At 60.7% G+C, this 57,671-nt stretch carries 49 protein-coding genes and 1 tRNA gene (2 of these 50 running past the window's edge); 28 read left to right on the top strand and 22 right to left on the bottom strand.

Annotated elements, in window-relative coordinates; all coding sequences use genetic code 11:
* A protein-coding gene (locus tag Asbog_RS09295) for a hypothetical protein (RefSeq protein WP_062164934.1) crosses the window boundary here: on the bottom strand, positions 1-150 show its 5' portion. Its footprint begins 63 nt before the window's first position; the window shows 150 of its 213 coding nt (coding positions 1-150); its start codon is at positions 148-150; the stop codon falls past the left edge of the window.
* Between the two features lie 148 nt (positions 151-298).
* Here Asbog_RS09295 and rpmH point away from each other — a divergent pair, with 148 nt between their 5' ends.
* The 6 genes from rpmH to argB all read left to right on the top strand — a co-directional run bounded on the left by rpmH (position 299) and on the right by argB (position 4,540).
* A complete protein-coding gene (gene rpmH / locus Asbog_RS09290) occupies positions 299-433 on the top strand; it encodes a 50S ribosomal protein L34 (RefSeq protein WP_023978518.1) in 135 nt (44 codons plus the stop codon).
* Positions 434-440: 7 nt separating this feature from the next.
* Positions 441-782, top strand: coding sequence for a ribonuclease P protein component (gene rnpA / locus Asbog_RS09285; protein ID WP_062164932.1), 342 nt, complete (start codon positions 441-443; stop codon positions 780-782).
* Positions 779-1,012: a membrane protein insertion efficiency factor YidD gene (gene yidD / locus Asbog_RS14270; RefSeq protein ID WP_281429804.1), complete on the top strand. Its 234-nt coding sequence runs from the start codon at positions 779-781 to the stop codon at positions 1,010-1,012. Before rnpA ends, yidD begins: the two co-directional genes overlap by 4 nt.
* A 164-nt stretch (positions 1,013-1,176) precedes the next feature.
* Complete coding sequence (gene yidC / locus Asbog_RS09275) at positions 1,177-2,946, top strand: membrane protein insertase YidC (protein ID WP_062164928.1); 1,770 nt, start codon at positions 1,177-1,179, stop codon at positions 2,944-2,946.
* The gene (gene yihA / locus Asbog_RS09270) at positions 2,943-3,620 is read left to right on the top strand and encodes a ribosome biogenesis GTP-binding protein YihA/YsxC (protein WP_062164926.1); all 678 of its coding nucleotides are present in this window, start codon (positions 2,943-2,945) and stop codon (positions 3,618-3,620) included. The genes yidC and yihA overlap by 4 nt, the downstream gene beginning before the upstream one ends.
* Positions 3,617-4,540 (top strand): acetylglutamate kinase, encoded by a 924-nt coding sequence (gene argB / locus Asbog_RS09265; protein WP_062164924.1) that lies wholly within the window; start codon positions 3,617-3,619, stop codon positions 4,538-4,540. Before yihA ends, argB begins: the two co-directional genes overlap by 4 nt.
* Here argB and Asbog_RS09260 read toward each other — a convergent pair whose 3' ends face one another.
* Entirely contained in the window at positions 4,541-5,566 is a 1,026-nt protein-coding gene (locus Asbog_RS09260) for a diguanylate cyclase domain-containing protein (protein WP_083510814.1), read from the bottom strand.
* 211 nt (positions 5,567-5,777) lie between these two features.
* On the opposite strand from Asbog_RS09260, the gene dapD reads away from it, so the two are divergent.
* The 3 genes from dapD to Asbog_RS09245 are packed head-to-tail and all read left to right on the top strand — an operon-like array spanning position 5,778 to position 8,373.
* Entirely contained in the window at positions 5,778-6,608 is an 831-nt protein-coding gene (dapD, locus tag Asbog_RS09255; RefSeq protein ID WP_023978513.1) for a 2,3,4,5-tetrahydropyridine-2,6-dicarboxylate N-succinyltransferase, read from the top strand.
* 2 nt (positions 6,609-6,610) lie between these two features.
* The gene (gene dapE, locus Asbog_RS09250; RefSeq protein ID WP_231944551.1) at positions 6,611-7,741 is read left to right on the top strand and encodes a succinyl-diaminopimelate desuccinylase; all 1,131 of its coding nucleotides are present in this window, start codon (positions 6,611-6,613) and stop codon (positions 7,739-7,741) included.
* Positions 7,738-8,373, top strand: coding sequence for a hypothetical protein (locus tag Asbog_RS09245; protein ID WP_146926371.1), 636 nt, complete (start codon positions 7,738-7,740; stop codon positions 8,371-8,373). The genes dapE and Asbog_RS09245 overlap by 4 nt, the downstream gene beginning before the upstream one ends.
* A 28-nt stretch (positions 8,374-8,401) precedes the next feature.
* Here the strand turns inward: Asbog_RS09245 and truA are convergent, their stop codons facing one another.
* From truA to def, 3 genes are read right to left on the bottom strand one after another with little or no spacing between them, the layout of a single operon-like run.
* Positions 8,402-9,193: a tRNA pseudouridine(38-40) synthase TruA gene (gene truA / locus Asbog_RS09240; RefSeq protein WP_062164916.1), complete on the bottom strand. Its 792-nt coding sequence runs from the start codon at positions 9,191-9,193 to the stop codon at positions 8,402-8,404.
* The gene (gene fmt / locus Asbog_RS09235) at positions 9,183-10,109 is read right to left on the bottom strand and encodes a methionyl-tRNA formyltransferase (protein WP_062164915.1); all 927 of its coding nucleotides are present in this window, start codon (positions 10,107-10,109) and stop codon (positions 9,183-9,185) included. Before fmt ends, truA begins: the two co-directional genes overlap by 11 nt.
* A 4-nt stretch (positions 10,110-10,113) precedes the next feature.
* A complete protein-coding gene (gene def, locus Asbog_RS09230; RefSeq protein WP_062165845.1) occupies positions 10,114-10,659 on the bottom strand; it encodes a peptide deformylase in 546 nt (181 codons plus the stop codon).
* A 189-nt stretch (positions 10,660-10,848) separates the two neighbouring features.
* Here def and Asbog_RS09225 point away from each other — a divergent pair, with 189 nt between their 5' ends.
* The 3 genes from Asbog_RS09225 (at position 10,849) to Asbog_RS09215 (ending at position 12,050) form a co-directional block, all read left to right on the top strand.
* Positions 10,849-11,346, top strand: a complete 498-nt coding sequence (locus tag Asbog_RS09225) for an Hsp20 family protein (protein WP_023978508.1) — start codon at positions 10,849-10,851, stop codon at positions 11,344-11,346.
* Positions 11,347-11,430: 84 nt separating this feature from the next.
* Positions 11,431-11,685, top strand: a complete 255-nt coding sequence (locus tag Asbog_RS09220; RefSeq protein ID WP_035443886.1) for a DUF1150 family protein — start codon at positions 11,431-11,433, stop codon at positions 11,683-11,685.
* 2 nt (positions 11,686-11,687) lie between these two features.
* The gene (locus tag Asbog_RS09215; protein WP_062164914.1) at positions 11,688-12,050 is read left to right on the top strand and encodes a RidA family protein; all 363 of its coding nucleotides are present in this window, start codon (positions 11,688-11,690) and stop codon (positions 12,048-12,050) included.
* A 68-nt stretch (positions 12,051-12,118) separates the two neighbouring features.
* On the opposite strand, the gene rpoN is transcribed toward Asbog_RS09215, so the two are convergent.
* The 7 genes from rpoN to Asbog_RS09180 all read right to left on the bottom strand — a co-directional run bounded on the left by rpoN (position 12,119) and on the right by Asbog_RS09180 (position 18,061).
* Positions 12,119-13,546 carry an RNA polymerase factor sigma-54 gene (gene rpoN / locus Asbog_RS09210; RefSeq protein ID WP_062164913.1) on the bottom strand — a complete coding sequence of 476 codons (1,428 nt, stop codon included), beginning with the start codon at positions 13,544-13,546 and terminating at the stop codon, positions 12,119-12,121.
* A gap of 6 nt (positions 13,547-13,552) precedes the next feature.
* Positions 13,553-14,329, bottom strand: coding sequence for an LPS export ABC transporter ATP-binding protein (gene lptB, locus Asbog_RS09205; protein WP_023978504.1), 777 nt, complete (start codon positions 14,327-14,329; stop codon positions 13,553-13,555).
* Positions 14,329-15,318, bottom strand: coding sequence for an LptA/OstA family protein (locus Asbog_RS09200; RefSeq protein WP_083510813.1), 990 nt, complete (start codon positions 15,316-15,318; stop codon positions 14,329-14,331). The genes lptB and Asbog_RS09200 overlap by 1 nt, the downstream gene beginning before the upstream one ends.
* Positions 15,318-16,100 carry an LPS export ABC transporter periplasmic protein LptC gene (gene lptC, locus Asbog_RS09195; protein ID WP_062164912.1) on the bottom strand — a complete coding sequence of 261 codons (783 nt, stop codon included), beginning with the start codon at positions 16,098-16,100 and terminating at the stop codon, positions 15,318-15,320. Before lptC ends, Asbog_RS09200 begins: the two co-directional genes overlap by 1 nt.
* The gene (locus Asbog_RS09190) at positions 16,097-17,131 is read right to left on the bottom strand and encodes a KpsF/GutQ family sugar-phosphate isomerase (protein ID WP_062164911.1); all 1,035 of its coding nucleotides are present in this window, start codon (positions 17,129-17,131) and stop codon (positions 16,097-16,099) included. Before Asbog_RS09190 ends, lptC begins: the two co-directional genes overlap by 4 nt.
* A gap of 126 nt (positions 17,132-17,257) precedes the next feature.
* Positions 17,258-17,905: a ribonuclease D gene (locus tag Asbog_RS09185; RefSeq protein WP_023978500.1), complete on the bottom strand. Its 648-nt coding sequence runs from the start codon at positions 17,903-17,905 to the stop codon at positions 17,258-17,260.
* 69 nt (positions 17,906-17,974) lie between these two features.
* Positions 17,975-18,061: transfer RNA gene (locus Asbog_RS09180), tRNA-Leu, on the bottom strand.
* 113 nt (positions 18,062-18,174) lie between these two features.
* On the opposite strand from Asbog_RS09180, the gene Asbog_RS09175 reads away from it, so the two are divergent.
* From Asbog_RS09175 to Asbog_RS09145, 7 genes are all read left to right on the top strand, one after another.
* Positions 18,175-19,110, top strand: a complete 936-nt coding sequence (locus Asbog_RS09175; RefSeq protein WP_062164910.1) for a complex I NDUFA9 subunit family protein — start codon at positions 18,175-18,177, stop codon at positions 19,108-19,110.
* Positions 19,111-19,288: 178 nt separating this feature from the next.
* Entirely contained in the window at positions 19,289-20,749 is a 1,461-nt protein-coding gene (locus Asbog_RS09170) for an NAD(P)-dependent oxidoreductase (protein ID WP_146926373.1), read from the top strand.
* 5 nt (positions 20,750-20,754) lie between these two features.
* On the top strand, positions 20,755-25,275 hold the full coding sequence (gene gltB / locus Asbog_RS09165; protein WP_062164908.1) for a glutamate synthase large subunit: 4,521 nt from the start codon (positions 20,755-20,757) through the stop codon (positions 25,273-25,275).
* 171 nt (positions 25,276-25,446) lie between these two features.
* Positions 25,447-26,733, top strand: coding sequence for a sugar MFS transporter (locus tag Asbog_RS09160; protein ID WP_062164907.1), 1,287 nt, complete (start codon positions 25,447-25,449; stop codon positions 26,731-26,733).
* Complete coding sequence (locus tag Asbog_RS09155; protein ID WP_062164905.1) at positions 26,730-27,659, top strand: Gfo/Idh/MocA family protein; 930 nt, start codon at positions 26,730-26,732, stop codon at positions 27,657-27,659. Before Asbog_RS09160 ends, Asbog_RS09155 begins: the two co-directional genes overlap by 4 nt.
* A gap of 160 nt (positions 27,660-27,819) precedes the next feature.
* Complete coding sequence (locus Asbog_RS09150; protein WP_062164903.1) at positions 27,820-32,871, top strand: alpha-2-macroglobulin family protein; 5,052 nt, start codon at positions 27,820-27,822, stop codon at positions 32,869-32,871.
* Positions 32,868-34,907 (top strand): transglycosylase domain-containing protein, encoded by a 2,040-nt coding sequence (locus Asbog_RS09145; RefSeq protein WP_062164901.1) that lies wholly within the window; start codon positions 32,868-32,870, stop codon positions 34,905-34,907. Before Asbog_RS09150 ends, Asbog_RS09145 begins: the two co-directional genes overlap by 4 nt.
* Positions 34,908-34,977: 70 nt before the next feature.
* Here Asbog_RS09145 and Asbog_RS09140 read toward each other — a convergent pair whose 3' ends face one another.
* From Asbog_RS09140 to Asbog_RS09125, 4 genes are all read right to left on the bottom strand, one after another.
* Positions 34,978-36,423 (bottom strand): efflux transporter outer membrane subunit, encoded by a 1,446-nt coding sequence (locus Asbog_RS09140; protein ID WP_062164899.1) that lies wholly within the window; start codon positions 36,421-36,423, stop codon positions 34,978-34,980.
* Positions 36,420-37,625: an HlyD family secretion protein gene (locus tag Asbog_RS09135; protein WP_083510812.1), complete on the bottom strand. Its 1,206-nt coding sequence runs from the start codon at positions 37,623-37,625 to the stop codon at positions 36,420-36,422. Before Asbog_RS09135 ends, Asbog_RS09140 begins: the two co-directional genes overlap by 4 nt.
* Positions 37,622-39,076 (bottom strand): MFS transporter, encoded by a 1,455-nt coding sequence (locus tag Asbog_RS09130; protein ID WP_146926375.1) that lies wholly within the window; start codon positions 39,074-39,076, stop codon positions 37,622-37,624. Before Asbog_RS09130 ends, Asbog_RS09135 begins: the two co-directional genes overlap by 4 nt.
* Before the next feature lie 360 nt (positions 39,077-39,436).
* Positions 39,437-39,877, bottom strand: coding sequence for a DUF6525 family protein (locus tag Asbog_RS09125; protein ID WP_222593058.1), 441 nt, complete (start codon positions 39,875-39,877; stop codon positions 39,437-39,439).
* A gap of 109 nt (positions 39,878-39,986) precedes the next feature.
* Here Asbog_RS09125 and Asbog_RS09120 point away from each other — a divergent pair, with 109 nt between their 5' ends.
* The 4 genes from Asbog_RS09120 (at position 39,987) to Asbog_RS09105 (ending at position 46,208) form a co-directional block, all read left to right on the top strand.
* Positions 39,987-41,435 carry an AMP nucleosidase gene (locus tag Asbog_RS09120; protein ID WP_231944550.1) on the top strand — a complete coding sequence of 483 codons (1,449 nt, stop codon included), beginning with the start codon at positions 39,987-39,989 and terminating at the stop codon, positions 41,433-41,435.
* 120 nt (positions 41,436-41,555) lie between these two features.
* Positions 41,556-43,367, top strand: coding sequence for a M3 family oligoendopeptidase (locus Asbog_RS09115; RefSeq protein WP_062164895.1), 1,812 nt, complete (start codon positions 41,556-41,558; stop codon positions 43,365-43,367).
* Positions 43,368-43,370: 3 nt separating this feature from the next.
* The gene (locus Asbog_RS09110; protein ID WP_062164894.1) at positions 43,371-44,738 is read left to right on the top strand and encodes an ABC1 kinase family protein; all 1,368 of its coding nucleotides are present in this window, start codon (positions 43,371-43,373) and stop codon (positions 44,736-44,738) included.
* Positions 44,739-45,380: 642 nt separating this feature from the next.
* Positions 45,381-46,208, top strand: coding sequence for an FkbM family methyltransferase (locus Asbog_RS09105; protein WP_062164892.1), 828 nt, complete (start codon positions 45,381-45,383; stop codon positions 46,206-46,208).
* Positions 46,209-46,217: 9 nt separating this feature from the next.
* Here Asbog_RS09105 and Asbog_RS09100 read toward each other — a convergent pair whose 3' ends face one another.
* Positions 46,218-47,702, bottom strand: coding sequence for a cytochrome P450 (locus tag Asbog_RS09100; protein WP_062164890.1), 1,485 nt, complete (start codon positions 47,700-47,702; stop codon positions 46,218-46,220).
* Positions 47,703-47,777: 75 nt separating this feature from the next.
* Here Asbog_RS09100 and Asbog_RS09095 point away from each other — a divergent pair, with 75 nt between their 5' ends.
* Both Asbog_RS09095 and Asbog_RS09090 read left to right on the top strand, forming a co-directional pair.
* Complete coding sequence (locus Asbog_RS09095; protein ID WP_062164888.1) at positions 47,778-48,473, top strand: TetR/AcrR family transcriptional regulator; 696 nt, start codon at positions 47,778-47,780, stop codon at positions 48,471-48,473.
* Positions 48,474-48,597: 124 nt separating this feature from the next.
* The gene (locus Asbog_RS09090) at positions 48,598-49,113 is read left to right on the top strand and encodes a 2'-5' RNA ligase family protein (RefSeq protein ID WP_062164886.1); all 516 of its coding nucleotides are present in this window, start codon (positions 48,598-48,600) and stop codon (positions 49,111-49,113) included.
* A gap of 232 nt (positions 49,114-49,345) precedes the next feature.
* Here Asbog_RS09090 and Asbog_RS09085 read toward each other — a convergent pair whose 3' ends face one another.
* Positions 49,346-50,968, bottom strand: a complete 1,623-nt coding sequence (locus Asbog_RS09085; protein ID WP_062164884.1) for an ABC-F family ATP-binding cassette domain-containing protein — start codon at positions 50,966-50,968, stop codon at positions 49,346-49,348.
* A gap of 155 nt (positions 50,969-51,123) precedes the next feature.
* Here Asbog_RS09085 and Asbog_RS09080 point away from each other — a divergent pair, with 155 nt between their 5' ends.
* Complete coding sequence (locus tag Asbog_RS09080; protein WP_062164883.1) at positions 51,124-52,233, top strand: zinc ribbon domain-containing protein; 1,110 nt, start codon at positions 51,124-51,126, stop codon at positions 52,231-52,233.
* Positions 52,234-52,309: 76 nt separating this feature from the next.
* Positions 52,310-52,729 carry a GNAT family N-acetyltransferase gene (locus Asbog_RS09075; RefSeq protein WP_062164881.1) on the top strand — a complete coding sequence of 140 codons (420 nt, stop codon included), beginning with the start codon at positions 52,310-52,312 and terminating at the stop codon, positions 52,727-52,729.
* A gap of 52 nt (positions 52,730-52,781) precedes the next feature.
* Here the strand turns inward: Asbog_RS09075 and Asbog_RS09070 are convergent, their stop codons facing one another.
* The 3 genes from Asbog_RS09070 to Asbog_RS09060 are packed head-to-tail and all read right to left on the bottom strand — an operon-like array spanning position 52,782 to position 55,704.
* A complete protein-coding gene (locus tag Asbog_RS09070) occupies positions 52,782-53,297 on the bottom strand; it encodes a YagU family protein (RefSeq protein WP_062164879.1) in 516 nt (171 codons plus the stop codon).
* Positions 53,294-54,523, bottom strand: coding sequence for an L-dopachrome tautomerase-related protein (locus tag Asbog_RS09065; RefSeq protein WP_062164877.1), 1,230 nt, complete (start codon positions 54,521-54,523; stop codon positions 53,294-53,296). The genes Asbog_RS09070 and Asbog_RS09065 overlap by 4 nt, the downstream gene beginning before the upstream one ends.
* Entirely contained in the window at positions 54,520-55,704 is a 1,185-nt protein-coding gene (locus tag Asbog_RS09060) for an SMP-30/gluconolactonase/LRE family protein (RefSeq protein ID WP_371861648.1), read from the bottom strand. The genes Asbog_RS09065 and Asbog_RS09060 overlap by 4 nt, the downstream gene beginning before the upstream one ends.
* Before the next feature lie 667 nt (positions 55,705-56,371).
* On the opposite strand from Asbog_RS09060, the gene Asbog_RS09055 reads away from it, so the two are divergent.
* Complete coding sequence (locus Asbog_RS09055; protein WP_062164876.1) at positions 56,372-56,887, top strand: DUF2938 family protein; 516 nt, start codon at positions 56,372-56,374, stop codon at positions 56,885-56,887.
* A 98-nt stretch (positions 56,888-56,985) separates the two neighbouring features.
* Here Asbog_RS09055 and glpK read toward each other — a convergent pair whose 3' ends face one another.
* Positions 56,986-57,671, bottom strand: the final stretch of a protein-coding gene (glpK, locus tag Asbog_RS09050) for a glycerol kinase GlpK (protein WP_062164875.1). It continues 850 nt past the right edge of the window; the window shows 686 of its 1,536 coding nt (coding positions 851-1,536); its start codon lies beyond the right edge, outside the window; its stop codon occupies positions 56,986-56,988.

The raw sequence follows: 57,671 nt of genomic DNA, 5'->3' as shown, positions 1-57,671 counted from the left end.
GGCGGCGTGCCGTTTGACCGTCTCGTCACCATGCGACGTCAGCAGATCGGCAGCGAGAAGGGCAGTCGCCAGATCGTTGCGCAAATCATGACGAAGCGTCTTCAGTCTCGCTTCGGCATCGGTTGGTGGCGTTTCATCGCGCAGTGTCATGGTCAGACTCCTTGATTTGATTGACAGCGCAGTTTCAGGCCCGTAAAAGCCCGCGCACAGAGGAAGATGGCGTCAGCCTTGTGTCGTCTTCTTGTCGGGGGTGAAGCCAGGGGCCTCACCATCATTCATTGCCTTGAGGAATGACGCCATGAAGCGTACATATCAACCGTCCAAGCTCGTCCGCAAGCGTCGCCACGGCTTCCGTGCACGTATGGAAACCGTCGGTGGCCGTCGCGTCATCAACAACCGTCGCGCCAAGGGCCGCAAGAAGCTCTCGGCCTGATTCCGACTTGGCGGGTCTGCCTCAAAAACTTCGGAAAAGACCCGAATTCCTTCGGGTTGCGAGCCGCGGGCGCAAGGTCGCCACATCGGGGCTCGTGCTTCAGGTTCTGAAGACCGAAGACGAGGCGCCGGCCCGCGTCGGCTACACGGTTACGAAAAAAGTCGGGAACGCCGTTGTGCGTAACCGCACCCGCCGCCGCCTTCGGGCGGCGTTCGCGCATGTGGCGCAGGACCATGCGTTGAGCGCTGTGGATCTGGTGCTCATCGGTCGCGATTCGACGCGTGGCCGGCCCTTCGGCAAGCTGATTGCCGATCTCGAACATGCCTTGAAAAAAGGTCAGGCCCTGTGATCGGCCTGGGCAGAAAGCTTTTGCTTTCGTGCCTGCTCAGCGGTCTGCATGTCTATCGCCGCTATATCAGTCCCCAACTCGGTACGAACTGCCGGTTTCACCCCTCCTGCAGTGCCTATGCCCAGGAGGCGTTGCGCCGACACGGTCTGGTGCGCGGGATATGGTTGACCGTGAAGCGGCTGCTGCGCTGTCATCCCTATTGTCGGGGGGGGTATGACCCTGTGCCCTGAACGGGGCGGCTTTAGATGGTTGCAACGGGCCGTAAAACGCCTAATTCGCCTTCGCCCTATTGTTTTGTGACCCGATTTCGGTCACTTCAACGGCTGCGACCGTGGCATCCTGCCGCCGGGCGCTCAGAATTGTTTACTTTCATGGAAAGACCGGCACTCGGCTGATGGATATCAAGCGCATCCTGGTGGCAACCAGTCTCTCGCTCGCGATCGTGGTCGGCTTCGATTATTTCGTGCCTCAGCACGCAAAGAAAGATGCTGAAACCCAGACGGCCGGGCAGGTTCAGGGCAAACAGCCCCAAGCTGATGGCAAGGTTTCGGCCCTGCCTGTCGCCGCGCCGGGCGGCGCACCTGCCAATGGGCCTGCTGTTCCCAACGGACCGGCTGGACGCATTGCCATTGAGGGGCCGGATGCAACCGGATCCTTCAGCCTGCGCGGGGCCCGTTTCGACAATCTGGTGCTCACGCATTATTTCGAGACGCTGGACAAGAACTCGCCGCTCGTTCGCCTCCTGGAGACGGATGAAGGGCCGCAGCCGAGCTTTGTCGAACTGGGCTGGCAGGCGCCATCAGGCTCCACGATACGCCTGCCAGATGCCAATACCGACTGGTCGAGCGATGACAAGACGCTCTCGCCCGACCACCCGGTTTCCATGCAGTGGGATAACGGTCAGGGCCTGATTTTCCGAATTCAGATCAAGCTTGATCGTCGCTATCTTTTCGCGATCACCCAGAGTGTCGAGAACAAGGCCGGTGGGCCGGTTTCTCTCACGCCCTATCAGCGCGTCGAGCGTGATTACAAGCCGCTCGAGACTGGCGGTATGATCGTGCAGGAAGGTCCGCTTTCGGTCATGAATGACCGTCTGGACGAGGAATCCTACAAGACCATGCGGAAGGGCGCTGGCAAGCCCGACAACACCGCCTGGTCGGCTGATGGCGTGGGTGGCTGGGCCGGTATCACCGACAAGTACTGGCTGACGGCCATTATCCCTGACCAGAAAGCTGCGGTGACCGTACGGTATCGCTACGTGCCCAATGCCAAGGAAGGCTCATATATTGTCGATACGCTCTCGAGCCAGCCGATCCAGATCGCGCCGGGGTCGAATGTTGCCACGACAAGCATGATTTTTGCCGGTGCGAAGGAAGTCAATCTTCTCGATCAGTACACCGACGATCTGCATATTCCCTATTTCTACAAGGCCGTGGATTTCGGCTGGTTTGCGTTCCTGACGCGCCCGATGTTCCATGTGCTGCACTGGCTCTACAGTCATGTCGGCAATTTCGGCATCGCCCTGCTGATCCTGACCCTGATCATCAAGCTGATCCTTTACCCCCTGGCGACGAAATCCTTCGCCTCGATGGCGCGTATGCGCACGCTGGCCCCCCGTATCCAGGCCATTCGTGAGCACAACAAGGGCGATCAGCTGGCGCAGAACCAGCAGATCATGGCGCTCTACAAGGAAGAGGGTGTCAATCCGGCGGGTGGCTGTCTGCCACTGCTCGTTCAGGCCCCGGTCGCGTTCTGCCTTTACAAGGTGCTGAACATCACCATCGAGATGCGTCACGCGCCCTTCTATGGCTGGATCCGCGATCTGTCAGCGCCTGACCCGACCACCATCTTCAATCTGTTTGGTCTGCTGCCGTTCAACCCGAGCTTCATGCCCGAGATGCTCCATATCGGCATCTGGCCCATCCTGTTCGGCTTCACCATCTGGCTGATGCAGCGTCAGAGCATGGTGAGCATGGACCCGGCGCAGCAGAAGATCATGCAGTTCATGCCGGTCATCTATACGATCTTCCTTGGTCGTATCTCGGCAGGCATCATCATTTACTACACATGGAACAACGTCCTCAGCTATGGTCAGCAGAAGCTGATCCAGAGCCAGATCGATCGTGCCCAGAAGAAAGGCGGAAAGGCCGTCAGCAAGTCGTGAGCCAGAAAGAAGATCCGACAGTCTTCAGTGACGAGCAGATCGAGGAAGGTCGTCTGCTTTTCGCATCGGAATGCGAGTTCTTTTTCGGTGCGCAAAAGCTCGACCAGCTTCCCCCGCTTGCCGGTCCGGAAGTGGCCTTTGCCGGTCGCTCCAATGTGGGCAAGTCCAGCCTCATCAACGCCCTGACCGGACGTAACAGACTGGCTCGCGCCTCTTCCGAGCCGGGACGCACCAAGCAGCTCAATTTCTTCAATCTTGGCGATCGTCTCGCTCTGGTGGACATGCCGGGCTACGGCTTTGCCAAGGCGGCCAAATCGGTCAAGGAAGAATGGCAGACCATGATGTTTGCCTATCTGCGCGGACGCCCGACGCTCACCCGCGTCTTTCTGCTGCTCGACTCCCGTATCGAGCTGAAGCAGGCGGATCGCGACGTGATGGAAATGCTCGACCGCGCCGCAGTGCTATTTCAGGTCGTGCTGACCAAGGCAGACTCGATGGGGCCGAACAAGCTCAAGGCCAAGATGGCCGAAGTGCAGGCCGTGCTGGCCAAACATGCCGCGGCCTATCCGCATATCGCGACCACAAGCAGCGAGACCGGGCTGGGCATCGAGACATTGCGTGCCGAGATCGCCCGGCTTATCGCTGGTGCGTCACCTGAGGGGATGCAGGGATGAGTAAGGATATCCCGGAGCTGACGCTTCCGGACATGAATGATGAGGGGCAGCAGCAGGCGGCTCTTCTGGCAAGCGCATTGCCGTTTCTGCGGCGCTATGCGGGCGATACCATTGTCGTGAAATATGGCGGAAACGCCATGGGCAAGGATCATTTGTCCAGCGCTTTCGGGCGCGATATCGCCTTGCTGAAGCTCGTGGGCATCAACCCCATCGTCGTGCACGGCGGCGGCCCGCAGATCAGCGCCATGCTCAAGCGCCTGAACATCGAATCCCGCTTTGTCGATGGCCTGCGCGTGACCGATCAGGCGGCGATTGACGTGATCGAGATGGTGCTTTCGGGCAGCGTCAACAAGCAGGTGGCCGATCTCATCAATCGCGCCGGGGCTCTGGCTGTTGGCATTTCGGGCAAGGATGGTGGCCTGCTGCAGGCGCGAAAGCTCCTGCATTACAGCCGCGACGCCCGCTCGGGCAATGATGAGGCGCAGGATCTCGGTTTTGTGGGTGAGCCCGTCAAGATCGACCCCCGCGTTCTGTTTTCCTTGCTGGGTTCGGGGCTTATTCCCGTCATCGCACCCGTTGGCGTAGGCGAGAAGGGCGAGACCTATAATATCAATGCCGACACGGCGGCTGGTGCCATCGCTGGTAGCGTCAATGCGTCGCGCCTGCTGATGTTGACCGATGTGGCAGGTGTGCTTGACGAAAATGGCAAGCTCATTCCCGAACTGACGGCTGATGAGGCGCGTCGACGCATTGCCGACGGGTCAATATCAGGTGGCATGATTCCCAAGGTCGAGACCTGTCTCGCTGCGGTCAAGGCAGGTGCCAGTGCGGCTGTGATCCTCGACGGTCGTGTGCCTCATGCCTGTCTGCTGGAGCTTTTTACGCACAAGGGATCAGGCACGCTCATCCGCGCCGCCTGATCACGCGCTTTCATGCGCGAAGTACCAGTCCAGGTTTTCCTCCTGGGCAATCGAGAGAGCCATGCGGGCTCTCTCGAAAAACACATCGAGCGTATCGTGCGATCCCGGCTCACGCGTCACGAGCCCGATCTTGACCGAAACAAGCGGGTTGGCGCCGGCTGAGCACATATATTTACGTCGGCAGATCTGTTCGGCCCGTTCGACCGAGGCAAAACGGTCTCCGCCATCGAGCCAGAGAACAAAGCTTTCACGATCCAGCTGTCCCATCAGATCTGTCGGGCGTATGGCGCGTTGGAGAAAACTGATAGCGTCACGCACATGGGCGATCTGTTCCACAGCTTCATCGGCCTCGACCGTTTCGCTGGGTGTGTGAAGCAAGCCATAGAAGCTTACGAGCATGAGCGTGGCCGGGATCTGCTCTCGGTCCAGCCGTGCAAAACGCCGCTCAACCTTTTCACGAAACAGCGACCAGACTGGTAGATGGGTCAGCGGATCGAAGGGAAGGGCACGCAGGAGCGCACGATAGCGATGATCCACCTCGATCATGGCCGCCGCGGTCTGTGCCAGCGTGTTGAGGATACGGCGGCACGATGCCGTGCGCCGGCGCGACATGCGACACCCATAATAGACGACAAGGCCAATCTCGCCCTGATGGCGTATCTCCGCAATGGCCCGCAGACAAAGATTGGTTGTGGTTCTGATGCCGCCCAGACGGCTGCGGAAATCGCCGTCGCGTATCGGCCACGAGTGGAGGATATGGATTTGCGGTTCAGTGGGCGGCGGTATGACGAGAGGGCCTGAGCTCATGATCAGACCGCGCTCTGGGCGCGTGACGAGGCAAAAATGGTCGAAAGCCTGTTTCAGTCCGTCCGGAACCGATATGGCAGAGCGGAGGATTTCGAGAAGTCTGGCTTCAAGAGCTGCTTCTTCTGCATGAGGGTTCTGTCTGTGGCGTGGGGAGGGGAAGGCGCGTGACAGGCGGATACGAGCCGAGCGCATGATGTCGGAAAAAAGGGCGTCCATCATGATTGTTCCTGGAACCGGGGGGTGGCCTGTCAGGCCAGCAGCAAGAGACCGAAATTGATAGCAGGGCTTTATCGGTGACGGCTCGCATTGACTATAAGCCGGGGTATTTAATTACTCCTTAACGCATCGTTTGCGGAAGATTCGTTGACTTCCGGGTGCGTCCTGAGCATGGTCCGCTCACTCGAGTAACCCTGTCAAAGGATGGCTGATAATGCCTGTTTCCGATCTCCGCACCGTGATCGACTCCCTGTGGGAGCGTCGTGACACGCTCAACGCCCATACGGAAGGTGAGGCGCGTGAGGCGATCGAACAGGCCCTGACATCACTCGATGAGGGCAAGCTGCGCGTGGCCGAACCCACGGATGGTGGCTGGGTTGTCCATGAATGGCTCAAGAAGGCGGTGCTGCTTTCCTTCCGTATCACGGATAGCCGCGTGGCCGAACGTGCCTGCGGGGGCGTCCCCGGCTTTGACAAGGTCCCCCTGAAGTTCGACGGCTGGGACCAGTTCCGCTTTGCAGAGGCCGGGTTCCGTGCCGTACCGGGCGCCATCGTGCGTCGCTCGGCCTATATCGCTCCTGGCGTGGTGCTGATGCCAAGCTTCGTCAATGTCGGCGCGCGCGTGGATAGCGGCACGATGGTTGACACCTGGGCCACCGTGGGCTCCTGCGCCCAGATCGGCAAGAACGTCCATATCAGCGGCGGTGCCGGTATTGGCGGCGTGCTTGAGCCGCTTCAGGCGGCCCCTGTGATCATTGAGGATGATTGCTTTATCGGCGCGCGTTCCGAAGTGGCCGAAGGCGTGGTTGTCGAGCGCGGCTCCGTGCTCTCCATGGGCGTGTTCATTGGTGCCTCCACCAAGATCGTCGATCGTGCCACCGGCGAGATCTTCATGGGTCGTGTGCCGGCCTATTCCGTCGTTGTGCCGGGCACGCTGCCGGGTCGTACCCCCGATGCGCCGCATCTGGCCTGCGCCGTCATCGTCAAGCGGGTGGATGAACGCACGCGTTCAAAGACCTCCATCAACGAATTGCTGCGCGACTGATTGTGTCGCTCGATGCCGTGACCCTGGCGGGCCAGCTGATTGCCTGCCGTTCCGTAACCCCGGCGGATGACGGGGCTATGGATGTCCTGTCCCGCACGCTTGAGGGGATGGGCTTTACCTGCGAGCGGGTCGATTGCGGCCCGGAGGGTGAGCGCACGCCCAACCTCTTTGCACGGCTTGGCGCATCGGGGCCGCATCTCTGCTTTGCAGGACACACTGATGTTGTGCCGCCTGGCCCAGGCTGGGTGCATGACCCGTTCGGTGCCCAGCATGCTGATGGCATGCTCTACGGGCGCGGTATTGCCGATATGAAAGGCGGCATCGCCGCCTTTGTAGGGGCTGTCGCCTCTTTGCTGGCCGAGCGTCCGCTCAAGGGGTCTGTCAGCTTTCTGATCACAGGGGACGAGGAAGGGCCGGCACTGCACGGCACGAAAGAAGTCCTCCCCTGGATGGTGGCGCATGGGCATCGTCCCGATTTCTGCCTTCTGGGTGAACCCACCAACCCCGCCCGCATGGGTGAGGTCATCAAGATCGGGCGTCGTGGCAGCCTCAATGCCAGGATCACCGTCGAGGGTGTGCAGGGTCATGTGGCCTATCCGCATCTCGCTGATAATCCGGTGCATCGCCTGCTGCCGATACTGAGCGAGTTGACCGGACGTCTTCTGGACGAGGGTAACGAGCATTTTGCGCCCTCATCGCTGCAGGTTGTCAGTGTGGATGTCGGCAATCAGGCGACCAATGTCATTCCTGCCAGAGCCACGGCGCTGCTGAACATCCGGTTCAATACGGCCCATAAGGGGGACGATCTGGTTGCCTGGATCAGAGAGGTGGTTTCGCGTCATGCGCCTGCCGGTCATGTCGAGGCCAGCATCAGCGGTGAGGCGTTCCTGACCACGCCCGGTGCGCCCGTCGAAGCCCTCTCCAGTGTCATCGCCCGTCATACGGGGCGTGTGCCTGCCCTCGATACAGGCGGCGGCACGTCTGATGCGCGGTTCATAGCGTCCTATTGCCCTGTGGCGGAATTCGGTCTTGTCGGTGCGACCATGCATAAGGCAGACGAATGTGTGGCGATTGCCGATCTGGAAATGCTTGTCCTGATCTATCGTGATTTTCTTGAGGCCTTCGGATTGTGACACCCGGTTCAACTCCTCCGGCGGAAACCCCTGGTGGTGCCGCAACACGAATCATTCGTGGCGTGGTACGTCTGGGCCGAGGCAAGGCCGAAGGGATCGAGTCTTTCGGCAATACGCCTGAAGCTCTTCTATCGGCGATTGCACCGAGTGCCGCCCTTTTTCTGGTTCTGGCCCTGTCGCAATTCGTGCAGGGATATGATGCCACTGAGGTCACCAAGGTTCTGATTCTGGTCACGGCGCTGCTACTGCGTCTCGTGGTTTCGCAGGCTTTGGCTTCGGTCTGGGGGAAGGCGGAGGGCTGGTTGCGCTACGCTACAGCATTACTGTGGTCAGCATGGCTGCCGATGGTGTTGTCCCTAGTGGTGTTGAGCATCGCGCAGATCATCATGCCCGGCATCGTGACATCGCGTCCTGCGCTGGTTGTCATCATGATTGGCATCGAGGCCTATGAGTTCTGGCTCTCATGGTTCGTGGCTAAATCTGGCCTGGGGTTCAAGGGCGGCAAGGCGGCACTGCTCGTGGTTGTGGTGAACCTCGCTGTGGCGTCGCTCTATCTCATCGCCATTGCGCTGCCGCCGCATTACAACGCACTCAAGGAACTGATGGGTCCGCTGCCCAAGCCGCATCCGTGATTGCCTGAGCTCCGGCGCAGGGCAGGGCTCAGGCGAACGGGTCCAGCGCATAGCCCACACCGATCAGGCACAGGCCGTCCGGCGGGGCTGTGGGGCCAGCGACACGCCGGTCGCAGGCCTCGAGAACGTCACGAATACGGGCGACCGGCCACTGGCCGCTACCGACAAGCTGCAACGAACCCGCCAGATTGCGCACCTGATGATGCAAAAAGGACCGGGCTTCCACATCCAGTCGCACAAACGTCCCCTCGCGGGTGACATCCAGCCGGTCCAGCGTGCGGATCGGGCTGCTCGCCTGACAGGATGCGGCTCTGAACGACGAGAAATCATGCCGCCCCAGCAGGCTCTGGGCTGCCTCATGCATCGCCCCGGCATCGAGGGGACGCCGTACATGCCATACATGATTGAGGTCGATCACCGGGCGGGTAGGGCGGTTGAGAATGGTGTAGCAATAGCGACGCGAGATGGCAGAGAACCGCGCGTGCCAGCCCGGGCGCGCCTGTGCCGCCTCCAGGATTGCCACGCGATGCGGCTTGAGGTGAAAGCTGACGCCATCCCGTATCTGTCGCGCATCGAGACGCGGGTCATCCGGCAGGTCGAGCTGCACCACCATGGAAGAGGCATGCACCCCCGCATCGGTACGCCCCGCCGTGGCCGTCATGACGGGGGCGTCCCCAACCAGGCGTGATGCAGCTTCTTCCAGCAGGGCCTGCACCGACACGCCGTTGTTCTGACGCTGCCAGCCGACGAGCCCCGTGCCGTCATATTCGATTCTTAGCGCCCAGCGGCGATATCCGCTTGCCGGTTCATCACTGCCCAAGGCACATGCCTTTCGGCATGGGGGTGCCACGCAGATAATCGGTCGCGTTCATCATCGCCTTGCCGGGGCGCTGAAGCCGCAGAATCTGCAGGGCATCGTCACCGCATCGTACCGTCAGCGCATCATCCAGAACTGTGCCAGCCGGGACATCCGCCCCACCTGAAGCAGCGAGCGGGACAAGCTTTGCCTCACCGATCTTGAGTACAGTCCCGTCCTGTGTGGTGAAGGCACCCGGCCAAGGCGTCAGACCACGTATCTGGCGGTCGATGATCGTCGCAGGCTGGTTCCAGTCGATGCGGCCTGTCTCGCGGGTGAGTTTTTCGGCGTAGGTCACGCCCTGCTCAGGCTGCGGGACCGGGGCAAAGGGACGGCGGAGCGTCTCGAGCAGCAGTTCCGCACCCAGAACGCTGAGGCGATCATGCAGTGTTGAGGCGGTTTCGGAGGGGGACAGATCCACAGCGGCTTCTGCTAGCACATCTCCGGTGTCCAGCCCCGCATCCATCTGCATGATGGACACGCCCGAGCGGCGATCGCCAGCCAGAATGGCTGACTGGATGGGCGAGGCGCCCCGCCAGCGCGGCAGAAGGCTCGCGTGGATATTCAAACAGCCCAGTTTTGGGGCATCGAGCATACGCTGGGGCAGGATCAGCCCATAGGCGACCACAATGGCGCAATCGGCCTGAAGACACTCGAAAAAAGTGAGTTCTTCCTCGTTATGCCGGATCCTGACCGGGGAGCGCACGGCGATGCCCTCGGCCTCAGCGGCGCTCTGAACGGGTGAGGGACGCAGCGCCTTGCCGCGCCCGGCCGGACGCGGGGGCTGGGTATAGACCTGCACCACCTCATGCCCGGCGGCGATCAGCGCCTTGAGAACCGGCACCGAGAAATCGGGCGTGCCCATAAACACCAGACGCATGATTTCAGCGGCCTTTCTGTTCCTTGGCGAGGCGGCGCATGATCATGTTGCGCTTGAGCTTGGAAAGGTGGTCGACGAACAGGATACCGTCGAGATGGTCGATTTCGTGCTGAAGGCAGGTGGCCAGCAGGTCATCGGCCTCCATCTCGATCACTTCACCCTCGAGATTGCGATAGCGCATCCGCACGCTGAGCGGGCGGATGACCTCTGCATACTGGTTGGGCAGGGAGAGGCAGCCTTCCTCGCGGGCAGCGAGCTGCTCGGATTCCTCTATGATTTCGGGGTTGATGAGCACCATCGGGTTGCGCTCGCCCTCATCGGCCACATCGACGAGCGCAAAACGCAGGCCCAGACCGATCTGCGGGGCAGCAAGGCCGATACCCGGCGCCTTGTACATGGCAGAGAACATGCCCGGCAGGTGGGATTTGACGAGAGCCATGTCGTCAGCCGTGACCTCACGGGCGACCGCCCGCAGCACGGGCTGCGGCGCAACAAGGATGGGCGTGGGCGTAATGGACTCGATGTCCGAGAGGAAGGAGAGCGCTGTCATGATGGAGCGGATGTAATCGGTCAGGTGCCGGAAAACCAGTTCTAAACGGGGCATAAACCTCAAAGAACAGCAATTCCTGCAAGGGCTCTTGCTTGCACCACGCACCAAACATGACCATATCGGGAAAGTGATCTGGCGCCGCAACCCAGGGCTGGATCCTGTTACCGTCTCGCTCATGGAGGAGGCTGCATGTCAGGCCGTCTGTTTACGTCACCCATGTTTCTCGGTTTCGATCATCTGGAGCAGATGCTCGAACGGGCCTCGAAAACAGCCTCTGATGGCTATCCCCCCTATAATATCGAGCAGTTGAACCAGACCACCCTGCGCATCACACTGGCCGTCGCCGGGTTCGTGATGGACGATTTGCACATCACGCAGGAAGATAACCAGCTGGTTATTCGAGGGCGGCAGACTGACGATAGTCAGGGCCGCGTGTTCCTGCATCGTGGCATTGCAGCGCGTCAGTTCCAGAAGGCGTTTGTCCTGGCCGAGAACATCGAGATTGGCGAAGCCTGGCTCGATAATGGCCTGCTCTACATTGATCTGTTCCGCCCCCAGCCCGAAGTGCGGGTCAAGCGCATCGAGATCAGCGCCGGGCGTCGCGAGACGGGTGTGACGCGTGCCACCCATATCGAAATGCCCAAACCCCGTCGCACTCGCGCCATACGCGATCTTGACGACGATTGAGGGCGATCAGGGCCTTATTCGGGCAACTGGCGAGATGACCAGCCCGGCACTGTCATGGTATCGGGCTGAAAAGAGAGAAAAGTGATGAGAAAAAACACGCGCGATGACGCCGGAAATGACGCACCCGCCCCGGTTGCCGATCTGCGCCGCATGTCGCATGACGATTTGAAGGCGTTCGGGATGAGCCATGTCGCCTATGTCAAACCCGTGGTTTACGAGGGCGAAGCTGCCTTTGCGATCCACGCGGCGGATGGCACCCCGATGGCGCTGGCGGAAGACCGTTCGAGCGCCTTCGAAGCCATTGTCGACCATGAAATGATTCCGGCCTGGGTACACTGAGCATGACAACTACGCCTGACACCATCCAGCGTTACGCCGAGGAACACCGCCTGAGTGGGGCGGTGCGTCATGGCAATACGCTCTATCTGGCAGGGCAGGTTGCAGATGACGCATCGCTCGATACCGAAGGCCAGACTGCCGATATCCTGCGTCAGATCGATGTGCTCCTGACCGAGGCGGGTACGGACAAGACCAGGCTCCTCTCGGTGCAGGTCTATCTGACCGATATTACCGAAATCGATGCGATGAACCGGGCCTGGGATGCCTGGCTGGATCACGATCACAAACCGGCGCGGGCGACAGTCGAGACCCGCCTTGTCGATCCGCAATGGGCTGTCGAGATCACAGCTATCGCCGCCATCTAAGCGGTCATTCCCGTTCGTTTACCCTGTGCTTGCGCTAGGCGACGCGGCATGGGGGTGCGACCAACGCATCACGATGCCATTCGGGCTTTCATGCGAAAATCCCGGCGCCTCTGCGCCGAGCCCGCAATGCCAAGGGCTTCACGATATTTGGCGACTGTGCGTCGCTGGATGGCGACGCCGCCTTGCTGAAGCATCAGGGTAATCGCCTCATCGGACAGGATCGCCTCAGCCGTCTCGGCTGAAACGAACTGCCTAATCCGGTTCTTGATCGTCTCGGCACTCGTCTGGTCTGTTTCATCCCCCAGGCCGGTGGAAAAGAACCGCCGCAAAGGAACTACGCCGTGCGGCGTGCCGATCATGCGTGTCGCCGTGACGCGACTGACGGTGCTTTCATGCAGCCCCGTCACCTCGGCAATGCGAGCCAGAGTCAGAGGGCGCAGGGCATCGATACCGTCATGCAGGAACAGGATCTGATGACGCGCGATTGCGGTGCATATCAGCAGGAGCGAGTGGGCACGCTGCTCGACAGCGCGTAACAGGTTTTGCGCTTCCTGCTTCTTTTCCTGAGCCCAGCCACGGGCTTCGCGATCAGCGGTCTGTAACCGCCGATACAGGCGTTCATCAATCGTCAGCCCCGGCCATGTGGCCTCGTTGAGCGCAACAATCGGTTCTCCCTCAACGAGATGGATGAACAGATCCGGCGCGGGCTCGGGAGGCGGGGGCTCAAAGCCTGCGCCGGGTCTGGGATCGCAGCTGCGTAATTCCTGTAACAGCTCGGCATAGTCCTGGCTGTCGAGGCCACAGGCTTTTTGCAGGCGCTCATGCTCGCCTCGGGCGAGCCAATCGAGATGACCCAATAGCGTGGTGACTGCAGGATCGAGGCGATTCCTTGCCCTGAACTGGGCGGCGAGGCATTCGGCCAGTGACGTGGCGAAACATCCGGCTGGCTCGAAAAGCAGCATGATACTGCGAACCTGCTTGATGCTTTCCATCGATGCGCCGGTAAGCGCGGCCAGATCGGGTATGGCAGTATCGAGGCGTCCCGATTCATCCATCGCGTCGAGCAGGGTCAGGGCGATATGACGCGCGGCTGGTTGGGCAAAGGCCTTATTGATCTGCCAGAGAAACTGCTCAAGGCGTGTCGGTGCAGGGGCCGATGGCTCACGGCTGGTCGGTTCGTCACTGTCGTACACGCCATGACGAAGAATAGGGTCATCGTCCCAGGAGGCGGCATCGCGCCAGTCACTGTCATCAGGCTCAAGATCGCCCGGCAGATCGCCATCCCGCCAGTCCTGGTGGGCCGTTGAGTCGGGTTCCGTGCTGCCGGCTTCTCCCGCAGGGGGGCTGACAAGCAGGAGCGGATTGGCTTCGGCCAGAAGAGAGAGTTCGGCCAGCAATTCATGGTTCGAAAGCTGCAGCAGACCGATGGCCTGTTGCAGTTCCGCGGTCATGACAAGACCGGCGGTCTGACGCGCCTGAAGCGAGAGGCGCGCCATCAGGACTCAAAGGGAGAAATTTTCTCCCAGATAGACGCGTCGTACGTCCTCATTGGCCACGATCTCCTCGGGGATGCCTTCCATCAGCACCTGACCCGAATGCATGATATAGGCCCGGTCGATGACCTCAAGGGTTTCGCGAACGTTATGGTCCGTAATCAGCACGCCAATGCCACGGTCCTTGAGGTGGGACACCAGATCGCGGATTTCGCCCACGGCAATCGGGTCGATACCGGCCAGAGGTTCATCGAGCAGGATGTAGTTCGGCTGGCTGGCGAGGGCGCGGGCAATTTCAAGACGGCGCCGTTCGCCGCCTGAGAGGGCCAGAGAGGGCGAATGACGCAGATGCGAGATACCGAACTCGGCCAGCAGCCCATCCAGCATGGTCTGGCGGCGGTCGTAATCGGGTTCGACCACTTCCAGCGCCGCGAGAATGTTCTGCTCGACATTGAGGCCGCGGAAAATGCTGGCTTCCTGCGGAAGATAGCCAATACCGAGCCGTGCACGACGATACATGGGCAGCTGGGTGATATCGGCGCCATCGAGGGTGATGGTCCCTGTGTCAGGCTGAACCAGACCCACGATCATGTAAAAGCTTGTCGTCTTGCCAGCACCGTTCGGCCCCAGAAGACCCACAGCCTCGCCACGCTGCACCTGGATCGAAACGTTTCGGACCACCTGGCGCTTTTTGTAGCTCTTGCCGATGCCGTGCGCGATCAGTCCTGTCTGCACGGTGGGGTCATCGTGGATCTGCTGCAGGATGACGGTCTCGTTGTCGCTCATCAATGCGCGTCTCCGGGCTTGCTGCTGCCAGCTTCGTTGGGGATGACCAGACCTTCGATGCGCTGGCCGGGTGCGGGGTTCATGATGGCAACCCCCGTCTTCATGTTCACGATGGCCGAGGCGCCGTTATTCTGGTTCTGGCCACTCGTCACGTGCACATGGCCGATAAGCCGCGCCATCTGCGTGTCGAACACATAGACGCCCCTGTCGCCTGTCGCGGTTTCATTGGGGGTGCGCAGCATGACATGGCCCCAGGCATAGGCGCGATCGAGCTTCGAGCTGCGAGCAGTGCCATCGCCACCCGCTGCGGGCGCAGGGGCAGGATTCGCGCCGGCGGGGGGCGTGGAATCCGGCTTGCTGAACGCCACCAGCACATCCGCCTTGATGCGCTTGCCGTCATTGGTGGTTACGGTGGCATCGCCACGACCGACCGACATACGGGTCTGGCTGTGATATTCCATCACATCGCGCGCGGTCATCACATCCTGCGGCGTGGTCAGCTTGAGCGCCTTGCCCGTCATGACGAGAACGCCCTGATCGATGTCGTAAAGCGCCTTGTCGCCCCAGGCCTGATCGGTGCTGGTATAGATATGAACGTGCCCGATGGCCTCCATGCGATAGAGCTCCATCGATCCGCCCATGGCGCCGTCATCGCCGGGCTTTTTCTCGCCGTCCTGCTGCGTTGAATCATCCTGCGGCTTGGGGGCGTTGGGATCGGGCGATTTCTTGCGCAGAAAACCGATGAGCTGATCCGCATCAATCGTCACGTCGCCACGAACAGCGCGCGCCTGATCGACGAAAGTGACCGTCTGGGCGTCGTGATCATAGGTCTGGGGACCAGCGGAGCTGATATTGACCTGCTCGCCATGCGACATGTCGAGCGCCTGGGCATGAGCCTGCGGGCAAAGGAGGGCCTCAAGCGGGACGCCGGCAAGAGGAAGACCCATAAGGAGCGAACCCAGGGTCAGGGCAGGAATGAGGCGGCGCATCATGGGGCCTTCTGCGAGGAGGAGGTGCGGGCAGGTGAGGTGAGGGAGGGCATGGCATCCTGACGGTCATCATTGCGTATGACACGCTGCGGCCCCACGAACTGCAGAAGGTTGGCGTGCTGGTCGATAAAATAGCCCTGGGCGTCGAGTATGCCAAATGGCCCCTCTGCATGAACCCAGTCATTCGACGCGATCACGCTGCGATGAAGGTCGATATCGGCGGTCAGACCGTTCAGCAGCGTGCCGTCGTCCCTGTACAGCACGACATGGTCGGTCAGATTGAGCGTTTGCTCGTGCTGCATGTAAACGCCCTTGTCCGCCTTGATTTCGGCCCAGCCGCCGCCCGCCATATGCGTATCGGCTACCGGGTCGACCAGATCGACACGATCGGGACCGTTCTGATGGGCGATGCGTGCCGTGATCATATAGGGACGGTTATGGGCATCCAGGCCGCGATAGATAGCCCCTTCGAGATTACCGCTCTCGACCCGCATCTGCGCCATCTCCTGCATGACGGCGCGGTTGGCGCTGAGCCAGCGCGCGATTTCCGGCCAGACAGCGATCGAGCCGAGAAGAACAGCGGCCGTGAGCGGAAGCGCCCATTTTGCCGTGTCGAGCAGGCGACGGCGCGAGGCAAGGTCCGACGATGTCGGGATATTGCGCTGGCGGGACTGCCCCTGTTCACGCATGGCCTCGCGCAGGGCGGCAAGCTTTGCCGCGTCACGCGCAAAATCTTCGCGTTGCGGCGGCTTGCGGTCCTTGTTCTCCTGCGTCCCGGTCATGCGACGCCTGTGCGAAGCAGGTCGTGCAGATGGATGATACCGACCGGTCGCTGTGCCTCATCAAGCACGAACAGACTATTGATGGCCTTGCGCCTCGCGGTCATCAGATGAATGGCCTCCTGGGCGAGCATATCGCCATGGGTGGTGATTGGCGCGCGGTTCATGATGTCACCCGCCGTTGTCCTGTCGAGGTCGCGGGTCAGGGCCGGACGTAGATCGCCATCGCTTACGAGGCCGATGAGAACGCCGCTGGGGTCGACGATGCCCATACACCCGAATGCCTTGCGTGTCATTTCAATGATGACGCCCGATAGGGGCATGTCAGCCGTGCCAAGTGGCATGGCCTCGCCCTCATGCATCAGCCGGCGCACCGGGCGGAGCAACGCGCCAAGGGAGCCGCCCGGATGAAAGGCGCCGAAATCATCAGCGGTGAACCCGCGTCGTTCCAGCAGGGCAACGGCGAGGGCGTCACCGAGGGCAAGCTGCATCACCGCGCTGGTCGTGGGGGCGAGCCCCATTGGGCAGGCTTCCTTGCTGCGTGGCAGACAAAGCACAATGCTGCTGGACCGGGCCAGCGTTGAGTTGGGCGAGGATGTCATGCCGATGATGGTGATCGCATGGCGCGCGGCATGTTCGAGCAATGCGGCCAGTTCGGCCGTCTCACCGGATTGAGAGAGAAGCACCAGCACGTCGCGCGCTTCGATCATGCCCAGATCGCCGTGGGCGGCTTCAGCAGGATGGACGAAAATGGAGGATGTGCCGGTAGAGGCCAGTGTCGCCTGGATTTTTCTGCCGATATGGCCCGATTTGCCGATGCCGGAAACCACGACGCGCCCTTTCGTGGCGGCGATACAGGCAACGGCCTCGCTGAAATGGTTCCCCATCGCCTCTGGCAAGGCGAGCGCGGATTGCAGCGCGGTCAGTCCGGCGGCCTCGGCGGCAAGGGTGGCCTGGGCGCTCTCGATTGCCGCGTTGCGGGCGTGCTCGGAATCGGTAATCAAAGCGGAGCTGGAACGTGAAAGCTCGGTCATGCGTCCTCTTCCCGCTTTGCTGGCCTCAGGTCAATTACCCTGCCACGCCAAGCAAGGCGTTTCTATGACACGCCATGCGAATATCACACCGAGCGGAGCAGAGCAGAAGGGGAAGCGCGTAAGAGCTCAGGCGCGATGGGAGAAGATATCGGGCTCTTCATAGCCCAGGATATCAAGCTGCCCACGGGCTGGCAGGAAATCGTAGCAGGCCTGGGCGAGCTCACGCCGGCCTTCACGGATGAGCAGGGCCTCAAGCTTGGCCCAGAGTGCATGCAGATGAAGCACATCCGAAGCGGCATAGCTCAGTTGCTCAGGGGAGAGAACTTCCGAGCCCCAGTCAGACGTCTGCTGCTGCTTGGCCAGATCGACACCCAGCAATTCGCGGCACAGATGCGCCAGACCATGACGATCGGTGAAGGTGCGCACCAGGCGGGCTGCAATCTTGGTGCAGATGACGGGCGCGACCTTGATGCCAAGGGCGTGCTGAAGCAGTGCCACGTCGAAGCGGGCGAAATGCATGAGCTTTGTCACGCTTTCATCAGCCATGAGTGCCTTGAGATTCGGGCAGTCCTCGTAGCGACCGCCCAGCGATTTCGGACGGATCTGCACCAGATGGGCTTCGCCATCGCCGGCGGAAAGCTGCACGAGGCACAGACGGTCGCGATGCGGGTTGAGGCCCATGGCTTCGGTATCGACGGCGACGACTGGACCCAGATCGAAATCATCGGGGAGATCACCATCGTAAAGATGGATCGAAGCGCTCGGTGCGGCCATGTCTGGAAAACCCTGGGGCTAGAAAAAACGGAAGCCGACGATTTCTCGTCGGCTTTTCCGTTTTTCGTATGGTGCCCAGAAGAAGACTCGAACTTCCACGTCCTTGCGGACACAGGTACCTGAAACCTGCGCGTCTACCAATTCCGCCATCTGGGCTCAGAGGCTGTCCGGGGTGCCGTTTTTTTTTCGGCATCCCGTTCGGTGAGGTGGCGTTTACCGGTGGATGTGGGGGGCGTCAACACCCCCCGTTGAAAAAAGAGGATTTTTTTATGGAAAACCCGGTCATCACCTTATTCGGCGGCAATGGCTTCATCGGGCGCTCACTCGTGCGCCAGCTCGTCGCGAAGGGGCATCATGTCCGCGTGGCCTCACGTGCGCCGCACAGGGCAGGCTCTCTCGTCGCCGAATCACCGCCGGGAACGGTCTTGCCTGTTTATGCTTCGGTGACGGATCGTGCGTCGGTGCGTGCAGCCCTGCAGGGTGCCGGGGCGGCCATCAATCTGGTCTCGATTCTCACAGAGAAGGGCGGGGCGACTTTCCAGCGCATGAACGCCGAGGCTCCGGAACGCGTGGCTGAAGAGGCGCGCGCTGCTGGCGTGGAGCGATTCGTTCAGGTTTCGGCCATCGGTGCTGCGCCTGATTCGCCTTCACGTTACGGGCGTAGCAAGGCAGAGGGCGAGCGCAGGGTCAAAGCCGCCTTCCCCGAGGCGACAATCCTGCGCCCAAGTGTTGTGTTCGGTCCGCAGGACAGCTTTCTGCGTATGTTTGGCCTCATGGCAAAAATCCTGCCTGTCCTGCCTGTCTACTTTCCGGAGACGCGCCTTCAGCCCGTCTATGTCGAGGATGTCGCGAAGGCTGCCGTGCTCGCTCTGACCAAAAGCGGTCTGGGCGGAAGGCTGTTCGAGCTCGGCGGTCCCGATCGTCTCACCATGGCCGAGATCATGGCCTTCGCGGCGCAGTCCGTGGGGCGCACGCCCCGACTTCTCACAGTGCCAGAGCGTGTTGCCCAGTTACAGGCCAGTGTGATGGAGGTTCTGCCGGGTAAGCTGCTGACGCGGGATCAGCTCGCGATGCTTTCGCAGGACAATATCGTGTCATCCGGGGCTGAGACCGTCGAAACCCTCGGAGTCGTTCCCCGAAGTGTGTATGATGTGGCACCGGAATATCTAAGCCAAATCAGCGTGTTGAGAATGGTTCGCAAATAAAAGGTCCGTTTCGGACCTAATAATGCGAGATTTGTGTATGTTTGCGCCATAAATCGTCAATATGACCGGCGATAGGTAAGCATTAATTACTTATACGGTTCGTGGGCTTGTCTTACCTGTCCGTCATGTTTTTTGAGCGGGGCGACATGCGTCCGCTCGCCCTTGGGGAGAACGTGTCGTGGCCGAACGTATGCTGCAATTTGTGTCATTGCCGCAGGAGATGCCTGAGAAGCGTGACGCTGCCGAACGCCGTGAGGATTTCGGCGAAATCTATCGCGCTTTTGCAGTCGATCATGCCGAGCGTCAGGCCAGCCGTTGCTCGCAATGCGGTGTACCTTTCTGTTCGGTCCATTGCCCCCTGGGCAACAACATTCCCGACTGGCTGAAGCTGACGGCCGAGAACCGTCTGGAAGAAGCCTATCGTCTCTCCTCGGCGACGAATACCTTCCCAGAAATCTGCGGGCGCATCTGCCCGCAGGATCGTCTGTGCGAGGGCAACTGCGTCATTCAGAAGGATTTCGAGGCGGTCACGATCGGTGCCGTCGAGAAGTTCATTACTGAAACGGCTTTCGAACAGGGCTGGGTCAAACCGCGCCTGCCGTCTCGCGAGCGTTCGCAGAGCATCGGCGTGGTTGGCGCCGGTCCGGCCGGGCTTGCTGCGGCAGAATGGCTGCGTGCCCTTGGCTATCAGGTTCATGTCTATGACCGTCATGATCGCGTCGGCGGGCTGATGGTCTATGGCATTCCGAGCTTCAAGCTGGAAAAGCACGTGCTGGCCCGTCGTCATGAGTTGCTCGAGGCACAGGGCATCGTCTTCCATCTCTCCACTCCCATTGGAGAAGGTGAGGGCGGCCTTTCCTTCGAGGCGCTTCGTGAGAAGCACGATGCGGTCTTTTTGGGAACGGGCGTCTATCGTTCACGTGAGGTTGCCGTGCCGGGCAGCGGACTGGGCGGTGTGGTTCAGGCGCTCGATTTCCTCACGGCGTCCAACCGTCGTGGTTATCATGAGACGCCGGGCGATGATGCCGTGCTGCACGCCAGGGGCAAGCATGTGGTTGTGATCGGCGGTGGCGATACGGCCATGGATTGCGTGCGCACCTCCATCCGTCAGGGTGCTGAAAAGGTGACCTGCCTGTACCGTCGTGACCGCGCCAATATGCCCGGTTCGGTGCAGGAAGTGAAAAACGCCGAGGAAGAAGGCGTGAACTTCGCCTGGCTTGCGGCTCCCGAGGCATTCCTTGGCGACGGTACCATCAGCGGCGTGCGCGCCCACAAGATGCGGCTGAGCCTGCCCGATGCTTCAGGTCGCCAGTCCGTCGAGGCTGTGCCGGAAAGCAGCTTCGTGATCGAGGCCGATCTGGTGATCAAGGCGCTTGGGTTCGACCCCGAGGATCTGCCGGGCGACTGGAAGGCGCCGGAGCTGGCCGTGACCAAATGGGGTACGCTCAAGGTCACACCGGGACGTTTCGAGACAAGCGTGCCGGGCGTTTTCGCAGGCGGCGATATCGTGCGCGGGGCCTCGCTTGTGGTCTGGGCCATTCGCGACGGACGCGAGGCCGCAGCCGAAATGCACCAATTCCTCTCTGGCACAGAGAGCATGACATCAGACCATGCCGCACAGGCAGTGGCGGCGGAGTAAGGGCCATGACCGAGAAGAGCTTCATCCAGTCCTATCAGGACAATGTCCGCGCCCTCGAAGGCCTTTATGACCCGACCATGGAGCGTGATGCCTGCGGCGTCGGGCTTGTAGCGGCGCTGGACGGCAAGCGCCGTCGTGACGTGGTTCTGGCTGGTATCGCGGCGCTTAAGGCGCTCTGGCATCGCGGTGCGGTCGATGCCGATGGCAAGACCGGCGATGGTGCGGGCATCCATGTCGAGATCCCGCAGGATTTCTTTGCCGAGGCGATTCACAGCGCCGGTGACGACCATATCGAGGGTCGTATTGCCGTCGGCATGATCTTCCTGCCCAAGACCGATCTGGCCGCGCAGGAAGCGGGGCGCGCGATCATCGAAAGCGAGATCCTCGATTTCGGCTATGGCATCTATGGCTGGCGTCAGGTGCCGATCGACACGGCCTGTATCGGCGAAAAGGCCAATGCGACGCGTCCCGAGATCGAGCAGATCATGGTGCGTAACCGCCTGAACCGCTCGGAAGCTGATTTCGAGCGCGATCTTTACGTCATCCGTCGTCGCATCGAGAAGGCCGCGGCCGCTGCGCAGGTCGATCTCTATGTGTGTTCGCTGTCGTGTCGTTCGCTCATCTACAAGGGCATGTTCCTTGCCGAGAACCTGACGGATTTCTATCCCGATCTTCTCGATGAGCGTTTCGTCTCGCGCTTTGCGATCTATCATCAGCGCTACTCGACCAATACCTTCCCGACCTGGAAGCTGGCTCAGCCTTTCCGCCGTCTGGCGCATAACGGTGAGATCAACACGCTTTCCGGTAATGTGAACTGGATGCGCAGCCACGAGACGCGTCTCGCGAATGCCGAACTCGACCCCTACATGAGCGATCTCAAGCCGGTCGTTCAGGCGGCGGGCTCCGATACCGCCATGTTCGACAACGTGTTCGAGCTGCTCACCCATGCCGGGCGCGATGCCCCCATGGCCAAGACGCTGATGGTGCCTGCCAGTGCCGGTGGCAATGCTGCCATGACTGACAAGCATCGGGCGCTGTTCTCCTACTGCAATGCCGTAATGGAGCCGTGGGACGGCCCTGCCGCCATCTGTGCGACCGATGGGCGCTGGGTTGTTGCCGGTCTTGACCGCGCTGGTCTGCGCCCGCTGCGCTACACCATCACGCAGGACGATCTGCTGATCGTGGGTTCCGAAGCCGGTATGGTGCGTGTGCAGGACGCCAATACGCGCATGAAGGGGCGCCTCGGGCCGGGCGAGACGCTGGGTCTCGACCTGCAGGAAGCCAAGCTCTACGCGCCGCAGGAGCTGCTCGATCTTCTGGCCGAGCGTCAGGACTTCACCGCCTGGACGAAGCATATTCGCAATATCAGCTCCGTTGTGCGGGGCGATGTAGCCGAGCCGGTCCTGTTCAGCGCCGATCAGCTGCGCCGACGCCAACTGGCCATGAGCCTGACGCATGAGGAAATGGAGACCATTCTCCATCCCATGGTCGAGACATCGGCAGAAGCCATTGGTTCGATGGGTGACGACACACCGCTTCAGGTTCTGTCGAGCACCTATCGCGGGTTGGCCCATTACTTCCGTCAGGGCTTCAGCCAGGTTACAAACCCGCCCATCGATTCCCTGCGCGAAATGAACGTGATGAGCCTCGTCACGCGCCTTGGTAATCTGGGCAACATCCTCGACCAGTCGCCCGAGCAGTGCGACCTGCTGCAATTGCCAAGCCCTGTGCTCACCACGGGTGAGTTCGAGGCGCTGCGCAATTTCTGTGGCAAGGATGGCGCGACGGTCGACTGCACCTTCCGCGCTGCCGATGGCGAGGCCGGACTGCGCGACGCCATTGCACGCATCCGTCACGAAGCCGAGGATTATGTGCGCGGTGGCTGCACCCATCTCTTCCTCTCCGATGAGGGGCAGAACGAGGAGCGCGTCGCGATCCCGATGATCCTCGCAACCGCTGCCGTACATATCCACCTCGTGCGTCAGTCTCTGCGTACCTTCACCTCGCTCAATGTCCGTTCCTCCGATGTGATGGACGTGCATGGCATGGCGGTGACGGTGGGTGTTGGGGCAACCACGGTGAACCCCTATCTGGCTCAGGAATGTATCGCCGACCGCTTGCAGCGCGGCCTGTTTGGCGATCTCACCCTGCGCGAGGCAGTGGAGCGTTATCGCAAGGCGCTCGACAAGGGTCTGCTCAAGATCATGTCGAAATCCGGCATTTCCATCGTTTCAGCCTATCGCGGTGGCTATAATTTCGAGGCCATTGGCCTGTCGCGCGCGCTTGTGGCCGAATTCTTCCCCGGTATGCCGTCGCGCATCTCGGGCATCGGTCTGCCCGGTCTGGCCCGCAATGCGCTCAAGGCGCATGAAACGGCCTATGCGGGCGGTGTGGACGCCCTGCCGATTGGCGGTTTGTACAAGCTGCGTCGCAAGGGCGAGGTTCACGCCTTCAGCGGCCAGCTCATCCACATGCTTCAGACGGCCGTCTCGACCGACAGCTTCTCGCTGTTCAAGCGTTATGCCGATGCCGTGCGTCGCCAGCCGCCGACGGCTCTGCGCGATCTGCTTGATTTCCGCCGGGTGCGCGAGCCGATCCCTGTGGAAGATGTCGAGAGCATCACCTCCATCCGTCGTCGTCTCGTGGCTCCGGGCATCTCGCTCGGCGCACTGAGCCCGGAAGCGCATGAGACGCTCGCAATCGCCATGAACCGCATCGGCGCAAAGTCTGATTCTGGTGAGGGTGGTGAGGATGCTTCGCGCTTCACGCCGCGTGAGAACGGTGACAACGCCAGCTCGAAAATCAAGCAGGTGGCCTCGGGGCGCTTTGGTGTCACGGCGGAATATCTGAATAATTGCAGCGAGATCGAGATCAAGGTCGCTCAGGGTGCCAAGCCGGGTGAGGGCGGGCAGCTGCCTGGCTTCAAGGTGACGGAACTCATTGGCAAGCTGCGCCATGCCACGCCTGGCGTGACCCTCATTTCGCCGCCGCCGCATCATGACATCTATTCCATCGAGGATCTGGCTCAGCTCATCTATGACCTGAAGCAGATCAACCCGGAGGCGACTGTCACGGTCAAGCTCGTGGCCCGTACCGGCATTGGCACCATTGCCGCTGGCGTGGCCAAGGCGAAGGCGGATGCGATCATGATCTCGGGCCATTGCGGTGGCACGGGCGCGAGCCCGCAATCCTCTATCAAATATGCGGGTCTCCCCTGGGAAATGGGGCTGACCGAAGCCAATCAGGTGCTAACACTCAACCGTCTGCGCCATCGCGTGACACTGCGTACCGATGGCGGTCTCAAGACAGGTCGTGACGTGGTGATGGCGGCCATGCTGGGCGCCGAGGAATTCGGCATCGGGACAGCGGCGCTTGTTGCCATGGGCTGCATCATGGTGCGCCAGTGCCATTCCAATACCTGTCCGGTGGGCGTGTGCGTTCAGGACGAGGCGCTGCGCGCCAAGTTCGAGGGCACACCCGAGAAGGTGATCAACCTCTTCTCCTTCATTGCCGAGGACGTACGCAACATTCTGGCCGAGCTTGGCTTCAAGAGCGTCGAGGAAATCATCGGCCGTACCGATCTGCTGCGTCAGGTCTCGCGCGGCGCGGATTATCTGGACGATCTGGATCTGAACTCGCTGCTGGTTCAGGCCGATCCGGGGCCGGATGCACGTTATTGCACCCGTGAAGGGCGCAATGAGGTGCCGGAGACGCTCGACGCGCAGGTCATCGCCGATGCAACGCCGCTGTTCGATCATCGCGAGAAGCTGCATCTGCACTACACGGTGCAGAACACGCATCGCGCCATCGGCACGCGCGTCTCGTCGCTGATTACCCGCAAATTCGGCATGAAGACCCTGCCTGAAGGGCATCTGACCCTGCGCCTGCGTGGCTCGGCCGGTCAGTCTCTGGGTGCTTTCGCAGTCCAGGGCCTCAAACTCGATGTCGTGGGCGATGCGAACGACTACGTTGGCAAGGGCCTGTCGGGTGGCACCATTGTCGTTCGTCCGTCCCCCACCGCACCGTGGCGGTCGGAAGACAACGCGATCATTGGCAATACCGTGCTTTACGGTGCCACCGCCGGGTCGCTTTTCGCAGCCGGGCAGGCAGGCGAGCGCTTCGCTGTGCGTAACTCGGGTGCAACAGCCGTGGTCGAGGGCTGTGGTTCGAATGGCTGTGAGTACATGACTGGCGGTACGGTCGTGATCCTCGGCCATATCGGCGATAATTTCGGTGCCGGCTTTACGGGCGGCATGGCCTTCGTTCTCGACAAGGAAGAGATGTTCGAGCGCCGCGTGAACCCGGATACGCTTCTCTGGGCGCGTATCGAGCCCGGCAGCGTATGGGAAGAGAACCTCCGTTCGCTCGTGCAGCGCCATGCCGATGAAACCGGCAGCGCCTATGCAGCCGAGCTTCTGCATCGTTGGGATCGTGTATTGTCGCAGTTCTGGCAGGTGGTTCCGCGCGATTATGCCCGCATCATCGGCTACGAACTGCCGGGCAAGCAGGAAGCGCTTTCCGCCTGAGCGGACAGGGCATTACGGGCGCGCTTCAGTCGATGCCCGTAATGCCCATTCATAGCCAAACAGGCATATATTGCCTCTGAATATCTATTTTATTACCGAAAAGTCATTCGGTAGGGTCTAGCCCTCTCCCTCGGTCAGCAGATCGCAGGGTCTCTTCTTCGAGGGTTATTCATGCCGTCTCAAGTCTCGACTTCAAAGGGCGTGGCGTCATCGGTCGCCGCTCTGGCCCTGTTATCGAGCGTCTTTTTCATGTGGGGCTTTGCGACTGTCCTCAACGACATTCTCGTTCCCCACCTGAAGGCTGCTTTCTCGCTCGACTACACTGCCTCCCTTCTGGTGCAGTTCTGCTTCTATCTTGGCTATCTGGTCATATCCCTACCTGCCTCGCGTCTTGTTTCGGCCCTGGGCTACAAGAACGCGGTCATTCTCGGGCTTGTCGGCATGGCAGCGTCCTGCCTGCTTTTCATCCCTGCGAGCGCGTTTTTCTCCTACGGGTTTTTTCTGGTCGCGCTGTTTCTGCTGGCTGCGGCCATCACGCTGCTTCAGGTTGCAGCCAATCCGTATGTGGTGGTGATTGGTGACGAGGCTTCGGCATCGAGCCGCCTGACAATGGTTCAGGCGTTCAATTCGCTCGGCACGACGCTTGCGCCGCTGTTTGGCGGCATCCTGATCTTCGGGCGCAGCCATGAGAGCTCGACAGGCGGCCAGCTTGCCGAGACGGCGGGGCAACACATCCAGGATGCCCAGATGGTGCAATTGCCGTACGGGCTGATCGCACTCGTACTGCTGGCCATGGCGCTGGTTGTCTGGCGGTTCCCATTGCCGTCCATCGATGCGGGCAGCCGCAAGATGGCAGCCGCCGGGACGCAGCACAGTGTGTGGCGTCATCGCAATCTGTTCTGGGGCGTGCCCGCCATATTCCTCTACATGATCTGCGAGATTGGCATTGGCAGCACACTGGTGAATTTCATCTCACAAAAACAGATTGGCGATATGAGCCATGCTCAGGCAGCGCATTACGTGGCCTTTTTCTGGGGTGGGGCCATGGTGGGGCGCTTTGTCGGTGCGGCGCTCATGCGGCGTGTCAGCCCGCATCTGATGCTGGGTCTCGCCAGCCTTGCCGGGGCTATGCTCATTCTGGTGGTTGTCTCGTCGAGTGGCGGGCTGGCCATGTGGGCCTTGCTCCTGACCGGGCTGTGCCACTCCATCATGTTCCCCACGATCTTCTCGCTCGGTGTCGCGGAACTCGGCCCACAAACAGAGCAGGGGGCGGGGTGGCTCATCATGGCGATCGCCGGTGGGGCAGCGGCGATATTCCAGGGCGTGCTGGCAGACCATATCGGCCTCTCGCTGTCTTATCTCCTGCCCTTCGCCTGTTACCTCTATCTTCTTTTCTATGCCAGCTGGGGTTCCGTGCCGCGCCGCCATGCATCGGTAACCCGGGAGACGATATCATGATCAGGATTGCCGTTATCGGCGTCGGGCAGATTGCGTGTCAGCAGCATCTCCCCGCCCTCGCTGCGAGTTCGGCCTATCATCTGGCGGCGGCAGTATCACCGGTGCCGGTCACGATGGAGGTACCGGTATTTGCATCCATAGCGGCCCTGATCGAAAGTCATATCGACATCGATGCCGTCGCTATCTGCACGCCGCCTTCCATGCGTTATGATCTCGCCATGCAGGCGATTGAGGCGGGGTGGCATGTGCTGCTCGAAAAGCCGCCGACCCTGACGCGAAGCCAGGCGCAGGCGCTGCTGGCCGAAGCGCGTCAGCGTGGACTCACCGTGTTTGCAGCATGGCATTCGATTCATGCGGCGGCTGTGCCGAGTGTTGCGGCTTTCCTGAAAGAGAATGACCCTGTCAGGGTAGAGATCAGCTGGAAGGAAAATGCCGATAAATGGCATCCCGGCGCGGACTGGCTGTGGCGCCCCGGCGCGCTGGGGGTTTTCGATGCAGGGATCAATGCGCTGTCCATTCTCTGCGCCGTCAGCCCCGAGGCACTCGTCTTCGAGCAGGCCTCACTCGATTTCTTTGCGCAGCAGCAGGCACCGGCGCGGGCCTCTCTCGCGCTTGTCGGTGCGCGGACCCGTTGTCCTGTGTCAGCCAGTTTCGACTGGCGGCATGAGCGGGAAAACGAGATATGGGAAATTATCTGGACCATGCCGGATGGGGCGCAGCTTCTTATGTCGGAAGGGGGCGCGAGGCTTTCTCTGGGAGGGAAGGTGATGCCCCTCGCCGAAAGTCGCGAATATGACGGGGTGTATGACAGCTTTGCGGCGCTGATTACGGCGCAGGACTGCGCTCTGGATCTGAGACCGCTGGATATCGTGACAGAGTCACTAGCCTATGGGACACGCCATCGCCGGTCAGATGAATTTCAATAAATATGTAATACAATTTGTCAGATAAGCCGATCATCTGTGTTCGCTAGCCTGTAGCACCTGACAATCACCAGATTTCAGGTAATGCAGGCGCTGGATACTTGCCTTTCTGTCTTGTCGGGTCCATCAAAAACGCTACAGGTCAGACAAAGAGGCGTGGTCCATGACGCGGAAATTCCCCGGTATCCCTGCAAGGGTCGCAGTGCTTTGCGCGCCGCTTCTCGGTTCGGTGCTCATCAGCGTTCTGGCCACGGGGGCCGCGTTTGCCGCGCCTATGCAGTTTCAGCGCAGTCTGCTCAATACCGGAGGTAAAAGCCCGGAGTTCTGTCTGCGCTTTGCTGCGCCGCTCGATAGCCAGGCAGGCCCCCATTATGCCGATCATGTGCAGATTACGCCCAGCCTGAGGCCTGAAATCTCGCTGCGCAACCGCGATCTGTGCCTTGGTGGTCTGGCCTGGGCCACCCGATATAACGTTACGCTCACCAGCGGCATGCATGATGCGCGCGGCAACGTGCTGGCTGATCCGGTGGTGGTCAGCATGGCGACGGGTGACCGGACACCAAGCCTCAGTCTTGCAGGTGAGGGTTTCATTCTGCCCCGTCACAGCGTGGCCGGCCTTGATGTGCAAACCGTCAATATCGAGCGTGTGCGTGTGAGCGTATGGCGCTTGTCGCCTGCAGCGACCCAGAACATGACCAGCGATGAGAGTTATCCTCGCGTCGATACGGGCGTCACCTCGCTCGAAGGCTATGAATTCAACAATCTGCGCGAAAAGCGTTTGAGCCAGATCTGGACCGGGACGATGGATACGCCGGGCACGCGCAATGCCACGACCGTCACGGCCTTTCCGATTGCGCGTGTTATTGCGGGCAAGAAGCCCGGGCTTTACCTCGTCACGGCTGAAACCGCGCGCACGCCCAAGAGCGATAGCCGTATCGCTGCGCCTCACACCCCGCCGCGTACCAATGACAGCTATGATGAGAGTGAGAGCCTCCCCATTGCCGCTCATTGGGTGAATGTGAGCGACATGGCGCTCACCACCATGCGTGGCGCGGACGGGCTGCATGTCTTCGCCAGAGCGCTCTCGACGGCTCTGCCCATGAAGGGTGTCTCGATACGGCTCGTGTCCCAAGGGGGGGATGACCTTGGTCAGGCGGTCAGCGATGCAACAGGTGGGGTTGCGTTTCCGGTTGGGCTGATCAAGGGCAAGGGAGCGGATCAACCGGTCTCGCTCATCGCCATGAGCCCGGCCGGAGATTACGCGACGTCATCCCTCACTCAGGCGTGGTTCGATTTTTCCGACCGCGGGGCTGAAGGGCACAAGGCACCGGGGCCGCAACAGGCAGTGATCGCGACTGATCGCGGAATCTACCGTCCCGGCGAGACCATCAATACGACCCTGATCCTGCGCGATGCGCAGGGCCGTGCGCTGCCGGATCTGCCGCTCGACCTCGTCCTGCGTCGACCCGATGGCGTAAAGGCGCAGACCCTTCACCTAACCCCACAAGCCTCTGGCGGCCTTGTGACCAGCCTTGCCCTTTCGGCCGCAGCGGCAGCGGGAAACTGGACACTTGAGGCCTATGTCGATCCCACGTCACCGCCCGTGGGACGCGCCTCGGTTCTGGTGCAGGATTTCGTCCCCCAGACCATCGCGGTCGATGCCACCCCGGCCAGCCCTTTCATTACCGAGGGGCAGAAGCTCGGCATCGCGGTTGAAGGGCGCTATCTCTATGGTGCCCCGGCTGCCCATCTGAGGGGGGAGGGCGTCTTGCGTGTCATGCGTGATGAGGCGCCCGTCGCTGAGGCGAAAGGCTTTGTGTTCGGGTTGCAGACCCAGAATTTCAGCCCTGACCAGCAGAGCCTTGCAGTACCCGACACGGATGATTCAGGCCGCGCTGCACTGAGCGTCCTGCCCGAAATCCCCAATGGGCTCACACTGCCGCTCAAGGCAGAAATCCGCCTCAGCCTGTTCGATCCTGCCGGGCGCAGTGTCAGCAAGATCCTGACGCTACCCATTCGTCGCAACAGGCCGTTGATCGGTGTGCGTGTCACCCCACCCGCAAGTGGGGGGGAACAGGAAACCCGCTCGGTCCCCGTTGATGTGATCGCGATCAACCCCGACAGCAAGGCATTGGCCAACCACGCCCTCAAATGGACCGTCGTGCGTGAAAACGAAACCTATGACTGGATCAGGAACAGCCAGGGTTGGCACTTCATTCGTCATGTCATTGATGAGCCGCTCCAGAATGGCACGCTGACAACAGATGCCTCGGGGCGGGCGCATTTTGCGACCGAACTGGATGGCGGGCGCTATCGCGTCATTCTGAGTGACCCGCAAAGCAACGCCGCGAGTTCATCCCGCTTCGCCACGGGCTGGTGGTCGGATTCCACCGAAAAGCCCAATGCGCCTGATCGCCTGAGCCTGACCGTGCGCGACAAGATCCTGCCGGTGGGTGGTGAAACTGTTGTGCATGTGCAGGCGCCCTTTGCAGGCGAAGCACAGATCGTGATCGCGACAGACAAGGTCGAGAGCACGAAAACGGTCACCCTGCCTAAAGGCGGACTGGATATCCCGGTGAAAGCGGAAGCGGGCTGGCCCGGTGGCGCCTATGTGCTCGTTACAGCCTATCGACCGCTCGATACGCCTGCGCGTCCGCATGAGCCGTCACGGGCGGTGGGGCTTGGCTATATCGGTCTGGACCAGTCGGCGCATCACCTCAAAATTGCACTCGATGCACCGGCTGTGCTGAGGCCGCAGGGTCACGCGGTGCTTCCCCTGACCGTCACGGGGGGCAGGAAGGTTCATCTCGTGGTCTCGGCGGTGGACCAGGGTATTCTTGCTCTGACGCAGTGGAAGCTGCCGGATGCGTTCGATCTGGTTTATGGGCGCCGCGCCTTCGCGCTCGATATACGCGACAGCTATGCGCATCTCATGACTCCGGTCGGACAGGGCGGCGAGATTCGCGAAGGTGGTGATGAGGGCGGCGATGGAGGGGGCGGGCTTTCTGTCACATCCACCCGTATCGTCTCGCTGTTCTCGGGCATAATCACCACGGATGACGCGGGTCATGCTGTCATACCGTTGGATATTCCCGATTTCGAGGGCACGTTGCATCTGATGGTCACGGCCTGGTCGGACGATGCCCTGGGCACTGCGGAATCCGACGTGCTCGTTCGTGACCCGGTCTTTGCCGATCTTACCCTGCCGCGTTTCCTGGCGCCGGGCGACGTGACCGATAGTCTGGTCTCGATCGTCAATACCGAAGGCGAGGCTGGACGTTATACGGCAACCCTGAGCGCCACAGGGCCGATCCGCATCACGGGGGCCGGGCATTTCGAAGCCAATCTTGCAAAGGGCGGACGCCAGTCGTTTCGTGCCGGTTTGCAGGCCGGTGACTCGGGTATCGCCCACATGACGATCAGGGTGCAGGACAAGGCCGGTCGGCCTGTGCTGACACGAGGCTGGGATCTTCAGGTCAGGCCGGGTCATCTGCCCTTCACCCGCTCGGTGGTCAAGCCGCAGGCACCCGGTGAAAGCTACGAGGCTTCGGCCGATCTGCTGGCACCGTTTGAGCCCGGAAGCTCGCAGGTGACGCTGGGCTATTCCGGGGTGCACGGGATTGACACGATCGGGCTGCTTCAGACGCTCGAGGCCGGATATGGCACTGATAGCGTCTCGCTTGCAGCCTCGGCACGCGGGCTTCTGGCCTTCAAGGGGCATGATGAACTGGCACGGCTGACCGTACCCGAAGGGGCGGATAAACGGATCAACAGTGCCATTGCCATGCTCGTCGATCGCGAGGATGCCGGTGGGCGTTTTGGCTCATGGCGACTGAATGATGGCCGCCTGTTCCCCTGGGAGCAGCTCTACGTGGTCGATTTCCTCGTCCATGCCAAAGAGGCTGGATACGGGGTGCCTGCGCCTGCGCTCGATCGTGCGCTGGACTGGCTGGAGACCTCCCAGGCCCAGAGTCCCGGGGATGCGAGCCGGGATGAACGCAATAGCGAAGGCGCGGTCACGCCTGAGACACGCGCTTACGCGCTCTATGTTCTCGCCCGGGCGGGAAGGCTGGATATCGGTGCCCTGCGTGCGCTGGGTGACCGTACGACGGCTAGGACAAGCAATGGCGTATCGCGCATCTATTGGGGTGATACGGCAGCCAATGCGGCTTTCGCCGATGCGCTGGCGCTTGGACATCTCGCCGGTGGGCTCTCGCTGGGGAATGAGCGTGGCATGAGCAACACGCTGTTCGGGATGGCGGTCGATGCCCTTGGCCCGGTCCGGTCGGGTCGTCCGGCGCCTTCCGATCCGTTTTACTGGATCTATCTGCGTGATCTGGGCGGTCTTGTGCCGCTGGCGGCAGAGAGTGGCAACAAGGGGCTTGCGCAGAAACTGACCGATCGCTTCGGCCAGCTCGATGTCTCGCTCTCGTCGCTGCCTGCCGAGACCACAACAGCAATGATCGAGGCGGCCCGCGCCATGGAACGCCCCGACCCGGCGCGCGGGATTGCCGTCAACGGCAAGGAGATGCCCCGTCCCATCGCCATGCCTGTCGCCCTCGCGCCCGAGCCATCGGCACTGCAGGGTTATCGCCTGACCAATACCGGCACGACCCCGCTCTGGCTGACCGAAACCGTGACGGGTACCCCGCGAGAGGCGCCGGACCCTGTCAATGCGGGAATGACCCTTCGTGTATCCATGCTGACCATGAGCGGCGACCCGTACGATCCTGGCCAGGGGCATCAGAATGACCGGTTCATCGTGCTCGTGCAGGGTGAGGCGCAGGACCGGAACGCGCATCACTGTCTTCTGACCGATCTGCTTCCGGCAGGCTGGGAAATCGAGAGCCTCGTGCAGGCACACGGGCATGGCATGGGTCGTGACCGGGACGGTGATGAGGGAACCGACGATGATGACGGGCGCGAGGCTTCGCAATCGGGTGGCTCCATGTTTGCCTCTCTGGGCGAACTCACCGTGCCGCATCATGTCGCGATCAGGGATGATCGTCTGACGGTCGCTTTCGATATCGCTGGTGGATCCTATCGCCCGAGCGATGCCGATCTGCTGGCTTCGAATGCCTTTCGTCTGGCCTATATCGTGCGCGCCGTGGCGCCGGGGCAGTTTCTGCGCCCTGAAACGATGGTGAAGGACCGTTTCAGCCCATCAGTAATGGCGCGCAGTGCTTCGAGCCGGATTGTCATTGCCCCACGATGAACGAAGGGCACGAGATACCGGCGGTTAGTCCGGCGCGTGGTCCGGTGCGCCGTCTGGCCCGGTCGGGCCGGATGGTCTGCGCCCTTCTGGGTTGTGTCACCCTGACGGTGGCGCTGCTCTGGGGGGCAGACAGGCTTTTTCCGCCCGATATGTCGCGTGCCCGCGCCTTTGCCCTGTTGATGCAGGACAGGCGTGGCGAGGTAATGGACGGACGAGTGAGCCGCGATGGCGCATGGCGTTTCGCCACACCGGCCGCATCGGTCGATCCGCATTATCGCGCCATGCTGCTCGCGATCGAGGACAGGCGTTTCTGGCTGCATCCGGGAATTGATCCCCTGTCGTTGTTGCGGGCGGGTTATCAGCTCACCACCCGCGGCCATATCGTCTCTGGCGGCTCGACTCTGGCCATGCAGACGGCCCGGCTGCTCAGCCCGCATCGCCACAGCTGGCGTGGCAAGATTCAGGATATGGCGCGGGCGCTTCAGCTTGAATGGCGTTACGGGCATCGGGGTGTTCTGGATCTCTATCTGACACTCGCGCCGGAAAGCCGGAACATCGAGGGCATACGCGCGGCGTCGCTCCTCTGGTTCGGGCATGAGCCCCTGCATCTGAGCGATGAGGAGGCGGCCCTTCTGATCGTGATGGCGCGTCATCCGGAAGCCCTGCGCCCCGACCGTCATCCGCAGGCGGCGCACAGGGCCGTTGCAGCCCTGCTTGTGGGCCATCCATCCCTGCGCACCGCAGGGGAGGCGACGCCCTTCGCCCTGATACCCGCCGGAATTTCTCATGAGGCTCAGGGTGCGTTGACCTGGCAGTGGCGGCAGGGGACGCGCAACGTCTATCAGGCATCGCTCGACCGGCGTATCCAGAGCAATCTCGCGCGTATCCTGCGGCAGACACCCCCGCCGGAAGGGGGCACATGGGCTGTTCTGGTGGCGCAGCGCGACGGGGGTATCGCGGCATGGCAAGGCAATGCCGGCAATGGCTGCTCGGGCTGCGCTGCGGATATGATCACCTCATGGCGCTCACCGGGGTCGACGCTCAAGCCTGCAATCTATGCGCTCGCCTTCCAGCTCGGCTATCTGGCGCCCGATACGCTCATACAGGATCGCGCCACGCGCTTTGGCGGCTACGCGCCACGCAACTACGACCGCGTCTTTCATGGCACGACCACCATACGCAACGCCCTGCAACGGTCGTATAATCTGCCAGCCGTGAGGGCGCTCGACATGATCGGCGCGTCCTATTTTGCCGGAACGCTCGATGCTGCCGGCATAAGGCTGAAACTTCCCCCGGCGACACCGCCAAGCCTGGCCCTTGCACTGGGGGGTGTTGGCATTACGCCGCTCGATCTGGCGCGGCTCTATGCCATCTTTGCTAATCACGGCATGTCACGTCCGGTCGGGCTTGACTGGCCCGTCGCGCCTTCTGAGGGGATGAGAATGATCGGCGGTCATGCTGCCCATCAGATCATGTCCATCCTGCGCGGCACGCCGTTGCCTAAAGGACGCATCGACACGCAGGACCAGCGCGTGGCGTTCAAGACAGGCACTTCATACGGGCAGCGCGATGCCTGGGCCGTTGGGGTAAGGGGGGACTGGATTGTCGTGGTCTGGGGCGGGCGGCCCGACGGTACCGCCGTGCCCGGCATTACCGGCCTCGGTACCAGCGCACCGTTGCTCATGAACGTTTTCGACATCCTGCCTCCTGAAGGGGATGAAGGACCGGACGCCATGGCCCCCGCTGCCTCGCTGTCGCCCGCTCTTGTGAGGGCGCGTGACAATGCAGGGCCGCGCATCGTGCAGCCGGGCAACGGGGGCGTGGTGGAGTGCTTTGCCGAGGATGGTCAGGTCACCCCGCTGGGATTGGTGGCCAGCGGGGGAACGGAGCCCTATCGCTGGCTCATCAATGGCGTGCCCCTCGACACACCGGTCGGGATCACGCCGTCATGGAAGCCGGACAGCCCCGGCTTTGTGCATATTGCCCTCGTGGATGCCACCGGTGCGGGCAGTGCGGTGGATATCAGGGTCCGTTGAACGCTGGGCGGAGGAGCGGGCCCTCTTTTTTCACACTGCGCGTTTTTCGAGCGTTATAGCCTATCCGGGCTCAAGACCTGTCGTCATGGGTGGGCAGGGGAAGCACATCCTTTGGCGGAGTCCAGCCGCCGCCTGCTGCCTGGTAGAGCGTGGCGATTTCGGCCAGTCTCGATGCCCTGACCTGTACAGTCTGAAGCTCGGCTGACAAGGCTGCGGTTTCGGCATTGGCGACATCGAAATAATTGACATACCCGGTCGCGAGCTCCTTGCGGGCATCCTCGAGGGTGTGTCGTCGTGCCTCAAGGCTGCGTTGCAGACTTTCTTCCTGCGCCGCCAGTCGGGTTACGCCAGTAAGGGCATCCTGCACCTCGCGAAATGCCTGAACCGCCACCTTGCGGTAGCTCCATGCGGCCTGGTTGCGCTGCGATACCGCCATGCTTTCACGGGCGCGCAGAGCGCCGCCCTCGAAGATAGGCGCCAGCATACTACCGCCCAGAGACCAGATCGTGCCCGAGATGGGGGTTGTGCCCCCCGCCGTGCCGATGCCGGGATTGATGCTGATATCGGGCAAAAAGGCGGCTCGGGCGGAGCGCAGGGAGTGATCGGCTGCGATGATCTGATCTGCTGCCGCGATAAGATCGGGCCGGTTGGCGAGCAGACGCGCCGGAACGGGGGTTACCGCTGGAGGGAGCACGAGTGCGGCGAGCGGTTTGCCTTGCGTCAGACGCGCCATCTCGTCACTGGGCATTTCGCCCAGAAGCACGGCAAGGGCGTTCTCCTGCTGTGAAATCTGCAAGCGGGTCAACTCGATCTGGGACTGGGCGTCGCTGACCAGAGCGTTCGCTTGATCGAAGGTGCTGGTTTTTTCATAACCGGTGGCAAGCTGGTGGCGCACGCGGACCAGTTCATTCTGCCGAACGATCAATGTGCGTTGCAGCACTTCCAGCGCCGTGCGCGAGGCCTGAAGTGACACGTAGGCACGTACCGTATCGCCGATCAGTGCCAGACGGACGGCTTCCCTGTTCGCCGCGCTGGCAAGGGTCTGGATCCGGGCCGCACGGGTCTGCTCGCGCAGCTTGCCGAACAGATCGAAATCGAATGTCAGGCCACCGCCAAGAATATACTGGCTGAAATTCGATCCGAAGAGGCGGCTATTGCCGATACCAAGAGCCTGACCGTCGATATGGGGAAGCTGGGCACTGAGGGCGAGGCGCATTTGTGCACGCGCCTGCATGACATTTTCAGCCGCCAAAGCAAGATCTGGGTTGTTGTCCAGCGCATGGGCGACAAGAGCCACCAGAACAGGGTCGCCGAACTGCCCCCACCATTGCGGGTCGAGCTTCGTGGGCATCGCTGCCTGGTCGCCCTGCCGCCATTGTGCCGGTGCCACCACGGCCGAGCCTTTCGGCAGGTTGAAATCCCTCTCCTGACATCCCGTCGCACCGAGCGATAAAAGGCACAGCCCGATCAGGATTTTGGCGGGATAGTATCGCCGCGAGACAAAACCGGTCTTCATGGCGCCTGGGTTCCTGCTGTGCCTGTGTCAGCCGTGGACCGGGCACTATCGGAAGACGACTGAGGCGGCGTGGCGACGTAGGATTCGACCGACATGCCCGGGGCGAGGCGATCGGCGTTGGGTTGGTTCGGGTCAACGGCTATATAGATGCCGATACGCTGGGGAATTTTCACGAAATTGCCCGTCGCATTATCCGGTTTGACGACTGCAAATTCTGAGCCCGTTGCGGGTGCGATACGGAAAACCCGTCCTGTGAATTTCTGCCCGTTCAGGCCGTCCACGGTGAAAGAGGCCACCTGACCGATGCGGATATTGCCAGTCTGGGCTTCCTTGTACTCGGCAACCACCCAGCGCTCACGGGGGACCAGAGAGAAAAGCGCCGTTCCTGCGCCCACATAGGCGCCAATATGCGTGCCGCCCGTGCGGCCAATCACACCGTCACTGGCTGCGCGTATATGGGTGCGACCGAGGTCGATGCGCGCCGAGTCAAGGGTTGCGGCCGCCTGACGAACCTGCGCGCTGAGAACTTCTTCCTGCACATCCGCCGCTTTCACATCGGCCTGTGCGGCACGGATATCGGCCTGAGCCTGACGCAATGCCGCCTGGTCGGAACGCAGGGCATCGAGGCCGGAATCATATTCCACACGCGACACGCTCTGATCGCCCACGAGGGCCGCCTGTCGCCGATGATCCGCTGTGCTGCGGGTCAGGTGGGCCTGTGCCGTCATCAGGGCCGCCTGACGCTGGTCGAGCCGCGCACGGGCCGAGGCCTGGTTCTGTCTGTTATTGTCCAACGCCGCCTGCCTGCTTGCGAGATCGGCTTCGGATTGTGCCACGCGGGCGCGATAGGTGCTTTCGTCAATCTGCACCAGAAGCTGTCCCTTATGCACCGGGGCGAAGTCGGTCACGAAAACCCCCTCGATATAACCCGGCACTTCAGGCGCCACGATGGTGACATGGCCCTGCACATAGGCATCATCCGTGCTCACACCCTCGGTCCCGAAAGGGGCTAGGTCGAAGGTTGCCAGCACACAACCGATGGCGATGAAAGCCAGCAAGGCCACCACGCTCAGTATGGTGATGCTGCGTCGGGGGGGATGCCAGACCGCGCCTGATGGGGGCGCTGCGGGCGCCCCTCCCGATGCTGTCTTGCCGGGAGGCGGTGCATTCTGGTCGGGGGGGAGAGAATGTGTGTCGGTCATGAGAGGCGCTTGTTCGTGAATTGCATGAGATGCCGCCCGATGAGGAAGAGGCCGATCAGAATGGCGGCGCAAAGCGCCAGGACGGCCACGAAACCGAACAGGTTCAGATACCCCATGATGGCGGATTGATCCGAAAGGGTGCTGGAAACACCACTTAGGCCTCGACCCGCCGTGGCGAGGGAGAGACTGGCTGTGTCGTCGAGGCGTGAACTGAACCCGGTCAGGGCATAGCGTTCGTAATAATACTGGATACTGCCCAGCAGGGCCGCCCCTGTGACGCTGCCGATACTCTGCGTGATGGCAAAGACATAGATGGTGGAGATGAAATGGCTCGTGTCCGATTTGAGCACCAGAATGACACCATAGAGCAGGGCCGGGCCGACGAAGAGCGTGGTGCCGAAGCCCAGCAGCATCTGTGAAAGATACATGTCGGCAGGGCGTGTGAGGCCGTTACTGCCGGAATCAAGCCATGCGGCAAGGGCGATGGCGAGCAGGGCCACGATACACTGATAGGGGATTGCACGGGCCGAGAGTGTCAGCGCCATGACGTTCATCCCAGCCACCATGCCCAGAATCACCAGCAGATAAAGCGTGTGATATTGGTCATTGAGCAGCCCCGCATGACCGAGCAATCCGATAGCACCGGTGTTCTGCTCTGACAGCAGGAGCCGTTCCATGATGGCGACAAGCGCAAAACGGAAAATCGTGCCGGTACTCAGCCAGTCGATCTGGAGCAGCGGACGCGTGCGGCAGAGCTCAACCGCCAGAGCCGCAGCACCAAAACCGATTGTGCCGACAAGCAGCCACCCGATCCAGGGGGTGTCTGTCCACCACATGGTGCGCCCGAAAGTCAGGAACGAGGCAAGGCAGATCGACATGCCGCACAGGAGCAGGGCTGACATGCCGTCCATTTTCTCGAAAACGCGGCCCATATTGGTTTTCGGCAGGGGCAGCAGCAGAACGAAGGCGAGTTGCAGGGCAGCGAAGGCTGTGCCGAGGCACGCAAAGCCATGATTGCCCGAGCGGGTCAGCGTTTCGACGGGAATAAGGGCCGCCAGCGGGACGGCGATCTGTAGGGAGGTGATGGCAATGGCGATGGCCATGACACGATGCGATTTGGGGAGCGCCTGGATCAGGTAATAAACGCCCCCCGCAACGCTGGTCGATACCATAAGCCCGTTGCTGGCACGGTTGATGATCAGGGTTGCGAAACACGGGGCGGCGATCAGCAGCAGCCCGGTTGCCACATTCACCCCGAGCAGGGTGATGAGAAAGAACATTATGCCGAATTGCTGGCGCCCCTTGATCACCACCAGATTGGCAAAGGCCGCCGCCCCGACAAACGCGGCGATCAGCCATTCCGCCTCGGCTGTGGTCAGTCCGGCTTCACCGGCTGCGCTCCCGAGATTGCCCGAAAGGAGGGCGTTCTGGGTTGAGGCAATGATGGGCATGAAAATGCCCAAGCACGCGTAGAGAACCCGCCGCCACATGGGGTGATGGGCGATATAGGGAGCGCCCAGAAGAGGAGGGCGCTCCAGTCCGGCGGTCGATTGGGCGTCGCTCAGAAGATTACACCTTCTGAAGCCAATGTCCTCATGCAGTCATACGGTAGAAGCCGCCTGTCCGGACACAGAATCGCCGCATGGAGTTCGGACTGTCCAAATAAATACAACATCGATCTGCGCATGACAGGCCGATCATATGGCAGACTATTTATGAGTGGGTGCGTGACAATGGTGTGATGCGCGTTAATTAAACGCAACCGTCATAGTATTATGGTGGCGTATCTCTGTTCTGAGGGCGTTTCGAGCTCAAGCCCCCATTTTCTGGCGCGAGGCTTCATAGCGTAACGGTGTGGCACCTGCTGCCTGATGGGCCAGGGCGCCGTGGCGCTCGATAAAGGCTTGCTGCTCAAGCCTCTCGCAGTAGTCGAGGTAGCGGATCATAGCACGTTCAGCCCTTTCAGTCGCGCCATGCACTTTCTTGTAGTGGCGCCACAGTGCCAGAGCGTTGACCGACCAGGCATCATAGACATGCTCGGTCAACCGAAGGCGAATGGCGCGGGGCAGGGCATCGAACGCCTCCCATGAATCGCCTTCCAGCCTGCGCCAGATCGTTTTGCGGCAGGTGCCGTCATTATCTGCGGATGCCTTGCGTCTGGACGCTCTTTTTCCGGCAGCCTCAGAGGTGAGGCGGCTTTGCACGTTCGCAGAACGGATAGCGGCAGGCGAGGCGGAATCGTGATGGCTCATATCGTTATGTTATAACGTACCGATATCTGCGTCTATCGTCGTTGTGCAGTTCGGGCTAGCCTGATCGCAACCCTCTCAAGAGCGGGCTGAAAAATGGGAAGGATGCAGGATGAGCGTATCGGATCAGGATGGCATGTTCGACCAGGTCGGTTCAGGCTTCATGCCGTTTCATGATGCCGAGGCAGCGCTTGACCGGATCGAGGCGCTTTACGACGAGGGGGCATCCCGGCTGCGCAAGGCCTTCGAGGCGCGTGAGCCAGCGGAGTCTTATTATCCCTATCTCGCTTTTTCTCTCGCGCGCGGATCGATCCCCCATGATGTGAAGCCGCGTTTTGGCGTTCTGCTTGAGCCCGGCTTCTATGGCACCACCCTGACGCGACCTGCGCTCTTTCGCAGCTATTGGCGTGCCCAGATCGAGAACTTGCTCGAATGTTACCGTCAGCCTGTGCATGTCGGGCTGTCACGTCGCCCCATGCCGCTGCCCTATGTCATGGAAGAGGCTGTGACTGGCCTCACCGAGAGTGATCTGAAGATCCTGCAGGATAATTACGCCTTACCGGATCTGCATGCGACAGATGATCGCATTGCCAATTGCGAAATCATACCGGACCCCGATGCGCCGAGGGCTCTGGCGCTTTTCACCGCAGAACGGACGGATTATTCGCTTGCGCGCCTGCATCACTATACCGGCACGGCGCCCCGTCATTTCCAGCGCTTCATTCTGCTGACCAACTATCAGCGCTATGTTGATGGCTTTCGCGATTATGCCCGCGCACAGGTCGATGCGGGCGGTGAATACAGCGCTTTCGTCGAGCCGGGCGATGCGATCTACAGCAAGACCGGTATGTCGGGGCAGCCTTCGGCCTCCTTGCCGCAGATGCCCGCCTATCATCTCTGCCGCCCGGATGGTGATGGCATCACGCTCATCAATATCGGTGTCGGCCCTTCCAACGCCAAGACGATCACCGATCATCTGGCCGTTCTGCGTCCTCACTGCTGGCTGATGGTAGGCCATTGCGCCGGGCTGCGCCGCACCCAGCTGCTGGGTGATTACGTGCTGGCGCATGGTTATGTGCGCGACGACCATGTGCTTGACGACGACCTGCCGACATGGGTGCCTGTCCCTCCAATTGCAGAGGTGCAGGTGGCGCTGCAGGAGGCGATGGAGCGCGTGACCGGGCTGGACGAGCGCGAGATCAAGACCAGGCTGCGCACAGGCACGGTCATGACGACCGATAACCGCAACTGGGAGCTCCGTTTGCGGGCGCTCTTCACCCAGATCAATATGAGCCGATCCATCGCCGTGGATATGGAATCCGCCACCATTGCGGCCAACGGATTCCGGTTTCGCGTTCCCTATGGCACGCTGCTTTGTGTGTCTGACAAGCCATTGCATGGCGAGCTGAAGCTGCGCGGAATGGCGAATGCGTTCTATCGCGAGCGGGTCAGCCAGCACCTCATGGTGGGGATCGAGACCATGCGTCTGCTGCGTGAGCGGGGGGTGGAGAGTCTCCATTCGCGCAAGCTGCGCGGCTTTGACGAGCCGGCTTTCCGCTAGGGCGTCATTTCCCGGACGCGACACGCACTCTTTCACGGCAGGGGCGATACCCCTCTTTCTGTCCCATCTGGTCGTCACCAGATGGGATGGGACAGACAAAGATAACAAGGACCCGACGACATGGCCCAAGCCGACAGCCCTACCTTGCCCCGCTGGGATCTCTCGGATCTGTATGCCGGCCTCGATGACCCTTCCATCGAGCACGATCTCGCCTGGTGCGATGAACAGGCAAAGGCCTTTGCCGAACGCTGGAAAGGCAGGCTGGCTGAAGCGAGTGCCAGCGATCTGGCCTCTGCCATCGTAGCGTATGAGCAGATCGACCAGCGCATGGGCCGCTTGGGTGCCTTTGCTCAGCTTGGCTTTGCGGCCCGAACGACCGACCCGGCCACCGGGCGCTTCTCACAGGGCATGACAGAGCGTCTGACGGCAATCTCATCGCATCTGCTGTTCTTCACGCTTGAGCTCAACCGACTGGATGATACCCATCTGGAAAAGCTGCTGGAGGATGCCGAGCTCGTCCGCTGGGCGCCCTTCCTGCGTGATCTGCGTGTATGGCGGCCCTATCAGCTTTCTGATGAGGTGGAACAGGTACTGGTTGAGAAGTCGGTGACGGGCAGGGCTTCGTGGAACCGGCTTTTTGACGAGACCATGGCCTCCCTGACGGTCACGCTCGATGGCGAGGAGCGCCCTCTGGGTGACGCGCTCAACCAGTTATCGAGCCCCGATCGGGAGAAACGTCGTATCGCTGCCGGTGAAGTAAGCCGCGCTCTGGGGGCCAATCAGCGCCTTCTCGTGTTGATCACCAATACTCTCGCCAAGGACAAGTCCATCGAGGACGGCCTCAGGGGCTTTCCGCGCCCCTCATCGAGCCGCAACCGGGCAAATATGGTTGAGGATGAGGTGGTCGATGCGCTCGTCTCGGCGGTCGACGCTGATTACGCCCGACTGGCACATCGCTATTACAGTCTCAAGGCAGGATGGCTTGGCCTCGACAAGCTGCAGCACTGGGACCGCAACGCCCCGCTCCCCGGTGACGAGGACAGGCTGATCCCGTGGGAAGATGCCAAGACCATCGTGCGCGATGCCTATGAGCGTTTCGACCCGCGCCTTGGTGCGCTCGTGGGGCGCTTCATGGAGAATGACTGGATCGACGTGCCGCCAGTGCCGGGCAAGTCATCCGGCGCCTTTGCCCATCCGGTCACACCGGACACCCATCCTTACGTGCTGCTCAACTATCACGGTCGCACGCGCGATGTCATGACGCTGGCGCATGAGCTGGGACATGGCGCGCATCAGCTTCTCGCGGCAAAGCAGGGTTATCTGCAATCCTCGACCCCGCTCACCCTTGCCGAGACAGCCTCGGTGTTCGGCGAGATGCTGACATTCCGTGCCCTGCTGGACGCGGAGCGCGACCCCGCGCGCAGACGCCGGATGCTGGCCGGCAAGGTCGAGGACATGCTCAACACGGTTGTGCGCCAGATTGCCTTCTACCAGTTTGAGGTGAAGGTGCATGATGAGCGCCGTCACGGCGAGTTGTCTCCCGAGCGTCTGGGCGAAATCTGGCGCGAGGTGCAGACGCGCAGCCTTGGCCCGATCTTCGAGTTTACTCCCGATTATGACACCTACTGGTCTTACGTCCCGCATTTCGTGCACTCACCGTTTTATGTTTACGCCTATGCGTTCGGGGATTGCCTGGTGAATGCGCTCTATGGCGTTTATCAAAGCGAACAGGACAAGCAGGGTGGAACAGCCGCGTTTCAGGATCGTTATGTGGCGATGCTGGAAGCCGGGGGCACAAAGCGTCATGCCGATTTGCTGGCGCCTTTCGGTCTGGATGCGACCGACCCGGGGTTCTGGCGCAAGGGCCTGGATGTGATCTCCGGCTTCATTGACGAGCTTGAGGCTCAGGAAAAACAGGACAAGAGCGCTTAACCGATGAGCACACCCAAGGATCTGGATCAGACTGGCCTGTTTGGCGAAATCAAGCGCATGGCGCGTGCCTCAGGCACGGTCGGGGGTATCGCGACGCGCGTGATTGGCAACAAGCTTGGTTTCAAATCCAATCAGGCCATTCATGCCAATGACCTGCGTGCGGCTCTGGGGGGGCTCAAGGGGCCGCTCATGAAGGGCGCGCAGATACTCTCTACCATCCCCGGTGCCCTGCCCGAGGAATATGCCAACCAGTTGGCAGAACTTCAGGCCAATGCCCCGCCGATGGCCTGGAGCTTTGTGCGCCGCCGTATGGTGACTGAACTCGGTGTGAACTGGGAGCGGCAGTTTCGCTCCTTCTCCCATCAGGCCATGGCGGCGGCCAGTCTGGGGCAGGTGCATCGTGCGGTAACGGCAGAGGGGCAGGATGTCGCCTGCAAGCTGCAATATCCCGATATGAACGCTGCCGTGGAATCCGATCTGCGTCAGTTCAGGGTGGTGGTCGGGCTTGTGCAGCAGTTCCTGCCAGCCATCAAACAGGACGAAGTCGTGCGCGAGCTGGAAGAGCGCCTGCGTGAGGAGCTCGATTACGAGCGCGAAGCCTCGCATATGCGGCTCTATCGCGACATGCTGCAGCATATTCCTGAGGTCACGGTACCACTGCCTGTCGAGGCGCTCTCCACCCGTCGCCTGCTGACGATGGAGTGGGTCTCGGGCAGGGGTATCCAGAAGATCCTGGATACGAACCCGACCCAGGAAGAGCGTAATGCCATTGCGACCGCACTGTTCAAGGCGTGGTACACACCGGTCTATCGCTACGGCATTATTCATGGCGACCCGCATATGGGCAATTTCACCATTCGCCCCGATTGGGGGCTCAACCTGCTCGATTTTGGTGCGATACGGATTTTCCCACCGCATTTTATCAAGGGTATCATCGACCTCTTCAATGCGCTGCGTGACAATGATGAGGACATGGCCTTTGCAGCCTATGAGGCTTGGGGCTTCAAGGGGCTGTCGCGTGAGACAGCTTCGGTGCTGAACGAATGGGCGCGTTTCATCTATGGCCCGCTGATGGATGACCGCGAACGTTTCATTCAGGAAAATGACGACCCCAATTTCGGGCGTGATATTGCTGAACGCGTTTATGAGGGGCTCAAGCGCACAGGTGGCGTCCGCCCGTCACGTGAGTTCGTGCTGGTCGATCGCTCCGCCATCGGTCTGGGGAGCGTTTTCCTTCGCCTGCGCGCCAAGTTGAACTGGCACAAGCTTTTCCAGGAACTGATTGCGGATTTCGACGAGGTCGCTCTTGCGGAGCGACAGCAGGTGGCACTCGCCGCCGCTCGCGTGCCGCCGCCGCTCAACGGTCTATAAGTCCTCCCCGGCTGGCTTCTGATCAAGACTACGTGCCAGCCGGATGTAGGAATGGTGTCTTTCGCGCATTGTTGCGCTCTGCCTTCTCGCTGAGGGAAGGAAGGGCGAAGCCTCTTTATCGCAGGGCATAGTGGTGAGGGGTCTGTGACGTTGTTCCTACCCCTCTGCTGACACATGCGACGGCACTACGTGGGAAGCGGTGAAGCCTTCGTGGTGACTGGTGTCTCGGCGAACGGCGTTCCTGCATTTACAGGCAAATACACCTTTCGCGAGTCTAAATAATGAATAACACAATATAGATTATCCATTGCTATTATATCGTATTGCCTCAGTGGGGATCATTGATGCGCCGTCTAGGAGAGGTATAGTATGATCATCTCACGTGGACTATAATAAATTTTGAAAAATACCATCCGTATCTCAGACGGTCTTGGTCTCTTATTCCATGCATTCTGATATATACACGCATTCATTTGACATCGATGTAATGTAAATTCATGGAATATCTCGCTTATGTGAAGGTATTAACGTTTCCATAATCCAAATCGGAGTAGTCGCAACGCGGCAGGTCGGTTATTTAACGGGGATATTGACGAGCACGTGCCCATTGCTTCGGGCAAAGCAGAATAAGAGTGTCGTAAAATGGTTCAGCCCCTACTGCCTTATGAACTGACCCAGGGTCGCTATGGGCCGATGTTGGCGAATAAATGCGATTTCTTCATCGGACAGGCCTTGATCCGTTATGGCGAATATGGCGAAGGCGAGCTGGAGCTTCTGCGGCAGTTCATCAGGGGGCCGGGTACCATCGTCGAGATCGGCGGTAATAACGGCAGCATGACAGTGGCTCTCGCCCAAGCTGCCGCAAGGGTCGGGGCTGATGTCGTTGTTTTCGAGCCTCAGCCTTTCCTGTTCCAGAATCTCTGCGCCAATCTGGCTCTGAACGCGCTCGATAATGTTGTCGCCTGGCCTTTTGCCTGCGGTGCGGAGCGCGGTGTGCTCGGATTTGAACGCCCCGATTACCGGCAGCTTGGCAATTTCGGTCGTGTTTCCATGAGCCACGACAACAAGGCCGAGCAAGTGAAGGTTCCGTGTGTGCGGGCCGATGACATGCTGACGGACAAGCACCCGTTGCTCTTCAAGATCGATGTCGAGGGTTTCGAGCTTGAAGCATTGCAGGGCGCATCGGAAACCATAGCCCGGTGCCGACCGGTCATTTTCGTTGAAAATGACCGACCAGATCGCTCAGCAGAGTTGATAAAGCATCTTTGGGCGCAGGATTATATTCTATATTGGCATGTAACGGCGCTTTATAATAAAAACAATTACCGGAATGACCCGGAAAATATCTACGATAACACAGTGTCGTGCAATATGCTGTGTGCGCCCAAAGAGCTCAATCTCAATGTGCAAGGCATGATCGAGGTCGTGGATTTGACCTTCCATCCTTTCGCTCACGAACAGACTTCATAACCCGAGCGCTTACGGTTGGTCCGGAGGCTTTAGGCCTTGGGCTACCGAAGCTCCCTGATTACGTGCCGTTACCGCCATCAGCAGGGGCCTTGCCGGTCGCATGGTGATTTCCATCCGGCCGGGCGGGGTTTCGCGCAGCATCGGGGTAAGGGTGACATGGCGTAGCATAAGCGCCATGACAACAAGGGCCTCGGTCTCGGCAAAGCTTGCCCCGATGCAGATGCGTTGACCTGCGCCGAAAGGCAGATAGGCGAAGCGATCGATCTGTTTTTCCTTGCCATCGGGCTGACTCATGAACCGCGACGGGTCGAAAATCTCAGGTGCCGACCATAGACTCCTGTGCCGGTGCAGAGCGCAGATAGGTACAATCAGTCGCGTACCACGATGAAGCTGCACCCCCTCCAGCTCGAAAGGCTCGCTCACCTCACGAACGATCATCGGCGCCGGTGGCGTCAGACGCATGGATTCACGCAGCACGGCACGTGTGAGGGTGAGCTTCTGGACCTGTTCCATAGCAAGCGCATCGCCCCCAGTGCCCTTCACATTACCAGCGCCCAGTACGGCATCGATTTCCGCCTGCACGCTGCGTGCGATCTCGGGGTGACGACCGAGACGGTCGAATGTCCAGGCAAGAGCCAGCGCTGTGGTCTCATGACCTGCCGTCAGGAATGTCAGCAGATTATCGATGATCTCCTCATCGCTCATCATCCGGCCTGTCTCGGGGTCACGCGCCGCAAGGAGCCGTGCAAGCAGATCATCGGGCAGCGGTGACGCTCCATCGCTTTGCGGGGTGCTTTCCTGCGTCGAAAATCCGGACGGCGTACCGTGCGCCATCGCCGCGCGGCGGCGTGAGATCTGGGCCATCGCCTCACGACGCAAGGCACGGGCGGCGGCAAGGCCGCGCGCCTTGCCCGGATGGGGCATCCATTCGGGGGTGCCAAGCAGGTCGCCCAGGAGGCTCCATCGCGTCTGATGAAGAAATACCGCCAGACCGTCGGCCATGGCATCGGCATCGACGGCTTCGGGATCAGACAGCATCGTCTCAATAATGATGCGTCCCGTAAGCCGCATCATGATCTGCTCGATGGCCACCACGCCGCCCTGTCTGGCGAGATCAAGCACACAGCCAAGAGTGGCCCGCGTCATGGCGGGTAGGAAGGCAGCTGTGGCATTGGCTCTGAAAACCGGGGCAAGAGCCTGACGCTGCCAGCGCCAATGGCTGCCCTCGGCCGTCAGCAGGCCCTGCCCAAGCCCGGGTCCGATGGCGCGGCGTAGCCCTTCGCCCTTGTCGAGTGCATGGCTGCGGGTCACGAGCGCATCTCGTATGAGGTCTGGCGCGCAGACATAGACGATATGCTGTCGCATCAGGCGACGCTCGACGATGCGCTCGTGATAGACCGCCTCGGGCAGGGCCTCCACCGGGTTTTTCATCGTGGCGTGGAGCGCCTTGATCTGGCTCGGCAGGGATCGGACGGGGTTGAGCAGGGATGACATTGCGGACGGACTCCGTTATCTAAGGCTAACACCTTAAACCATATAAGGTGAACACCTTAGAAAGCGAGCGTACATATGGCGCGAGGTCCCTCCACACGATCACGAATCCTTGAGGAGGCGCGCGTCGTTGCCAATGAAGTCGGGTTCGATCGCCTCACCACGCGAGAGCTTGCCGAGCGCTGCGGCATCAATGAGGGAAACCTCTATTATTACTTCAAGACGAAGGCCCAGATCGTGCAGGCTCTGTTTGCCCTGTTCGAGACGGATGCGCGGGAGATCTTCTCCTCCGGGCCATTCATTCATCGACAATTCAACCGCGCCGAACTCATTGCCGCCATCGAACAGGCCATCAGCCTGTTGCGCGAATGGTGCGCGCTCAGCTGGCATTATCGGGCGCTGATGCGCGATGGTAACGCGGTATTCCGCCTTGCGCCGGAGATTCAGGACGCCGCCATGAGCCTGAATCGCGATCTGTCGGCACGGGTCACAGGTCTTGTTGTGGAACTCAGGCGGCTTCGGGCATTATCGATCGAGGATGACGCCATACCGCCGCTCGTCGCCAATATCTTCATCGTATCGAGCTACTGGCTTGGCTACGTCATCCACCAGACAGGCATCAGCGATCCGGATGACAGCCATCTCTCATGGGGTTTCAGCCAGATCATGGCGCTCGTCTTTCCCTATCGCACCTGGCTTGCGCGCCTCATCATGACAAGGCACCCGGATATGATCGCTTTCGACGGGCCAAACCGCGATGGAGGCCAGGATTAGACTGTCTTGAGGAGGGCAGGCGAGCGGTCTGCCAGCATGTGGCCTGTTTCCGGGGGCAACCCCGCCACGCTCTTTCGCGTCTTGACGGGTTGAAACCGTCAAGCATGTAAGGAGAGCAGGTCGCATGGATCAGGGGAATGACGCACCGCTTATCCTGACGCTGGAATTCGACCCAGCTACGCAGGATTGGGCGCAGAATATGCGCAGCACGCATTTTCCAGTAGCCCGCAATATCGTCCCTGCTCATGTGACCCTGTTTCACGCCCTGCCATCATCGTGTCGCGGCCGCATCGGCGCGAATCTGGCGACGTTGGGTGAAGCGCCCGAGATTACGATCGGTGCACCCTACCTTTTGGGGCGCGGTGTGGCCTATGCCATGACAACGCCGGATCTTGCCCGACTGCGTGAGGATCTCGTCTCTGTGGTCGGGAGAGACCGCCTGACCCGCCAGGATGCCGCGTCATGGCGGCCTCATCTAACGGTTCAGAACAAGGTGTCCCCCGAACAGGCCCGTGCGCTTCTTGCAGACCTTCAGACGACCCCTCATCCGGTTACGTGCCACGCGGTGGCTCTACGTCTCTGGCGTTATGAAGGCGGCCCCTGGACGTTGCTTGAGCGGTTCGCATTCATCACCGCCTGAGCGGGAGACAGAAAAGACGCTTCGATCCTATCGCGGCGCGCCCGCCGCCCTGCGAGGGGGCAATTCCGAAGGGCGACAGACCGTTATCGCTTCGGAGTGGATGGGGTACCGGGTCTGGTGCGGCACCCCGTATAAAAACCGGATGATCCCTCACGAGGCGTTCGGTTATCGGGAAGACGGGATCACGCCATCTGCCGGGTGCTTGATGTCGCGCCCGGCAGGCGGAAACGGATCAGACGTGCAGGCCTGGAGCTTCCTGACCCGTGGCAGCGACATATTCATGATACCCACCGTCATAGCGGTGCAGCCCTTCCGGGGTGACTTCGAGCACGCGATTGGAAAGTGCTCCCAGAAAATGCCGGTCATGCGAGACGAACAGCATGGTGCCCTCGTAATTGGACAGCGCGCGGATCAGCATTTCTTTGGTGTCGATATCCAGATGGTTGGTGGGCTCGTCCAGCACGAGGAAGTTCGGCGGATCGAACAGCATCAGGGCCATGACGAGACGCGCTTTTTCGCCGCCCGAAAGGACGCTGACATATTTCTCGACATCATCCCCTGAAAAGCCGAATCCGCCCGCCAGAGCCCGCAGCGAGCCTTGGGCAGCAAGCGGGAAAGCGTGCTCCAGTGTCTCGAAAATGGTGCGGCTGCCATCGAGCAGATCCATGGCGTGCTGGGCGAAATAGCCCATTTTCACACTGGCCCCAATGCTCACACTGCCTGAATCAGGCTCGCTGGCTCCTGCAATCAGTTTGAGGAGCGTGGATTTGCCAGCACCGTTCACGCCGAGAATACAGCAGCGCTCCTGACGGCGTATCAGCAGGTCGAGATCCTGATAGATCACGCGTGAGCCATAGGCCTTGCCAACCTGCTTGAGCGTGGCAACAGCATCGCCAGAGCGCGGTGCAGGGGCAAAGTCGAAAGACAGGGTCTGGCGGCGGCGCGGCGGCTCCACACGATCGATCTTGTCGAGCTTCTTGACCCGGCTCTGCACCTGGGCGGCATGGGAGGCGCGTGCCTTGAATCGTTCGATGAAGGCGATTTCCTTTGCCAGCATCGCCTGCTGACGGTCGAACTGCGCCTGCTGCTGCTTTTCATTCAGCGCACGCTGCTGTTCGTAGAATTCGTAATCACCCGTATAGGAGGTCAGTGTCCCGCCGTCGATTTCGAGGATCTTGTTGACGACACGGTTCATGAAGGCGCGGTCATGCGACGTCATGAGGAGCGCACCCTCGTAGTTTTTCAGGAACTGTTCGAGCCAGATCAGGCTTTCCAGATCAAGATGGTTGCTCGGCTCATCAAGCAGCATCACGTCAGGCTGCATGAGCAGGATGCGGGCCAGCGCCACGCGCATTTTCCACCCGCCTGACAGAAGCCCTACATCGCCGGACATCATTTCCTGAGAGAAACCGAGGCCGTGCAGCACCTCGCGGGCGCGGCTGTCCAGCCCGTAACCGCCAAGTTCCTCGAAGCGCGCCTGCACATCGCCAAAGCGTTCGAGAATGGCGTCTATCTCATCCATTCTGTCGGGATCGCACATGGCGGCCTCGAGATCTGCCAGCTCCGAAGCAATCTTTGCGACTTCGCCAGCGCCGTCCATCACCTCGGCCACGACGGAGCGTCCATCCATTTCGCCCACGTCCTGGCTGAAGAACCCGATGGTGATGCCGCGGTCCTGGAACACCTGACCTTCATCGGGAGATTCCTGCTTTGTGATCAGCCTGAACAGCGTGGTCTTGCCGGCGCCATTGGGCCCGACCAGACCGATTTTCTCGCCCTTCTGGAGGGCAGCGCTCGTCTCGATGAAAATGACGCGCTGGCCGTTCTGCTTGCTGATCGAATCAAGACGGATCATGGAACCTCTGGGTCACGGGGGAAGGTGGCGTTGATACGGGCTCGCCCCGTAATGTGCAATTACGATCACGCTGCGGATATTTGACGCAGGCGTCAGATCGCGCTTCCCTTGCGGTAACGTGCTCCTGCAACTTGGCACCATCATGGGAAACAAGAATGAAAAAAGGCAATCGCCTCCCTGAGCGGCTTTATGGGCTGGCCATGTGGGCCGTTTCAGCTGCGTTTGCGGTGTTTCTGATCGGGCTTGGCGGTCTGGTTATCGATGATCTGCCGCGCCGCGCAGGGGATGTCGCCTACAAACCCGTCTTCCCTGACACACTGACGCAGCATGCGCGTTCGATCAGCACCGAGGAGGATGCGCTGCGCGCGCAGCGCGAAAGCGGTGAGATCGCGCTGGAGGCGGCACATAGTGCAACCAGCAGCGCGAAGGAGGCCTTCCAGGCCTGGCTTGAGACTCGCAAGGCGACGACCGACCCGCGGCAGGACACTGAACTGACCCGTCGTACCGAGGCGCTCGAACAATTGCAGCAGCGCGAGCATCAGGCAACGCAGAAGATCGAGGCGATCGATCAGCGTGTGCATGAGCTCAGTCAGCAGAAAACGGCGATCGAGCAGGAACGCGATACGATCGCGCAGGCGTACCGGCCTGTCTATGCCCGCGCTGTATTCATGGCGCAGATGCGCGTGTTTCTCATGCGTCTTGCATTCACCTTGCCGCTTCTGGTGCTCGCCATCTGGCTGGTCATGCGCAAGCGGCAAAGCGCTTACTGGCCCCTCTATCGCGGCTTCGTTCTGGCCTCGCTTTATGCGTTCTTCGTCGAGCTCGTCCCCTATCTGCCGAGCTATGGCGGGTATGTGCGCTACGGCGTGGGCGCAGTCCTGACGGTTGTTATCTGCGTCGTGCTGATCAGGAACATGCAGGCTTATCTGGCGAGGCGCCGTATTGCTGAAGCAGAGTCGGAGAAGGAGCGCCGTCAACGCGTCGATCGCGAACAGGCCTATGCCCGTATCGAGAAGAAGATCTGCCCCGATTGCGATCGGCCTATCCTGCAGGTCGAGGGTATGGACACGAATTTCTGCGTCCATTGCGGTTTGACGCTCTATCAGCACTGCCTGCGCTGCGACACGCGCAACATGGCATTCAACCGCTTCTGCCTAAGCTGTGGCGCGGAGGATCTGGGACAGGTTCCCGAAAAAGCCTGTTCAGATGTCGGCCCGGCTGAGGGGGCTCCAATTCTTGGCGCAGGGCCTCAGACGGCAATCTGAGTTATGCTTGAGGCGTGGACGCGCATCGTACCGGCCGGGAATGATGCTTGAAAATGCCTCGTCAGGGAGTAAGGAAATGCAGGACGCTCTGCGCATTGCGAGAATTTCAACCGAAGATTGTCTGCCTTTGCGCCGCGAGGTGCTTTGGCCAGCCCTGACTGAAGATGAGTGTCGCGTGCCACAGGATCCCGAAGCCACGCATCTCGGGGCGTTTGTCGGCGAGACGCTGGTGGGCTGTCTCTCACTTTGCCCCATCGGGCCGGGACTGTACCAGTTGCGCAAATTCGCCGTGACGGGGCGCTGTCAGGGGAAGGGGATCGGGACGCAACTGATGCGTGAGGCGATCGACACCTGTCGGATGCTGGGCGTCACGCGTCTCGAACTCGATGCCCGCAGCACGGCACGCGGCTTTTACGAGAAATTTGCCATGCAGCCGATGGGGAATCTGTTTTTCAAGGGGCCGATCGAGCATCAACGCATGGCGCTCGTCCTCTGACTGTCGCTGCGGGGGCGATATGATGGCCCCGCTTTGCAGCTCTTTCCGTGTTTCAGGCTTTCAGGGTTTTCCTTGCCTCTGAGGCTGGGGTCATGAACTCACGTCTGATCAGCTCAATGACCCATGCCCACAACATATGGCCAATTGTCTCGGACAGGATTTCCGCTCGCGGGAGATTCCACAGGGCGGGTGCCCAGTGCCCCAAAGGCAGCACCATGCCATGGAACACCACCGTGACGACCAGCCCGAAGGCAACGCCCTGCCAGAGCGCAATGCGTGGCTCATAGCGCCAGATGACGCAATAGAGCAGCGCGAAAACGATGGAGAAGAGGTGATGCACGAGCAGCACACCGCCCTGCACCAGATGGTCCGAGTAGTGATAGACCAGACCACGAACGTCGATACCGAAATCACGCAGCATCTCGGCTGGTGGGCTGGGGCGGTCCGGCGTGCGGGGCGGCAGGGGAACTTCGGTTCCCCATTTGACGAAGCTGGACAGGTTGCCACCAATAAATCCTGCCCACAGAGCCTTGTTGAGGGAGGCCTTTTCGGTCTTGTTCCCGGTCAATTTGAATGTCCATCGATCTGTTGAGGTGAAGCTTCCCCACCTGTCTCGCAGGCAGGAAGCTTCATACGATAGATGGTTGTGGCGCCAGAAACAGGACGGGAATTGCTGAAGGCTAGTTCATCAAGACGTGAGTCGGAAATATAGAGCCAGTCTTTCGCAATCGCGAAGCCATCGGCCCAGTCCAGAACCGCCGGGTTGCGATAGCTGAAGTCGATTTTGGGTGTCGTCGCCCCTTCGGGGAAACTCAGGGCATAAAGACCGTGGTTCTCGATATCCCCCACCCATAGTCGCTGGCAGGAATCCATCTCGATACCGCCGCTCATGACCGATTGGCCAAGATACTCTACCCGTTTGTCCAGCTCCGCATCGGTGAGCTTGGCATTGCGCAGATCCGAGGTCGCGATGCGCCAGTAATGATGGTCGGTGAGTGGGCGATAATAGAGCCACTTTCGGTCGGGTGAGAGCGCGATGCCATCATCCTGTGTGACGGGGAGCGTATTGTCTTTCTTGCGCGCAAGCTCCCCATAGATGTGAAGATGCTGTTTGGGATCGGCGATCCCCGAGCGCGTATTGGCCAGAACCAGACGATAGGCCCCGGTATCGAGATCCATCACCACCAGCCCGCCACGCCCCCATTCATTGGTGATATAGGCAGTGCGCGTGCGCGTATCCACGCGTACATCGTTAAGTGAGTCGGCCGGGGTGATGTCGGGGCCGAAGTGATAGATCTGATAGAGCTGTCCAGTCTCGGCGTCGAATTCCGTCAGTTTGGGCGGCAGGGTTTTCTGGTCCACCGAAGGGAGCGATGAATCCAGCACCCAGAGATGATTGCGGTCATCTACCCACAGGGCCGGTACAGAAACCCATACTTCCTTATCCACCGGATGCGGGTCGAAGCGGTTCCAGCCTGCATCGGGAAACGGCCGGAGGGCGCCCGTCGCAGGGTCGACCCGCACGACACTCGCACTGTAGCGCTTCATGGTTGCCGGGGCAGAGGCATAGACGATGCCGGAATGCGAGACCCCGACCCCGATCATGTTGAAATCCTTCGGGAAGCGTTTGACGACTTCCAGCGCCGTCGTGCCGCTTTTCAGAGCGATGCGCTGTGAGGCCGCGTCCGGCGTGAGGGTATCGGGTGCTGGTGCAGCCAGTGCGCAAGGCGCGGCAGAGAGGGCAAGCAGAGTGACTGCGCTCCCCCCGATCAGAAATCGATAAGGCGTTTTCATGACAGGCCGGCTCCCTGTGTGGCGACATCGAGTGTGAAAATCGTATTTTCAGCGCACATGAACAAACGGTCGCGCTGGGTTCCGCCAAAGCACAGATTGGAAACACTGCGCGGCAGGCGCAGGCGGCCGATCATCTTGCCTGCCGGGTTATAGACAAACACACCGCACAACCCGAGCGGGCCATTGGCCGCGACCCAGAGATTGCCCAGCCGGTCTGCCTTGATACCGTCGGGCATAAGCTTGTGACCACCCAGCGTCATATCGGCAAAGACGCGCTGGTTCGTAAGGGCCGGGACGCCATTCGTGCCGGGTTGAGTGCCCCCCGGTTTCTGCACGTCAAATGCGTAGATGTTGCGATACCCGCCACCTTTGGGGCTGAGGGCGCCTTTCTCGCTGGAGACGATATAGAGCGTCTTCTGATCGGGAGAGAAGCATAGCCCGTTCGGCCCCGCGAGGGCGTCGCCATCGAGAAGTGCGGTGAGGTGATGCGTCTCGGGGTCGAGATGAAAGACATGGGTTGCCTGTGCATGCTCACCCCCTATCTGCTCTGTCGCTTCCAGATCCAGATTCCAGGTAAGATTGTCTTTTGTCGGCGTGGCCCCGTCAGGAGCATCCGGGTGCCCTTCCCATAATCTGTCGCCATAAGGCGGGTCGGTGAACCAGATCCCGCCCTCATGATCGACCACGATATCATTGGGTGAGTTGAGGCGTTTGCCGTTGAAGCTCTCCGCGAGCACTGTGCAGCGCCCGTCATGCTCCCAGCGTATCACCCGGCGCAACCCGTGCTCGCAGGTGATGAGCCGTCCCTCACGATCGAACGTATTGCCGTTGGAGTGGTAGCTTTCCTTGCGGAACACCGTCATGCAGCGTTCTTCTGGCAGGTATCGGTACTGTGTGCTTCCCATGACATCGCTGGTGATAAGAAACCTGCCCTCGTTTGACCATGCAGGCCCTTCCAGCCAGAGCACCTTGCCTTTCCACGCCTGAACAAGCGGCGCGTTATCGAGGATCACCGCCGAGAAGGACGGATCGTAGGAAATGATATCGGGGTCGGGGGTAAAGGCGACGGGAGCTTCGGGGCCCCAGAGGCGCGGCGGTGTGCTGACAACACTCGGCGGAGACAGCGCCGTATCAGCTGGAACGTCATGGGCCGAGGCTTTCCGCCGCATCAGGGGGGCCATAAGCGCTGCGCCCAGCGCGGCGCTACCGATCCGTATCAGCCTACGCCGTGTCGGGGAGGGAACTGAACCTGCCGGGCCTGGATCGTTGGCGCCGGAAAGCACCTTTTCACGGGCGACGACTTTCGGGGCGGGGGGTGTGGCAGGTAGCATGAGGTGTTCCTTTCGCAGGCTCGTTTCCACGGTCGCCGCGCAAAGCGACGGCAACGGGACGGGATTAGTCATTCAAGGTCGGGGGTGAGGTCAGGTTCCGGTCGGATCGACAGAGGCTTCAGGTGGAAATGTGATGATGATGTTATAAATCACGCTAAATTAGTGATCAGGCTCTGGCCAGTCGCAATGAAGAATTGCCCGATTACTTTTCGTGATCGATACGAGACCAGTGCTGTGCCTGAATATATGGCCTCTCTTCTTGTCAGGTGAGCCATCATCACGGGGCAGCTCTATTCTGACTGATACAGCACTTCCGCTCGGCGTCATTTGTCGCAGTCATTCTGCCGCAGCTATGAAAGGGCTCGTGATTTGCTCCTGATCACTATTGCGCGTGTCCGATGATGCGCACGTGTTACGAACTGGCTGACAGATGGCGGATCTGTCATGGAGGGCGGGCTTACGGTCCGGTGTCAGCACCTCATGCTCAGCCGGGCTCGCTCATTGCAGGATGACCGGAATGGACAGTTTTCTCGCGCACCCTCTGGGGGCCGTCATTGTATTCACGATTATCGTCGGCGTTGTCTCGACCCTAATTCTCGATCTCTACGCGCTCGTTCTCGACAAGGCTCTGGGTCTCCCCCAGACCAATTGGGGCGCGGTCGGCCACTGGCTACAGGGCATGAAGCAGGGGCGCTTTGTGTTCGAACCAACGGCAAGCGGGGTCTATACACCCGGTGAACACGGGCTTGGCTGGCTGTTCCACTACGTGGTTGGCTGTGCCTATGCCGCCATGCTGCCGGTTTTCTGGGGTGTGGCGTTCATCGCAGCACCCACATGGCTGCCGATCATTCTTATCGGTGTGGTCCTGACCACCATTGCAGGCCTGACACTTATGGTACCCGGTATGGGGGGCGGTTTTCTCGGTCTCAAGACGCCCAACCCGGTGAAGCTTTACGGTCTCGTGCTGCTGGCCCATGCAGTCTTTGCCATCGGGCAATATGCGGCAGCGATAGGGTTTGCGTCCTGCTTTTGAGGGACACGTTCCCCCGGCCACGACTGCGGGGTTGAATAAGGCCGGGATGCGGGGGTTTCCCCCGCATCCCGGTTCGGATCATACGCCTGCTGGCCTGTTCAGGCTGCCTGATCGCGGCGCGCAGATGTGACGCTCGTCGTCTCATGGGGAGGGGTCAGGGTGCGACGCACCGCATCTTCCCAGCCCCGCAGCAATGTCAGGCGCAGGGCACCGTCGATATCGGGCGTGAAAAGCCGCTCCTGCTCCCAGATGGTGCCGATTTCCTCCAGAGACTGCCAGACACCCGTGGCCAGGCCCGCCAGAAAAGCGGCGCCAAGAGCCGTTGTCTCCAGATCCACCGGGCGCTGCACGTCTGTATCGAGGATGTTCGCCAGAAACTGCGAGAACCAGTCATTGGCTGACATACCGCCATCGATACGCAATGTCTGGGCCTGCATGGCGCCGTCCTCACGCATGGCGTGTGCCAGATCGAAAGTCTGATAAGCGACCGATTCAAGCGCTGCACGGGCGATATGCGCCTCGGTCGAGCCAAGCGTTAGGCCACAGATCAGACCGCGTGCTTCCGGATCCCAATGGGGGGCACCCAGCCCGACAAAACCGGGCACCATGTATACCCCGTGGCTATCTGGCACACGCGTTGCCATGTCATCGGTCTGGGAGGCATGGGTGATGAGGTGCAACCCGTCACGCAGCCATTTGATGGCAGCCCCGGCCACAAAGATGGAGCCTTCCAGCGCATAGGTGGTCTTGCCACCGATACGATAGCCAATTGTGGTCAGAAGCC

Source organism: Asaia bogorensis NBRC 16594, assembly GCF_001547995.1.
Taxonomy (GTDB): Bacteria; Pseudomonadota; Alphaproteobacteria; order Acetobacterales; family Acetobacteraceae; genus Asaia; species Asaia bogorensis.
The sequence above is the reverse complement of the archived record's forward strand: the minus strand, read 5'-3'. Positions and strand labels throughout refer to the sequence as shown.

What these genes read in the sequence shown, in the direction of transcription:
- Asbog_RS09190 (WP_062164911.1), bottom strand. Translation starts at nt 17,131, where the DNA reads ATGACCGAGCTTTCACGTTCCAGCTCCGCTTTGATTACCGATTCCGAG.
- Asbog_RS09175 (WP_062164910.1), top strand. Translation starts at nt 18,175, where the DNA reads ATGGAAAACCCGGTCATCACCTTATTCGGCGGCAATGGCTTCATCGGG.
- Asbog_RS09185 (WP_023978500.1), bottom strand. Translation starts at nt 17,905, where the DNA reads ATGGCCGCACCGAGCGCTTCGATCCATCTTTACGATGGTGATCTCCCC.
- Asbog_RS09140 (WP_062164899.1), bottom strand. Translation starts at nt 36,423, where the DNA reads ATGAAGACCGGTTTTGTCTCGCGGCGATACTATCCCGCCAAAATCCTG.
- lptC (WP_062164912.1), bottom strand. Translation starts at nt 16,100, where the DNA reads ATGACCGGGACGCAGGAGAACAAGGACCGCAAGCCGCCGCAACGCGAA.
- Asbog_RS09220 (WP_035443886.1), top strand. Translation starts at nt 11,431, where the DNA reads ATGAGAAAAAACACGCGCGATGACGCCGGAAATGACGCACCCGCCCCG.
- Asbog_RS09080 (WP_062164883.1), top strand. Translation starts at nt 51,124, where the DNA reads ATGAAAAAAGGCAATCGCCTCCCTGAGCGGCTTTATGGGCTGGCCATG.
- Asbog_RS09150 (WP_062164903.1), top strand. Translation starts at nt 27,820, where the DNA reads ATGACGCGGAAATTCCCCGGTATCCCTGCAAGGGTCGCAGTGCTTTGC.
- Asbog_RS09100 (WP_062164890.1), bottom strand. Translation starts at nt 47,702, where the DNA reads ATGTCATCCCTGCTCAACCCCGTCCGATCCCTGCCGAGCCAGATCAAG.
- Asbog_RS09215 (WP_062164914.1), top strand. Translation starts at nt 11,688, where the DNA reads ATGACAACTACGCCTGACACCATCCAGCGTTACGCCGAGGAACACCGC.
- Asbog_RS09160 (WP_062164907.1), top strand. Translation starts at nt 25,447, where the DNA reads ATGCCGTCTCAAGTCTCGACTTCAAAGGGCGTGGCGTCATCGGTCGCC.
- fmt (WP_062164915.1), bottom strand. Translation starts at nt 10,109, where the DNA reads ATGCGTCTGGTGTTTATGGGCACGCCCGATTTCTCGGTGCCGGTTCTC.
- gltB (WP_062164908.1), top strand. Translation starts at nt 20,755, where the DNA reads ATGACCGAGAAGAGCTTCATCCAGTCCTATCAGGACAATGTCCGCGCC.
- Asbog_RS09130 (WP_146926375.1), bottom strand. Translation starts at nt 39,076, where the DNA reads ATGCCCATCATTGCCTCAACCCAGAACGCCCTCCTTTCGGGCAATCTC.
- Asbog_RS09060 (WP_371861648.1), bottom strand. Translation starts at nt 55,704, where the DNA reads ATGGCCCCCCTGATGCGGCGGAAAGCCTCGGCCCATGACGTTCCAGCT.
- Asbog_RS09075 (WP_062164881.1), top strand. Translation starts at nt 52,310, where the DNA reads ATGCAGGACGCTCTGCGCATTGCGAGAATTTCAACCGAAGATTGTCTG.
- Asbog_RS09125 (WP_222593058.1), bottom strand. Translation starts at nt 39,877, where the DNA reads ATGAGCCATCACGATTCCGCCTCGCCTGCCGCTATCCGTTCTGCGAAC.
- argB (WP_062164924.1), top strand. Translation starts at nt 3,617, where the DNA reads ATGAGTAAGGATATCCCGGAGCTGACGCTTCCGGACATGAATGATGAG.
- Asbog_RS09105 (WP_062164892.1), top strand. Translation starts at nt 45,381, where the DNA reads ATGGTTCAGCCCCTACTGCCTTATGAACTGACCCAGGGTCGCTATGGG.
- Asbog_RS09065 (WP_062164877.1), bottom strand. Translation starts at nt 54,523, where the DNA reads ATGAAAACGCCTTATCGATTTCTGATCGGGGGGAGCGCAGTCACTCTG.
- Asbog_RS09135 (WP_083510812.1), bottom strand. Translation starts at nt 37,625, where the DNA reads ATGACCGACACACATTCTCTCCCCCCCGACCAGAATGCACCGCCTCCC.
- Asbog_RS09095 (WP_062164888.1), top strand. Translation starts at nt 47,778, where the DNA reads ATGGCGCGAGGTCCCTCCACACGATCACGAATCCTTGAGGAGGCGCGC.
- Asbog_RS09090 (WP_062164886.1), top strand. Translation starts at nt 48,598, where the DNA reads ATGGATCAGGGGAATGACGCACCGCTTATCCTGACGCTGGAATTCGAC.
- Asbog_RS09155 (WP_062164905.1), top strand. Translation starts at nt 26,730, where the DNA reads ATGATCAGGATTGCCGTTATCGGCGTCGGGCAGATTGCGTGTCAGCAG.
- Asbog_RS09225 (WP_023978508.1), top strand. Translation starts at nt 10,849, where the DNA reads ATGTCAGGCCGTCTGTTTACGTCACCCATGTTTCTCGGTTTCGATCAT.
- Asbog_RS09085 (WP_062164884.1), bottom strand. Translation starts at nt 50,968, where the DNA reads ATGATCCGTCTTGATTCGATCAGCAAGCAGAACGGCCAGCGCGTCATT.
- Asbog_RS09145 (WP_062164901.1), top strand. Translation starts at nt 32,868, where the DNA reads ATGAACGAAGGGCACGAGATACCGGCGGTTAGTCCGGCGCGTGGTCCG.
- Asbog_RS09115 (WP_062164895.1), top strand. Translation starts at nt 41,556, where the DNA reads ATGGCCCAAGCCGACAGCCCTACCTTGCCCCGCTGGGATCTCTCGGAT.
- Asbog_RS09260 (WP_083510814.1), bottom strand. Translation starts at nt 5,566, where the DNA reads ATGATGGACGCCCTTTTTTCCGACATCATGCGCTCGGCTCGTATCCGC.
- dapD (WP_023978513.1), top strand. Translation starts at nt 5,778, where the DNA reads ATGCCTGTTTCCGATCTCCGCACCGTGATCGACTCCCTGTGGGAGCGT.
- yidC (WP_062164928.1), top strand. Translation starts at nt 1,177, where the DNA reads ATGGATATCAAGCGCATCCTGGTGGCAACCAGTCTCTCGCTCGCGATC.
- Asbog_RS09055 (WP_062164876.1), top strand. Translation starts at nt 56,372, where the DNA reads ATGGACAGTTTTCTCGCGCACCCTCTGGGGGCCGTCATTGTATTCACG.
- Asbog_RS09120 (WP_231944550.1), top strand. Translation starts at nt 39,987, where the DNA reads ATGAGCGTATCGGATCAGGATGGCATGTTCGACCAGGTCGGTTCAGGC.
- lptB (WP_023978504.1), bottom strand. Translation starts at nt 14,329, where the DNA reads ATGAGCGACAACGAGACCGTCATCCTGCAGCAGATCCACGATGACCCC.
- Asbog_RS09110 (WP_062164894.1), top strand. Translation starts at nt 43,371, where the DNA reads ATGAGCACACCCAAGGATCTGGATCAGACTGGCCTGTTTGGCGAAATC.
- rpoN (WP_062164913.1), bottom strand. Translation starts at nt 13,546, where the DNA reads ATGGCGCGCCTCTCGCTTCAGGCGCGTCAGACCGCCGGTCTTGTCATG.
- rpmH (WP_023978518.1), top strand. Translation starts at nt 299, where the DNA reads ATGAAGCGTACATATCAACCGTCCAAGCTCGTCCGCAAGCGTCGCCAC.
- Asbog_RS09200 (WP_083510813.1), bottom strand. Translation starts at nt 15,318, where the DNA reads ATGCGCCGCCTCATTCCTGCCCTGACCCTGGGTTCGCTCCTTATGGGT.
- def (WP_062165845.1), bottom strand. Translation starts at nt 10,659, where the DNA reads ATGACAGCGCTCTCCTTCCTCTCGGACATCGAGTCCATTACGCCCACG.